Origin of the sequence: Brevibacterium marinum (genome assembly GCF_011927955.1) — a bacterium.
Lineage (GTDB): Bacteria > Actinomycetota > Actinomycetes > Actinomycetales > Brevibacteriaceae > Brevibacterium > Brevibacterium marinum.
This window is the reverse complement of sequence record NZ_JAATJN010000001.1, coordinates 403,115-460,785: the sequence shown is the minus strand read 5'-3', so window position 1 is coordinate 460,785 and position 57,671 is coordinate 403,115. Positions and strand designations below refer to the sequence as shown.

Below are 57,671 nucleotides of genomic sequence, written 5' to 3'. Positions count from 1 at the left end.
GGGATATGGTGTCTCCATCGTCAAGGCGGGTCTCAAGGCCATCGGCCGCGACGCAGGCCCCGTGCGGACACCTCTGCAGGACCTCCCTGCCCAGGACGTGGCAGAACTCGAAGCACTCGTCCGCCAGGCGGGAATCTACCCGAGCCACTGAACGCAACCAACAAACAAACTCGTGAGAAAGGACGCCATGACAACGACACTGACAGGCGCATCGATCATCGCCGGAGAAGCGGTCGAGGGCATCAACGGCACGACGAGAGCCATCGACCCGTCCACCAACACGCCACTCGAACCCGAATACAGCAAGCTCGACTCCACGCAGGCGCAGCAGGCCACTGCCGCAGCCGCCGCGGCCTTCCGCGACTACCGCGCCACGACCCCACAAGCCCGAGCAGCATTCCTCGATGCGATTGCAGCCACGATCGAAGGCAGGCGCGAGCAGATCGTCGAACGCGCCATGGCAGAGACTGGCCTGCCCTCGGCAAGGCTGACCGGAGAAGTCGGTCGCACCGTCGGTCAGCTGCGCCTCTTCGCCGGCGTTGTCCGCGAAGGCAACTTCCACGGCGCGCGCATCGACCCCGCCCTCCCGGATCGCTCACCCGGTCCCCGCCTTGACATCCGACAGCGCCGGGTGCCGCTCGGACCCGTACTCGTCTTCGGCGCCAGCAACTTCCCACTGGCCTTCTCCGTCGCCGGAGGTGACACCGCCGCGGCACTCGCGGCCGGCTGCCCTGTTGTCGTGAAAGCGCACAATGCGCATCCCGGCACCGGAGAGTTGGTAGGCCAGGCCATCACCGAGGCGGCGGCTGAGTCCGGCATGCCCGCCGGGGTCTTCTCCCTCGTCTACGGTTCAGGGGCCGAGATCGGCCAGCAGCTGGCATCCGATCCTGTCATCAGCGCGATCGGCTTCACCGGGTCGCGCAGCGGCGGACTGGCGCTCGCCGACACTGCAGCCTCTCGTGAGGTGCCGATTCCGATGTATGCGGAGATGAGCTCCATCAACCCGGTCATCCTCCTCGACGGGGCACTGAGCTCCGAAGGCGTCGGTGCCCAGGGACTGGCCGAGCAGTTCGTCGGATCACTCACCGGATCCAGCGGACAGCTGTGCACCGCACCGGGCCTCGTCTTCGTCCCGGAAGGCGAGGACGGCGACGCCTTCGTCACGGCCGTGGAATCCGGTCTTGAGGGAAGGCCCGGACAGACGATGCTCACACCCGGTATCGCCGATGCCTTTGCGCAGGGAGTGTCTGCAGTCGAGGATCAGCAGGCCGTGGCCACGGTGGCACGCGGCGTCGCCGGTGAGGGGGAGAACGCTCCGGCCCCCGTCGTCTTCTCGGCCGATTTGGCCGAACTGCGCTCCAACTCGGTGCTCAGCGACGAAGTCTTCGGCTCCGCCTCGGTGATCATCCGTTATTCTGACATCGGTTCGCTGTCCGAGGCCCTCGACGAACTCGAGGGCCAGCTCACGGTCACCGTGCACGCCGTCGATGCCGACACCCCTGCTGCCGAAGCCCTGCTTCCGACCCTCGAGGATCTGGCCGGCCGCATCCTGTTCAACGGCTGGCCCACCGGCGTCGAGGTCGGGCACGCCATGGTCCACGGCGGTCCCTTCCCTGCCACCACCGCGCCGGCCACCACCTCGGTCGGAAGCCTGGCGATCGAACGCTTCCTGCGGCCGGTTGCCTACCAGGCCGTCCCCGCCGTACTGATGCCGGAACCGCTGCAGGACGCGAATCCATGGTCACTCGTCCGTCAGAACGACGGCGTCATCGCAAAGGGCCAATGACATGAGTCTGCACGCTGGTCCCACCATCACCGATGTCGAGGTCGTGCCCGTCGCCGGGCATGACTCGATGCTGATGAATCTCTCGGGCGCGCACGGCCCGTATTTCACCCGGAACATCGCCGTCCTCACCGACAGCGATGGTCGCACCGGCGTCGGGGAAGTGCCGGGTGGAGAGTCGATCCGCTCAACGATCGCCGATGCGGCATCCATCCTCGTCGGCCAACCTGTCTCGCGGTATCGCAGCCTGCTGCGGCACGTGCGGCAGACCTTCGGGTCCCGCGACGCGGGCGGGCGCGGAAATCAGACCTTCGATCAGCGCACCACGGTGCACGCAGTGACGGCACTCGAATCGTGCCTGCTCGATCTGCACGGACAGAATCTCGGTCTGCCAATTGCGGAGCTCCTCGGCGACGGCCAACAGAGGGAGAGTGTGCCGATGCTCGGGTACCTCTTCTATGTCGGCGATCCCGATGCCACTGATCTGGGATACCTGCGTGAGACGGACGCCGACGGCTGGTTCGGGCTGCGCCGTGAGAAGGCACTCGACCCGGAATCCGTCGTCGCCCTCGCCGAGGCGGCCCAGGCCGAGTACGGATTCCGCGACTTCAAACTCAAAGGCGGAGTCCTCGATGGAGACGTCGAGGTCGACACCGTCCTTGCGCTCAAGAAGCGGTTCCCCGAAGCTCGGATCACCCTGGATCCGAACGGCGGATGGCTCCTCGACGACGCCATCGAATACGGCAGGCGCATGGCCGGTGCCATCGCCTATGCCGAGGACCCGTGCGGTGCCGAAGGACGGTTCTCGGGGCGTGAGGTGATGGCCGAGTTCAAGCGCGCCACCGGCTTGCGGACGGCGACGAACATGATCGCCACGGACTGGCGGGAGATGCAGCATGCCGTGCGTGCCTCGGCCGTGGACATTCCGCTGGCCGATCCTCACTTCTGGACCATGGCAGGGTCAGTGCGGGTGGCGCAGATGTGTCAGGACTTCGGTTTGACCTGGGGCTCGCATTCGAACAACCACTTCGACATCTCGCTGGCGATGTTCACTCAAGTCGGCGCGGCCGCGCCCGGCGAGATCACCGCGTTGGACACGCATTGGATCTGGCAGGACGGTCAGGGCCTGACCCTCGAGCCGCCGCAGATCGTCGACAGTGAAATCGCGGTACCTCGTGCACCCGGCCTCGGCGTGGAACTCGACCGTGATCGGCTCGATGCGGCGAACCAGCTCTACCTGGAGCACGGTCTGGGCGCGCGTGATGATTCGCTCGCGATGCAGTACCTGGTCGACGGCTGGGAGTTCGACGCAAAGCGTCCGGCGCTGGTGCGCTGATCGAGTGCCCTGACCAGAGGTTCTTCACTGGACCCGGTGCCCGGCGCCGAGGTGATTGATCCGGATGGCGGTCATCTCTGGCGTCAGGATGCGGGCCTGTGATTCGATGCAGGTATGACTGCAGCTATCGAAGGCCACCGCGCTCGCCTCGGCGCCGGAGAGATCTACAACGGACTGTGGATGATGTCGACGAGCCAGGAGCTCGCGAAGATCGGATCGGCCGCAGGGTATGACTATGTCTGCCTCGACATGCAGCACGGTTTCGCCCGTCCCACGGATGTTCTGCGCCTCACCGACGCCATCCGCGCCAGCGGTCCGGCGCTGGTTGCAGCCCGAGTCGCGGCGAACCGCTTCACCGAGATCGGCATGCTCGCCGACGCCGGGGTCGAAGCCGTCATCGTGCCGCTCGTGTCCTCCGTCGCCGAGGCCGAAGCGGCGGCCGGCGCCCTCGACTATCCGAGCCGTGGAGGCGATCGCTCCTGGGGTCCGACCGCCGAAATCATGCACAACGCCGTACAGGACACTCGAGCAGAGCGGCCGTTGCTCTTCGTCATGATCGAGAACGAAGAGGGGCTGGCCAACGTCGAAAGGATCTGCGAGGTTCCCGGAATCGACGGTGTCTACGTCGGGCCTGCCGACCTCGCTTTCGCCGTGGACGCTCTGCCCGGTCAGCCCAATGATGCCCACGCCGAGGCGCTGGTGCGTATCCGCACGGCTGCAGACAATGCCGGGATCGTTCCGGGCATCCACTGCGGCGATGGTGCGGAAGCCAAGACCCGCAAGGACCAAGGCTTCCGGTTCATCACCTCGGCGGGGGACATCGGGGCCGCTGGGCGCGCGTTCCGGGAGGATCTGGCAACGGCAAAAGGCTGACGCGGGCGTGGGCGAGCGCGGCGGACCGCCCCTCAGCCCATCACCCGTCGATGGTCACCACGGTCCGCAGCCCCGGGCTCGGCTCGGCGAATTCCTGAGCCACTTCCGACAGGCCGATGGGACCGCCGAGGATGTGGTCCCACGGCATGTTCGCCCCGTCCGCGGTGAGGAAGTCGACGGCCTGCCGCAGGTGGTGGGGTTCGAAGTTGTGCACACCGGTGATCGTGCGCCAGCCGCGGACGAGCTGTTCGGGAGTGATCTCGACATTCGAGCCCGGGCTAACACTGCCGGCGAGCACCGCGGTGCCGCCCGTGCCGAGGCCGGCCAGGCAGGTTTCCACTCCCGAGGCGGTGCCGGAGAGTTCGAGAGCGACATCGACATCTGCAGGCGTCTCCTCTTCCATGATGGTGCTCGCCCCGGCGAACAGGGCAAGGTCCTGGCGTCGTGGGCTCGGATCGAAGGCGAGCACCTCGGCGGCACCACGGGACTGAGCCGCGGCCACCGCGGTGAGTCCCAGCATTCCGAGACCGTTGACGAAGACTCGCTTACCCTTCAGGTCACCGGCGGCCTCGACCATCGCCATGACGGTCGCGACCGCGCATCCGGCGGTCGCGGCCACGGCATCGGGCACCGAATCGGGTACCGGGACGACGGCCACGCCCGCGGGCAGGTGGATGTGCGTGGCGTATGTGCCCGAGAGCGCCCAGCCGCTGTCGGTCGATTCGTGGCCGACCTTGGCGACCGACGCGCATTTCGCGCTGAGGCCGCGTCGGCAGTTGCCGCATTCCCCGCACATCGAGGTGACCGAGAAGACCACGCGCTGACCGAGCGGAAGGCCCGCACGCGAATCCTCGACCAGGCCGACGCCCTCGTGACCCAGAATCGAGGGGCAGGCTCCGGGACGGCGACCGCGAACGGTGTGCCGATCCGAGCCGCAGACGGTGGCGGTTCTCAGGCGGACGAGGCTCTCACCTTCACCCAGGACCGGGAGGTCGAAGGACTGTGTCTCGAATCGATTTCCGCCGAGCCAGACGACGGCCTGGGCCCTATCCGCCTCGGGTCCGGCATCGGTTCCGACTGCAGCGGCATCGGTTCCGGCGACCGAGTCGCGCATCTGATGAACCTGCGCCGTCACCGGTTCACCGCTTCCGCTGTCGCGGCTGCCGCGGGGCGATCGGCCTTGGCTTCAGGCAGGTCCGCCAGAGCATCCGGAAGTCCAGCAGCGGAATCGAGCACAAGGTGGGCACCTTCAGCGTCGAAGTCCTCCCTGCTCAGATGTCCGGTGAGTACGCAGATCGAGGTGACCCCGGCCCGCAGAGCCGACTGCACATCCGCCGAGGTGTCGCCGACGCTGACGACCGCGGCCGTGTCGTCGACATCGAGCTCGGCCATGACCGTCTGAATCATGTCGGGTGCCGGGCGCCCGGCCTCGACCTCGTCGCCGCAGGACGAGGCGTCGAAGGTCGCACCCTTCCGCCACCCCATGGAGGCGAAGATGAGGTCCGCGATCTCCCGCGCAAACCCGGTGGTCAGGCCGATCCTGATGCCGCGCTCACGCAGAGTCGCCAGCGCCTCCTCGACGCCGGGCAGCGACCTCGGCGGGTTCTCGGTATACGTGCGGCGCAGCTCGGCCCGGAACCATTCCCAGGTCCTCTCGTGGACCTCCTCGTCGACCTCGACCCCGCCGAGGCGGAGCAGGTTTTCGATCGCCCACTTCTTCTCCGTGCCCATCCACTGCTGGAATGTCTCGTCCGAGTAGTTCGCACCTTCCCGCTCCGTGGCCTTGCGCAGAACGCGATAGACCTCGTCCCGGTCGTCGATGGTGGTGCCGGCCATGTCGAAGACGGCGAGCTCAATCATGATGTTTCTCCTTCTGTGTTCGGGTTCTGTGGTGGTTCGGGCGTGAAACGGGATCGTGTGTGTGATGGACGGGGCGGGTGTACAAGGACAGCGACCACGTGTCAGCGAACTGCCTTGCGCAGCCACATCGACAGCGCTTCGACCGCGAGGACCACGGCGACCATGAGGACGAGGACCATGGTGACGACATCGAACTGGTTGACCCGCGAGGCGTTGAGCAGCAGGAATCCGATGCCGCCGGCGCCGACGACGCCGAGCAGTGTGGCCGAGCGGATGTTGTTGTCGAGCAGGTACATGGTGTGGGCGACGAAGGCCGGAGCCGCCTGACGCAAGGTGGCAGAGAAGAACACCTGCACCTCACTGGCTCCGGTGGCCCGCGTCGCCTCCTGCACCTGGGCGTCCGTCTCCTCGAGCGAATCGGCGATGAGTTTCGAGAGCAGGCCGATGGCCCCGATCGACAGCGCCAATGTGCCTGCCACCTCGCCGAGGCCGGAGATGACGACGAAGATGATCGCGAGGATGAGTTCGGGGATGCCGCGCACGATCACGATGATGACCCGAAACGTCTGATGCACATAGACGTTGGCGACCGCATTGCGGGCGGCGAGGATTCCGATCGGCAGCGCGATGAGGGCACCGATGACAGTGGCGGCGAGTGAGATCTGCACGGTGACCAGGAGCTGTTCGAGGAGGTTGGACACGGTCCCGCCGGCCGAGGGTGGGAAGAACAGCGCCAGGGTCTCCGGCAGGTCGAGAACTCCCTGCGCGAGTGCCGACCAGGACACGTCCACACGCCACAGGGCCGCAGCGGTGACGATCGCGATCAGGGCCACGGACACGAATCGTCTGATGCGGGCGGCACTCCACGGCGGCGTGAGGTGAACGTCATCGACGCCGGTCTCGCGCCCGCGGTTGAACAGGCGATCGGTCCAGGTGCCCCCGGTGATCGTCCGCCCCGCCGATCGCATCAGCGTCGCGCGGACGGCACCGGAGAGCAGTTCGAGGCCAATGCACAGCAGCAGGACGATCACCGCAAGTGCCATGCCCCGCTGGTAGTCGAGCGTGCGCAGGGCATCGGCGATGGCCAACCCGATGCCGCCGACCCCGACGTAGCCCAGCAGCACCGAGGTGCGCAGGTTGATGTCGAAGCGGTGCAGCGCCGTCGCGATGAGCTGGGGCATCAGAGTCTGGGGGATGGCCGCCATGATCTGCTGGGCGCGGCTGCCGCCGAGGGACTCCACCGACTCGCGTGGACCGTCGTCGAGCTCCTCGATCGCGTCGGCGTAGAGCTTGGCGATCATGCCGACCGAGTGGATGCCCATGGCGATGATGCCGGCGGTCGCTCCGAGACCGAACATGCGCAGGAACACGATCGCGAGCACCAGGTCGGGGACTGCACGGGCCAGCACCGTCAAGGCACGAGCGACCCCCTGCGAGGTGGCTCCCCAACGGGTGGGTCTCGCAGCGGCCAGAGCCACCGGGATGGAGAGCGCCACGGAGAGCAGGGTCGCGAGGAAGACGATGGCCAGGGTCTCGAACACCAAGGACAGGGTCTCGGCCAGCGGTGGGAAGTCGAGCGGGAACATGCGGGCGAAGAAGCTCACCGCATTGTCGAAGGAATCGACGATCGTCGTAATATCGATGCCGAGGGCACCGACCGACCAGAAGCCCCCGGCGACCAGAGCGAGCATCACGAATGTGGCGGCGATGCTGGATCCTGCCGGACGCGGGCGAACCGGTGCTGTGTGGGCCTCGGGTGGGGTCTCGACGAGCGTGGACATCAGCGGGTGGCGCCGGTCGGGATCGGGGTGCGGACGGACCCGGCCGCGGACCGGCCCTTGGCTGTGGACTGCACCTCGGATGCGTGCGCGGACTGAGCAGCAGATGCGGAGCTGGGCCCAGCCTCGGCGGTCTCCGGATCCATGCCCGAGACGCTCGAGTAGATCGTCGAGGCCTCCTCGGCGCTCAGTCCCTCGGTGGTGCGGTCGAGGACCGCCTGGCCGCTGCGCAGGCCGATGATCCGGTCGGCGAACTCGATGGCGAGCTGGACCTGGTGAAGTGAGGCGATGACGGTCAGCCCGTCCTCCTCGGCGATCCGGCGCAGCAGGTTGATCACGTCGAGGGCGGAGACCGGGTCGAGCGAGGCCACCGGCTCATCGGCCAGCAGCACTCTCGGATGCTGCATGAGGGCGCGGGCGATGGCCACACGCTGCTGCTGACCACCGGAGAGGGTGTCTGCGCGCTGGTAGGCACGGTCGGCCAGGCCGACCCGGTCGAGCTTCTCGATGGCTTCGCGGCGCACGGACTTGGGGTACATCATCAACGAGATGCGGGGCCCCTTGAGCGAGCCGAGCTGCCCGGCGCAGACGTTCTCCAGCACGGACATCGGGCCGACGAGGTTGAAGGACTGGAAGATCACTCCGATGTTCCGGCGCAGCTCCCGCAGCCTTCGCTTGCCCGCCGAGCCCACGTCCTGGCCCAGGGCCCGCACCGTCCCCGAGGTGGGTGTGTGCAGACCGTTGATGTGGCGCAGCAGCGTCGACTTGCCCGACCCGGACAGGCCGAGCAGGACCGTGATCCCGCCGGTGCGGAATCCGATGTTGACGTCGTCGAGTCCGAGGACGCCGCCGAAGTCCTTGGTCACATGGTCGAGCTGGACCGAGTAGATGTCGTCGATCTCGCGCTGGAGTTCGGGGTTCGTGGCGCTGTCGGAGCTTCGGTGGACGCTGGTGGTCGTTCGGTGAATGCTCATCGTCTGTCTCTCCTAGCCGACGTTGTTGCAGGCGTCTGCCTGGGTGGCGTCGCAGATGTCTCGGATCGAATCGAAGTCGGAGTCCTTCACGGGTGCGTAGCCGTACTCGATCTCCTCGGGCAGGACACAGTCGTCGGCGGACGAGCAGACGCCCGCGTCGACCATGGCCGGGACGTTGGCCTTCTCACGCAGAACCGTGGTGATCTGCTCGGCCATTTCGGGATCCAGGGATTCGTTGTTGACCGCGATCGGGTCTTCGGTGATGGGCTCGGACTCCCAGACCGGTTCCAGGCTGCCCGGCTTGACCTGATCGGTGCTCTCGAGGGTATCCAGCATGGTGTCGTGGGCGAAGGCCGCATCACACTCTCCGGAGCTCAGGGACAGCAGTGAGGCGTCGTGGCCACCGGTCAGCGTCTGTTCCATGTCCGCCTCCATGTCGAGGCCCTCGTCCATGATCCCCTTCATCGGCAGAAGGAAGCCGGAGGTCGAGGCCTTGTCGACGAAGCAGACGTTCTTGCCCTTGAGGTCGTTGAGGCCCTTGATGTCCGAGCCCTTCTTGACGTAGGCGAGCGAGGTGTAGGCCGGTGCCTTGTCCTGATCGTTCGTCGGTGCCGCCGCTGGTTCCATGTCGATGCCGGAGTCCTTGGCGATGACATAGGCGAAGGGGCCGAAGGAGGCGGCGTCGATCTGACCGGCGCGCATGCCCTCGACCACCGCCGCGTAGTCGGAGGCATTCTGGAATTCGACCGTCTGACCGGTCTCCTCCTCGACCAGTGCGGTGACGTTCTCGAAGGAGGACTCGAGCGTGGAGGAGGATTCGCTCGGAACCGCGGCGAAGGTGATGGTGTCGTCGGCCGAGGCTCCCGAGGATCCGCAGGCGGCGAGCAGCGGCAGTGCGAGAGCAGCCGCCGCGAATGAGCGGACGGTTCGGGCATGGACGGAGCGGGAGCGGACGGTTCGGGTGTGGGCGGAGCGGGAGCGGACGGCTCGGGCACGGACGGAGCGAGATCGGAAGCGTGGGAACAGGACCATGGCGGCCTGCCTTTCGAGTGGTCGGGGTGATCGCTTGGTCTCATTCTTCGACATCTCGAATCAACATGTCTATACAATTCAGGGCTGTTCACCGACCGGACATGACAACTTCATCGGAGGTTGGGGTGTCGGCGGTGACTGAGGCGGCGGTCTCGATGGGTGAACCGCCGAGGATGCGGTCCGCGATCCCGAAGGACAGGGTCATCCCGATCCCCGAGGTGACCACAGCGACCGTCGTCCGTTCGTCGGGGTGCTCGAGGATCAGGTTCGTGTCCGTGCTGTCCGCGTAGTGCCCGAGCCAACGCTGAGAGACGACAGGCGCGTCGATGCCGAGGATGCCGGTGACACGGTCGAGCAGGAGATCGGCGATGGTCTCGTCGATGAAGGGCTCGGGACTGAGGCTATAGGCATGGGAGTCGCCGATGAGCAGGCCGTCGGCGATGTCTGTGACCATGAGGTTGGCGATGACGTCGACGAGCTCGGGTTCCCGCTGCGCGAGGTCCTCCCGCAGGGCCGATGCTCCCGGCATCGCGGCGAATCCGTCGTAGCGGGCCAGGGACGTTCCCGTGAGCAGGGCGAGCCCGGTGGGGATGTGCCGCGGACGCTCGATCAGGGACATGACCAAGGTGCAGGTGCGAACACCGTGGGCTTCGGCGATGGAGGGGAAGAGAGCACTCAGTCCGAGGCCCGGGCACACGACGACCTGCTCAGCGTGGAACTGACCGCGGTTGGTGGACACGGTGCCGTCGGCCACCTCGGTGACGGTGGTGTTCCAGGTGAATTCGACGCCCCGATCGGCGAGCCAGCGGGCGATCGCCGGGGCGGCCTCCCGCGGGTCGACGCGCATATCTTGGGGCAAGTGGGCCCCTCCGACGGCACCCAGGTTCGGATTCCCGACGGCGCTCGCAACCTCCTCGGCGCCGAGCAGGCGAGCCTGATCTGGACCTCGGTGATCGGCGAACTCCTGGAGCACGCGAAGCTCCGGCTCGGTCATGGCCGGAATGTACGAACCGGTCTCTGCGGCCCAGATTCCGGTCGCTGCGGCGGCCTGCTGCCAACCGGCTCGAGAGGTCATGGCCAGGTCTTGGATGTCGTCGGCTTGCCCCGTGAAGCAGGCGTGACCGAAGTTCTGTACGGATGATCCGACCGGACGGGCGCAGCGGTCGATGACGCGGACGCGCCGGCCCTGTCGGTGAGCGAGGAACGCGGTGGCCAGGCCCAGAATTCCGGAGCCGGTGATGATGAGATCTGTTGTCGACATTCCCCCATCATGGTCGTTTCCTCGGCTACGATGAGTACATGTATGTACAAGTTTGGTGATTGTTCACCTGAACGCGAGGCTGCGGATGCCGGTCGGCACTTCAGGTTCACCCGACGGATCTAAGAAGTAGGGGTGACCGGTGACCGACCAGTGCAGCGGCAGCTCCGGCAGCAGAGCAGCACGGCAGCACAGAGCAGCACGACGGCGCCTCCGGCAGCACGAGAGCACAGGTGGAAGCGCCTGCCCCCATCCCCGACCCCGACGAGACCAGCACACATGACTCAGCAGCGCACGCGACAGCAGCACGACGAGATCGCCCACTACCTGCGGACCGCGATTCGCGAGGGCCACTTCCAGCCGGGGGACGAATTGCCCTCGGAGGCGGAGCTGACCCGGAAGTTCACCAGCTCCCGCGGCCCCGTCCGACAGGCGATGTCGACGCTGCGGACCGAAGGGCTCATCTCCTCGGGCCGGGGGCGTCGGACCGTTGTGCTCGACAATGTGCCCACCCAGTCCTTCGATGACATCATCTCCTTCTCGCAGTGGTGCCACAACGCCGACATCGTCCCCGGTCAGCGCACCCAATGGGTCGCTCGCCAGCCTGCGGAGAAGCCACTGGCCGCGAGCCTGCGCATTCCCGACGGCGACCCGGTCGTCTCCGTCTTCCGGCTGCGCCTCATGGACGATGTGCCCACCATGGTCGAACGGCTCAACTACCCCCTGGAGTTCGGCCGCCATGTGCTCGCCTTCGACACCGATTCCGGTTCGATCTATCAGGAGCTCATCGACCGGGGCGTCGACATCAGCCGGGCGTCGCGGACCATTGACGCGATCGGCGCGAACGAGGACGACGCCGCGCTGCTCGACGTTCCCGTCGGCACACCGCTGCTGCGGGTGAGGCGCCGCGCGTTCACCAGTGCGGGCGATCTCATCGAGTCCTCCGACGACCGGTACCTGCCGTGGAAGGCCAGCTTCACGATGAACTCGACCCGGGGCAATCCCAGCTCGATGTCGTTGACGTCGACCCACCTCGGCGAGGTCCGATGTTGAAGCATCCGGAGTAGGCTGGCGGAACCGCATCGTCTGCAGGAAGGAATCGGTCATGGCTGAGAACAATCTGGAAGTCGATCAGCGCGAGCACGTGGACCTCCTCGTCGTCGGCTGGGGCAAGGGCGGTAAGACGCTGGCTGGAACCATGGCTCGAGCCGGCAAGCGCGTCGCCGTCGTCGAACAGTCGGATGCGATGATCGGCGGAGCCTGCATCAACATCGCCTGCATCCCCACGAAGATCCTCGTCCACGACGCAGAGAGCAAACGCGAGTCCGACGACACTGACGACTACTTCGCCACCGCCGTCGAGCGCCGCGACACCCTGACCGGGGCCATGCGGAAGAAGAACTTCTCGATGCTCGACGACCTCGACTCCGTCCTCCTGGTCTCCGGCCGCGCCGAGTTCACCGGCGAACGCGAAGTCCTCGTCACAGGTGGGCCCGAGAGCATGCAGATCACCGCCGACACCGTCGTCGTCAACACCGGCTCGGTCGCGAACGTCCCACCGATCGAGGGAGCGGAGCTCGGCGGACGCATCCACGATTCCGAGTCCCTGCAGCACGTGACCCCGTTCCCCAAGCGCCTGGTCATCGTCGGCGGCGGCTACATCGGCCTCGAATTCGCGTCGATGTTCACCCAGTTCGGCTCCCAAGTCACCGTCCTCGACCGTGGTCAGCGCCCGCTGGCCGGTGAGGATTCCGACGTCGCCGAGGTGGTCGCTTCGGCTCTGTCCGATGACGGCGTCACGATCGTCAATGAGGCGTCGGTGACCGCGGTGGCCGATGGGTCCGAGAAGGCCACGGTGACCTACGAGGTCGACGGTGAAGAGCAGACCATCGACGCCGAGGCGGTCCTCCTGGCCGTCGGTCGAGCGCCGGCCACATCAGAGCTGGGCTTGGACAAGGCCGGCATCGACGTCGATGAGAAGGGCTTCATCACGGTCGACGAGCATCTGCGTGCCTCGGTCGAGGGAGTCTTCGCCGTCGGTGACGTCAAGGGCGGGCCGATGTTCACCTACATCTCCCTCGACGACAACCGGGTCCTCGCCGACCAGCTGCTCGGCGAAGGTGAGCGGACGACCGCCGACCGCAATGCCGTGCCCTACACGATGTTCCTCACCCCGCCCGTGGCGCGCGTCGGGCTGAGCGAGGACGCCGCCCGCGAGCAGGGCTATGACGTCAAGGTCGGGGCGAAGGCGATGGCCGACATCGCCGCCGCACCTCGGGCGAAGATCGAGGGCGACCCGCGCGGCATCGTCAAGTTCGTCGTCGATGGAGCCACCGACCTTATCCTCGGCGCGGCACTTGTGCACGTGCACTCACAGGAGGTCATCAACACCGTGGCCCTGGCGATGCGCCATGACGTCACCTCCACCGAGCTGCGCGACACCATCTACACCCACCCCTCGGCGACGGAAGCGATGAACGAGGTGCTCGGAGCGGTGCAGTGAAGCTGCGTCAGCCGGGCTCTGATCTGCGGGTCTGAGTCCGCCAGTGCCTCAGCCGGCGAACCAGCCGACGATGACCTGAACGGTCACCCAAATGGTCAGCAGCGTGGTGGCAACCAGGATGATGTTCTCGAACAGGTTGGCCCTGTGTTTGCCGAAGTTGCTCGACTTGTTCGCAAGGATCAGCAGGCCGATGGCCACAAGGGGCACGATGATCGCCTGCAGCCCCGTGACGAACACGGCCATGGTGACGAATCCCGGCATTCCGGGCACCGACCAGAGGACGGGGGAGATGAGAATGAAGAGGCTGAACCATTTGAACAGCGGATCGTTCTCGAACTTGGAGCCGTACTGCTCTCGTCTCTGCGGCCGCACGATGTGCAGGCAGTCGATGATCACCTTCGGGAAGCCGTTGGCGAAGCCGACGACGCTGCTGTAGAGGATCCCGAACGCGCCGAGGTAGAAGATGACTCCGCCGACGCTGCCCAGGTGGATAGTGAGGGCTTGCGAGATGTCGTCAAGGCTCGATACTTGGATTCCGTTCGGTCGGAGGATCTCGGCTCCGACGACCCAGATGGAGAGGCTGATGACGATGGCGGCGGAGATCCCGAACAGGATGTCATTGCGCTGCAGCTTCTTGAAGGCGGCGCCCTTCCAGCCCTTGTCGCGGACATAATAGGGGTAGAGGAAGTTCGCCATCGACCCTGCCACCGCGCCGATGAGTGACAGCGCGACGGCGAAGACTCCGAAGGCTCCGGTGTTGTCCGGAATGCCGAAGCCGATGGTTCCGCGGATGAGTCCGCCGATGTCGGGGACCGAGTAGATCGCCAGTCCCAAGAAGGCCACGGTCATCATCGCCAACAGGACCTTCATGCCCTTTTCGATGGTGTTGTAGACGTTCCGCCCGATGACGAAGACGCTGGCCAGCACCAGAATGCACGACCAGAGAAAGGGGTCGCCGATGGTGACGATCTTGGCGACTGCCTCGCCTGCGCCCCTGATCATGTAGCCGTTGAGGAGGTGCCCGCTGATGAGTGCGGCGATGCCGATGGCCCACGGATAGAACCTCGACACATCGTTGTAGCCCTCGACGATCGACTGCCCTTTGAGGTTGAGGACCTGATACCGGCCCATGATGTTGACGATGACGAAGCGGATGAGCAGGGAGGCGACGAGCAGCCACATCAGGCTGTACCCGTAGTTCGAGCCCGACACCGATGCGGTGACGAGATCGCCTGCGCCCATCATGGCCAGGACGGCGATGATTCCCGGTCCGAAATCACGGATCGAGCTCAAGAGCCTCCGTTTCTTCGTCGAAGCCGTGGCGTGGTTGTCGCTGTTCACTGTCAATTGGTCCTCTTTCGGGATACCGGCATGTCTCGGAATGCCGGAGTCGTGACCGGCCGTGGCACTCGACTCGCGACGTGGCCCGGTGATCTGATGCGTCTGTGCAGTCTCTGGAGAAGTGACGATGGAGTCTGGAGGATTCAGGGTCCAGGTATGTCCGGTGAGTAGTCCTTCTTCACGATGTCCCTCGACTCGGTATTTCCCGCGCACTTCCGTGTGCTCGATGAAATGGGTGGCTTCAGCCTACGAAGCCGTCCGTTGCACTGTCCAAGGTTTTAAAAGCATGTGATGATGCCTGGACGGTATTGATTCTCGGGAGGAGTGAGGGCCGCGAGCACGCCATCGAGAGTGGCGACTTCACGAGAGCCGCAGCGCCAGCACCGTCGTCGGAACGATGAGCACGACGAGCACAAGCCCGAGCACCGCGAACCTCAGCCAGGAGATCTCCACGCCCAGGCGTTCGAGCCGCTGATGCCACAGCAGCGTCGCCAGCGACGCCCACGGTGAGACCAGCGGCGCGAGATTGACGCCGACGAGGAGGGCGCCCATCCGCATCGGAGTCTCAGCGACAGTCGACATCGCCAGGAACGCCGGCAGATTGTTCACGGCATTGGCGCCGAGAGCACCGAGTGCCGCCAACCGCAGCAGACTCCAGACGTCCTCACCGGAACCTGACGCCGTGGCCAGGGCAGAAGTCAGCCCGTGGGCCTCGACCGTCTCGACGAGGACGAAGAGACTTCCCGCGAAGACGATCGTGCGCCAGGGCACCAAGCCGAATCCGAGTGCATTCCTGTTCCTGACGGCGAACGCCGCGACCAGGATCAGAGCTGCGCCACAAGCCACGATCGAGACCGGCAGCCCGGAGACGAGCAGGGGCAGCATCAGTGCGATGACGATGATGCCGACGGCAAGCAGAGGACGGTCCGGGATCCTGGTCCGCTCGACCAGTTCGTATCGGCCGCTGAGTGAGCCTCGGTGGAGGACGGTGAGCATTCCGATGGTGATGAGCACTGAGATGAGAGCCGGGACCCACAGCGCCCGGACGAAGGCGAACGGGGTGCTGCCGAAGGTGTCGGCGGCGAGCAGGTTCGTCAGGTTCGACACCGGCAGGAAGAGGGAGGCGGTGTTGGCCAGCCACACCGTCGCCAGGGCGAAGGGCAGGGGCGAGAGACCGATATGCCTGGCCAGGAGCACGATGATCGGGGTCACGAGCACTGCTGTGGTGTCCAGGGACATGAATGCCGTGATCAGGGTGACCATGATGAGCACGAAGATCCAGAGCAGCATCACTCGGCCGCGACCCCACGCGGCCAGCTGTTCGGCGATGACGGTGAAGACTCCGGCGGTGCTCGCGAGTTCGGCGACGACGGTCATGGCGACGACGAAGATCAGCACGGGGCCGGTGGTCGACGCCAATTCCGCAGCCTTGTCGACAGGCAGCACGCCGGTGGCGACGACGACACCGGCCACGCCCAGAAGGGCCCAGGGTACGATCCTCATCCGATTCCGACGCGATTCGATGGCCTCTGCTTGGCTCACACATGCACTGTAGTCGGCAGGAACGGGTCTCGGCGACCACTCGTATGATTGATGGGTGGCCCACCCTCAGATGTTCGATCCTGGCGACCCGCAGCTGGCCCGGCTGCGGCGGATCGCGCTGCGCCTGCCCGAGGCGCAGGAGAAGGTCTCCCACGGGCGCCCGACCTTCTTCACGAAGAAGATCTTCGCCCACTTCGGAGGTACGGAGAAGCTCGTGACAGGCGAGATGGTCCAGCACCCACACGCGCTGCTCGTCCTCCTCGACCCGATGGACGCCGAGGTGATGCTTGAGCGACCGGGCTCCTTCGTCCCGATGTACCTGGGTCCGTCCGGCTGGATCGGACTCGAACTCGACGAGCTCGACGTGGAGGACCTCCCAGACCTGCTCGCCGACTCCTACCGAAACACCGCCTCGGCGAGGCTGGTCCGGGAGTTGGCCGCGGAGACATGGCCTCCGGAATCACCGATATCCTCTTGAGCATGAGCAACCGCATCGTCATCACCACCGACTACCTCCACCCCGGCGACACCGTCGACACGATGCTGCGCGAGCACGGCCTCGAGCCGCTCTACTCTCCGGCAGGACGTGCGCGCGGCTCCGAGGAGAGGCTGGCCTTGTTCAGTGAGGCTGTCGGCGCGATCGCCGCCAGCGAGCCGATCACCCGTGAGATGCTCGCGGCCGCACCGAGGCTGAAGGTCATCGCGCGGGCCGGGGTCGGCTATGACAACGTCGACATCGACGCGGCCCGTGAGCTCGGCATCCGCGTCTGCAACACCCCGGGGGTCAACCATCATGCGGTGGCGGAGATGGCGCTGGCCCTCATGCTCGCCTGCGCTCGGCGTTTGGGGGAGGTATTCGCCGGGGTGGCCGAGGGCGGGTGGCCCCGCGAAGCCGGAACCGAACTGAGAGGAAAGACCCTCGGCGTCATCGGGTACGGGCCCAGCGGTCGAGCGATCGCGGCACTCGGTTCCGCGCTGGGCATGCGGGTGCTCGTCTCCACTGCGCACCCCGATTCTGATTCTGCTCAGTCGGCAGGCATCGAGTTCGCTGATTTCGACACCACGATCGGCTCCGCCGACTACCTCACCCTGCACAGCAGAGCGGGTCGCAACGACCCCGTCATCGTCGCCGAGACCTTCGCCGCGATGAAGAATTCGGCGGTCCTGATCAACACGGCCCGCGGCTCCCTCGTTGATGAAGAAGCCCTGCTCAGCGCGCTCAACTCCGGTGCGATCGCCGGCGCGGGACTCGACGTCCTCCAGCAGGAGCCCATCGTGGCGGACAATCTTCTGCGAACTATGGACAACGTCGTCATCACCTCCCACCTCGCCGGGCAGACCGTCGAGGCGAGAGAACGCGCAGGAGTCGCCGCGGCACAAGCAGTCATCGACGTCCTCGACGCGAAGACCCCCAAGGGCACAGTGGTCTGAGCCCCCGCGGCGCATGCTGCACGCCGACACCACGCCGGAGCACTGGAGCACTGGAGCACTGGAGCACTGGAGTGCCGGAGTGCCGACACCACGGCGGGGTGCCGAGACCACTGGGCACGCACAAACGTTTCGGCGCTCCGCCGTGGTGTCGATGTCCAGTGAAGGCAATGCACGCCTCTGGCCGGAACCACCTCCGCGGTCATAGGGTTGGGACATGTCCACTTCAGCGCGTGACTCAGTGATCCCGACCCTCGACCTCGACGACGGTGCGAGCATCCCTCAGATCGGCCTCGGCACCTACGCCATGCGGGACGCAGCAGGCGTCGACGCGATCGTGTCAGGCATCGCGGGCGGCTACCGACTCCTCGACACCGCGGTCAACTACGAGAACGAGCGCGAGGTCGGCCAAGCCATCGCCGACAGTCCCGTCGAGCGCGATGAACTCTTCGTCACGAGCAAGATCCCCGGCCGCCACCACGGCTTCGAGGAATCCATCGCCAGCACCGAAGAGTCCCTGGCCAGGCTCGGCCTCGAGCGTCTCGACCTCCATCTCATCCATTGGCCCAACCCCAGCGTCGGCAAGTACGTCGACACGTGGCGCGGTCTCATCGAGCTGCGCGAACGCGGCCTGGTGACGTCGATCGGCGTCTCGAACTTCACCGAGGAGATGCTCCAGGAACTCATCGCCGCAACCGGAGTCACCCCAGTGGTCAACCAGGTCGAACTCCATCCCTACTTCCCGCAGAGCAAGCTCATCGACTTCCATGCGACCATCGGCGTCCAGACAGTGGCGTGGTCGCCGTTGTATCGCGACCAGGGGCTGTTCGCCGAGGCTCCGATCGCCGAGGCGGCCAGTGCCCATGGCGTCGAGCCGGCCCAGGTCGTCCTGCGCTGGCACCTCGAGGTCGGCAGCCTGCCGATCCCGAAGTCGGCCAGCCCCGACCGACAGAGGCTCAACGCCGACATCTTCGACTTCAATCTCACCCCCGCCGAGGTGGACGCGATCTCCGCTCTTGAGCGCGGCCGGATGAAGGACCGGGATCCGCTCACCCACGAAGAGATGTGAGGACAGCAGCAGCGTCCGCGTGAGAGACACCGAGACCAGAGGCAGCTGACCGACACCGCGACGAGGTGATCGGTGAGGCAGCTGACCGACACCACGACCAGCTGCAGGGTAAGGCAGCTCACAGGGGCTGGTAAGCTGGCATTAAAGGTACTGTGAATTCTTCGCGGCAGCGCAGTGATGCGCTGCGAAAGGGAGGCGCCCCATGGGGTCCCTGATCATCATGCTCATCGGCCTGGCGATGTTCGTCGGCGGCTATCTCCTGTACTCGAAGTATCTGGGTCGCAAGGTCTTCCGACTCTCCGACGGATTCAAGACGCCTTCGCATGAGATGCACGACGGAGTCGACTACGTTCCCACAAACAAGTACATCCTCTGGGGACACCACTTCACCTCGGTCGCCGGCGCGGCACCGATCGTGGGTCCGGCGATCGCGATCATCTGGGGCTGGCTGCCGGCCCTGCTATGGGTGACGATCGGCACCATCTTCTTCGCCGGCATGCACGACCTCGGAACGCTGTGGGCCTCGGTGCGCAACAAGGGACGCTCGATCGGGGCTCTGTCCTCCCGCTACATCGGCAAGCGCGGGGCGAACCTCTTCCTCATCGTCATCTTCCTCCTGCTGCTCATGGTCATCGCGGCCTTCGCCGTGGTCATCAAGAACCTGCTCATCAGCACCCCCACGGCAGTGATCCCCACCTGGGGCGCCATTGTCGTCGCGCTGCTCGTCGGCCTGTGCGTCTACCGTCTGCGGATTCCGCTGATCCCGGTCACCGTCGTCGGCGTCGTAGCCCTCTACTCCCTCATCGTCCTCGGCAGCGCTGTGCCCGTGGTCCTGCCCGAATCGACCCTCGGGATGAGCCCGGCCACGTTCTGGATCGTCGCTCTCTTCGTCTACGGTGCGATCGCTTCGCTGCTGCCGGTGTGGGTGCTGCTGCAGCCGCGTGACTACATCAACGGCGTCCAGCTGTTCATCGGCCTCATCCTGCTGTTCGGCTCGGTGCTCACCGCCACACTGTTCTCCGCAGTCAAACCGGAGCTCGTCGCGCCCGCCGTCAACATGAACGTCCCCGACGGCACGCCGAGCATGGTTCCGCTGCTCTTCGTCACCATCGCCTGCGGCGCCATCTCGGGCTTCCACGGCATGGTCGCCTCCGGCACGAGCTCGAAGCAGCTGGACAAGGAGACCGACGCGCGGTTTGTCGGCTACTTCGGCGCGGTCGGCGAGGGGCTGCTGTCCCTGGGCACCATTCTGGCCATCATCGGCGGCATCAAGTCCACTGCCGCTTGGCAGGAGATCTACTCGGCCTTCGGCGAAGGCGGCGTCGACGCCTTCGTCCAGGGCGGCGGCGCCCTGATGGAGAACGGACTGGGACTGCCCGCCTCCCTCTCGGCGACCGTCCTGGCCACCATGGCGGTCCTGTTCGCGGCGACGACCATGGACACCGGGATGCGTCTGCTGCGGTTCGTCATCCAGGAGATCGGGGAGACCGTCAAACTGCGCATCAGCAACATCCCGGCCACCCTGCTCGTCGTCGTCCTCGGACTCGGGCTGACATTCTCGCAGGGGCTCGGCGGTGAAGGCGGTCTGCGGATCTGGCCGCTGTTCGGCACCACCAACCAGCTCATGGCCTCTCTGTCGCTGTCCATCATCGCCGTGATCCTCATCCGCAAGCAGAGGAACCCGGCACCGGCGATGATCCCCCTGGCCTTCGTCTTCGTCATGTCGTTCTGGGCCGCCATCGACCAGCTGATCAGCTTCGCCACCCCCGGGACCGCGGACTGGCTGCTGTTCGCCATCGACGTGATCATCATCATCGCCAGCATCTGGGTCGCCGTCGAAGCGGTCCTGGCGATGCGTCGGGCATACAAAGAACCGCCCGAGGCGCCGGACGCGGACGAGAAGGTCGCGGCCTCCCGAGAGAACATCTGATCCTGTGAAGTCGCCGATCACCCGCAGCTCCATCGTCGCCGGCCTGAGGTCGCTGCCGAGGAAGTGGGCGGCTTTCCGCTCCGGACTGCTCGAGTTCTACATCGGACCGTACCGGCAGACGCTCAAGCGTGAGCAGCAGGCCGAAGACGACTTCTTCTCCATCGTCGTCCTCGGCGAGACGCTCGGCGTCCCCGACCCGGCGGCCTACTACACAGCCGAACTCATGCCCGCCGTGTGGGGAGACTTCCACGCCTGGCATCGGCGGATGGGCCTGCCGCGCTCTCCTCTGGATCACATCGCATGCTGTTAGACATCGCTCGCTCCCGCAGGCTCCTCTTCGTCGGCGGCAAGGGCGGAACGGGCAAGACCTCGGTGTCGTCCGGGCTGGCGCTGGCACGAGCACTCGACGGCGGTCGAGTGCTGCTGGTGTCGACGGATCCGGCCCACAACCTCGGCGATATCTGGCAACATGGGCTGGGCGACGATCCTCGGCGTGTGTTCACGGCCGAGATCGGCCACGTCGATGCCATCGAGGTTGATCCGCAGGCGACGATCGAGGCGCACTTCGCGAGCGTCGAGTCGATGATGATGCGGATGCTGCCCGAACGCACGCACACCGCGGTGCGCGATCATCTGAAGACCGCGAAGACCGCTCCCGGCAGTCACGAATCGGCCGTGCTCGAACGGATCGCGACGATCACCGAGGACTCGATCGGGGACTACGACCTCGTCCTCTTCGACACCGCACCGACCGGTCACACCGTGCACCTGCTGGCGCTGCCCGAGCGGCTGACCGGCTGGGCCGAGTCGCTGGTGACCAACCGCGACCGCTCCGAGCGCTTCGCCGCCGCGGCGCGCTCCCTCGTCAGCCCGAAAGAGGAGACGCCGGGGCCCGATGCGCAGATGCGCCGGAGCCTCCTGGCCCGTCGCGACCGCTTCGCTCTGCTGCGGTCGACCATCGCCGACTCGAAACAGACCGGTTTCCTCATCACGACGCTGGCAGAACGCTTGCCCGTGGCCGAGACCCTCGATCTGGTCCGACAGCTGCACGACCTGGACGTCGACCTCGCCGGGGTCGTCGTCAATCGGCGTTCGCCCGCGGACGCCGGAGACTTCCTTTCCGCCCGCCGTGATCTCGAAGACCGCCAGCTGGCAGAACTGGCCAGGGGAGTCGCCCCGGTGCCGGTGAGTGAGGTACCGCTCCTGGCTGGTGAGCTTGCCGGGACCGAGGCGGTGCGCCGACTCGCCGATCTACTCGTCTGAACGCGGACAGACCCCCTTTCGGCAGGGAACCGTCACACGTACCGTGGGGGCATGAGTGAACCACTGCCCGAAGCACAGGTCTCCGACTTCCTCCTCAACGATGGGCACACGATTCCGGCGATCGGCCTCGGCACCTCCGAGCTCACGGGTGAGGCAGGCGTCGAAGCGATCGCGGCCGGCATCAGCAACGGCTACCGGCTCCTCGACACCGCGGTCAACTATGACAACGAGGTCGAGGTCGGTCAGGCCGTCGCCGCCGGCGGAGTCGAGCGCGAACAGCTGCTCGTGTCCAACAAGGTCCCCGGCCGTCACCACGGCTTCGAGGAGACGGTGGCCAGCACGCAGGAGTCACTGGCGCGTCTCGGCCTCGATCGCCTCGACCTCCACCTCATCCACTGGCCCAACCCGAGCGTCGACAGATACGTTGACACCTGGCGCGGTCTCATCGACGCCCAGCAACGCGGACTGGTGCGTTCGATCGGAGTGTCGAACTTCACCGAGCCGATGCTCGAGCGTCTCATCGATGAGACTGGAGTCACCCCCGCCGTCAATCAGGTCGAGCTCCATCCCTACTTCCCGCAGCCGGAGCTGCTGACCTTCCACCGCGCACTGGGCATACGGACCCAGTCCTGGGCGCCGTTGCGACGGGCGGGCTCCCTGCTCAGCGAACCGGTCATCATCGACATCGCGAAACGACATGAGGTCGTCCCCTCCGAGGTGGTCCTGCGCTGGCATCATGAGCTCGGAAGCGTTCCCCTCCCGAAATCGGCCGATCCGGCCCGCCAGCTGCTCAACCTCGATATCTTCGACTTCGCCCTCGAACCCGGTGAAGTCGAGGCGATCTCCGGCTTGGCGCAGGGACGGATGCAGGACCGCGACCCGAACGCCCACGAGGAGATGTAGGCGGCCGTCACTCATTCGGCGCCGCTCGGCAGTCCGGGGGCGGCGACGCAGCGCGGGTCTCACCTGCAGTGCCGCTCTCACCCGTGCGGCCTATGTGGAAGGAAAGACCTCGCTCAGTCCCATCCGGCTCGGTCGGGGCAGGGATTGTTCGTCCCGGACACCTTTGGCTTCGAAGCTCTGCAGCAGGTAGGCGATGAGTCGGCGCGAGAGGTCATGGGCATGCTCGGGCGGAGCCTGGCTCAGGCCGCCGTTGGCGAGGAAGATCAGCAGCAGATCGCTGGGGCTGAAGTCGGGACGCAGTCTGCCCGCCTTCTGAGCGCGGTCGACGAGACCTGCGAAGGCCGACTCCGCCCGCATGCGCTTCTCATCGATTCCCGATCTGTCGGCGACGGCCGAGAGGAACGCCTCGGTGAACCCGCGGTCCTCGACCTGCATCCGTCCGAGGTCTTCGATGAACATGCAGAACCCGTGCCAGGGGTCAGGGTCTGCCGAAGCCTCCTCAAGGACCGATTCGCAGTGTGTGAGCTGCGTGGCGAACGCCTCGGCGATGAGCGAACTCCGGTCGGGGAAGCGGCGGAAGAGGGTCGCCGCACCCACACCGGCCCGTCGGGCTATCGCGGTCATCGGCACGTCGATGCCCCGTTCCGCGATGAGCTCACGCGCCGCTGTGAGAATGCGCGCCCTGTTGTCCGCGGCATCCGCCCGCAGCTTGGAGCCTCCGGTGCCGCCGATCTGAGTCGTCTCGGTCATTTCTGCTCTCACTTTCGGAGATTCGGAATGCATCAGTCGATTCACTGCTTAGTCTAAGCGTAAGTGGAAACCACCTTCCACATATATTGAGGCACTGAGCTGCACCGAAGGGTGCGAAGGAGAGAGACAGAGATGAAGGTTCTGATGTTCGGCCGTGGAGTCATTTCGACACTGTACGGATGGGCCCTGGAAAGGGACGGAAACGAGGTCGATTTCTATGTCCGCCCCGGACGCGCGGCCGACTTCGGTCCCTCGGTCGACCTGGACATCAGAGACGGGAGGGCCTCCCGGAAAGGGAAGCCGGTCCAGGGGGCCTGGCCGGTGACCCTGCGCGAGGACCTCGAGGCCGATCACGATTACGACCTCGTCATCGTCAGCGTCAACCACGATCAGATGGACACCGCAGTCGACTTCCTCAGCACCCGCATCGGTGGGGCCACGGTCCTCATCTTCAACAACATCTGGACCGAACCCGCTGCCGCAGTGGCCTCTCTGCCCCGCGACCAGGTCGTGTGGGGATTCCCCGGCGGCGGGGGCGGCTATTCCGACAACACCCTGCACGGCGGATTCGCCAAAAGCGTCTTCCTCGGCGACGTCGACGGGTCGAGCCGCACCGACAGACACCGAGCAGTCCGTGAACTCTTCACGGCGGCAGGATTCTCGATCTCGGATGTCGCAGACTTCCGCAGCTGGCTCTGGTTCCACGTCATCCTCGACGCCGGAATCATGGTCGGCTGGCTGCGGATGGGAAGCTTCGACGCACTCGTCCGGTCGCGTCCTGCACTACGGGAAGTCGTGCGCCTCGTGCGAGAGATGATCCCCGTGCTCAGGGCGAAGGGCGGGACCTCGAGGCTCGGCAGCGCAGCGGCACGGTACATTCCTGCCGACATCATCGGCTTCGCCATGCACAAGCTGCTGACAGGCGACAACCTGTACACCTTCATCATGGACCAGGCGCACGCCACCGGACACATCGACTTCGAGGCGCAGGCCATCTACCCCCGCGATGTCCTCGCCGACGCGAGGCGACTGGGCGTGGCAGTCCCGCGGCTGGAGGCGAATGAGCCGGCCTTCGGATCGGGGAGCGGTGGAGACTGATCGCATGAGAAACTGAGCCAATGGATCGAGCATTGACGGTGGTGCCGACCGAGGAGATCATCGATCTCGGAGGGGAAGGCACCTTCTCGCGTGGAACAGCCTATTCCAAGCAGGGACGTGTGCTGCGGGCGGTCTGGTACGAGGGCGAGCAGGAGCTCGTCGGCGATGTCGTCGGATCCAGTGGTCTCTACCGCACCGCTGTCGTCTTCGAAGACTACGAAGACGGTGAACCGGGCGAGATCGTCTACACCCATTGCTCATGCCCGATCGGCGGCGACTGCAAACACTGTGTGGCGCTGCTGCTGTTCAACAACACGCGCACCCTCGAACAGGATGCCTCGGCCGGGCACCGTGCTCCGGGCACATCGTCCCAGACGCCGGTATGGAAGCAGCAGCTCGAGCGCATCGTCGAGGCCTCACGCCGACCCACGACCGTGCCCGATACTCCTCTGGCCCTCGGCTTCGAACTGCACCGGCCGCCGAATCGCCGCTACTTCCAACCGAAGAAGCCCGCCCGGCTCAAGGCCGCCGACATCTCCGACGAGGCGGAACCTCAGCTGCACATCCGTCCCCTCGTCCCCGGGTCGACGGGCAATTGGATCAAAGGACAGGCGGGCTGGCACTGGTTCACCACCCGAATGAACTCCGCCCGGTTCGATTCCGAACAGTTCGAATGGTTCTTCCGCCTGGCGACGCTCGATGAGACACTCGGCTACCGCGGGTATCCGAGCTCGTCGACGACGATCACCCTCGACGACTTCGCCTCCCCGTTCCTCTGGGACCTCCTGGACCAGGCGAAAGAGGTCGACATTCCTCTGGTCAGCACCGACAAGCAGATCGATGTCCGCCTCGGCCGAACCGCAACATTTCGCATCGACGTCACGAAGTCCACCGATGACCTCAGCATCTCACCTCAGGTGAGCATCGATGACAGCACAAAGCCGCTTGAGACGGTGCGCCCGATCGGATCCGAGGGCATTTACTCACTGGCTCTGACCGGTAAGTCGAAAGCCACGATCACGATCGCACCCCTGAACACCCGCCTGAGTCCGGGGCAGCGGGCGATGCTGGAGACCACCTCGGCGACGGAGATCCCTGCCGAGGCCCACGAGGACTTCTTCGACCGGATCCTCCCACTGCTGCGCCCGCCTGCAGGTCGCGGACGAGGAGACACGATCATCAGCAGCGATGAATCGGTCGACCTGCCCGTCGAACGTCAACCGCACCTGAATCTGCAGGTCAGCTACGCCGCTGCCGACGAACAGGCGAGCAGACAGGACGGCGGGCAGCGCGGAGGCAAGCAGGGCCGACCGGCCGAGGGTCACGACAGCGGGCAGGCCGGGGGCGGCAGTGCCCGCCTCGAGTGGTCGTGGACCTACTACTCGCCGAAGCGGACGCATCCTCTGATCGCGCATCAGAGCGAGTTCGCCGACCCCCTGCGCAGCCGTGACGGGCGGTTCGAGAAGAGTGTCCTGGCGCGGGTGCACGCGATCGACCCGAACTGCGCACGGTCCCAGACGACGACCCTGACCGGCATCGACGTCGCGACGTTCTCCACCCGCATCCTCCCGCAGCTCGAGGCCCTCGACGACGTCGAGGTGAGCATTGCCGACGCGGATGCCGCGCCGAGGTTCCGCGAACTCGAGGCCGACCCCCAGGTCACCGTCCGCACGCAGGCCAGCGACGACTCCGACTGGTTCGACCTCGGCATCGACGTGAGCATCGAAGGCCACGAGATCCCGTTCGTGACCCTGTTCAAGGCCCTCGCCACGGACGAATCCCATCTCATGCTCGAGGACGGGTCCTTCTTCTCGCTCGACAATCCCGCCTTCCACAAGCTGCGCGAACTCCTCGCCGAGGCCTCCTCCCTCGACGGCTTCACACCGGAGAACCCCCAGCTCAGCCGCTATCAGACGGCCCTGTACGAGGACCTCGAGGAACTCGCCGACGACGTCGCCGAGGACCCGCGGTGGTCCGGACTCATGGACGGTCTGCGACAGCTGGAGTCCATCGCCGAGGTGGCCGTGCCCGAGACCGTGAATGTTCAGCTGCGGCCCTACCAGGTCGAGGGATTCCGATGGCTGGCGTTCCTGTGCGAGCAGCACCTCGGCGGGATCCTCGCCGACGACATGGGCCTGGGCAAGACCCTCCAGACCCTGGCGCTCATCGACCACGACCGGATCGTGCGTGCAACCGGTGACGGTCCGCCGTTCCTCGTCGTCGCCCCCACCTCGGTGGTGGCGAACTGGGTGCTCGAAGCCCGGAAATTCACCCCGCACCTGAACGTGAGGCCGGTGTCGGCGACGGCGAAGAAGCGCAGGAGCTCCGTCGCCGAGGCGGTCGCCGGTGCCGATATCGTGATCACCTCGTATGCGGTGATGCGCTTGGACATCGACCATTTCGCGGACCTCGACTGGGCGGGAGTCATCTTCGACGAGGCGCAGTTCATGAAGAACAACCAGGCGAAGACCCACCGGGCGGCCAAGCGGATCGCGGCACCGTTCCGACTGGCGATCACGGGCACGCCGATGGAGAACTCCCTGACCGATGTGTGGTCGCTCGCGGCGATCACGGCACCGGGACTGTTCCCGAACGCGAAGCAATTCAAGGACGACTATGTGAAGCCGATCGAGTCCGGGGGCGACCCGGAGCGGATGACTCGGCTGCGCTCCAGGCTGCGACCCTTCATGCTGCGCCGGACGAAGGACCTGGTCGCGGCCGACCTGCCGGACAAGCAGGAACAGGTCCTCTCGGTCGAGCTCGAGACCCAGCACCGGCGACTCTACGACACGGTCCTCCAACGCGAACGCAAGCAGGTGCTCGGTCTCCTCGGCGACTTCGAGGAGAACCGGTTCGCGATCTTCAGGTCGCTGACGCTGCTGCGGATGCTCGCCCTCGACCCGGGCATCGTCGCCGAACACGCCGACTCCGGGATCGGCTCGAGCAAGCTGAGCGTCCTCATGGAGTATCTGGCCGAGATCACCGCCGAGGACCATCGGGCGCTCGTGTTCAGCCAGTTCACGAGCTACCTGCGCTCCGTCGCCGCCGAACTCGAGGCGGGCGGCATCGACTACGTGTACCTCGACGGGTCGACGAGGGATCGGACGCAGGTCATCGAGGCCTTCCGTGAGGGCCGTGCCCCGGTGTTCCTCATCAGCCTCAAGGCCGGCGGTTTCGGACTCACCCTCACCGAGGCGGACTACGTGTTCCTGCTGGACCCGTGGTGGAACCCGGCCGCCGAATCGCAGGCGATCGACCGCACTCACCGCATCGGTCAGACCCGCAACGTCATGGTCTACCGGCTCGTCGCGGAGAACACGATCGAGGAGAAGGTGCTCGCCCTGCAGTCGAAGAAGGCCGAGCTGTTCACCGCGCTCATGGACAACGGCAGCGCCTTCAGCGAGGTGATCTCGGCCGCCGACATCAAGGGACTGCTGGACGAGTGAGCAGCCTCCCGGCAGCTCGATGAGGCTGTGCGCAATGCCCTCGAGAAAGCCCGCCCCCAGCGGTGTCAGTGAGAGAATCTTGCGCTTGGAGCCGGTCCGCGAAGCATCGACGCCGGTGTTCGGGAACAGCCCTGAATCCTGCAGTCGATTGAGGGTGCGGTAGAGGCCGCGTTCGGTGATGTGCCATTCGGTGGAGCGAGCGATCGCTCAGCTTTCTCAGCACTCGGGTCGGCCGAGCCACCGTGCTCATCGTCAACAGCGTCTGGACCGACCCTGCCGCTGCGGTGGCTTCTCTGCCCCGCGAGCAGGTCGTGTGGGGATTCCCTGGCGGCGGACGGCTATTCCGCCAACACCCTGCGCGGCGGGTTCGTCAAGAGCGTATTCTTGGCCGACGTGGACGGATCGAGCCGCACCGGGCGTCACAGCGCAGTGCGCGAGCTCTTCACAACCGCCGGATTCTCGATTTCGCACGTCGCCGACTTCCGGAGCTGGCTGTGGTTCCACTTCATCCTCGATGCCGCCATCATGGTCGGATGGTTGCGAATGGGAAACTTCGACGCTCCCGACCGGTCCCAGCACGCTCTGAGAGAAGCCGTGCGCCTCGTGCGCGAGATGATCCCCGTGCTCAAGGCCAAGGGCGGTACCTCGGGACTCGGCGCGGCAACGGCGGCGCATACCTCAGCGCGTGTTCCGAGGATCAGGCTGCCCACTCCCAGCAGTGCCGGAGGGTCATGAGTCGGAGCCGAGGCCACCAGGCTGGCTCGGGACGTGGGTGAGGACCGCAGCGACGGAGTTGATGAGGATTTCGCTGACCAGAGACCAGTCGGCGGGCACCTCGGAGAAATGGGCGCTGCGTTCCTGTTCGGCGCAGGTGTGGAGGACCATGTTGCGCAGCACCTGTTGGCGCATCTCGATCGTCTCTTTTGGGGCGTCAGCGATCTGGGCCCACATCGGGTTGAACGCTTGGCGCAGCGTCTGCCCGAGCGTCGAATCGAAAACGCGGTTGCGGAGCAGCGTCGGATCGGTCACCACCTGCGCGATGACTCGCGCGAACCCGCTCGGACGGCGGAGTTGGGCGAGATGGTCTGTGTAGGGGCGAACGAGGCACTCGATGTAGTCGTGCAGGTCCGGCGAGCCGGCAGTCCGGTCTATCATCTCCTTCATGCCTCGCGCGATCGGCTCATTGTGCGAGCGGAGTATCGCCTCAAGCAAGTCGGTCTTCGTGCCGACGTAGTAGCCGACAGCGGAATTGTTGGCAGAGCCGGCTGCCTCAGCGACTTGTCGGTTCGACACCTCGGAGATCCCATGGATCGCATAGAGGCGCTCCGCGGCGAGCAGCAGCTGTGATCGCGTCGTGTCTGCCTGGGCTCGACGTCGCGATGGTCCCGGCCTGCGAGCCGGGGAAGGGCCCGTCGATGGGCCCTCCGAGGCATCGGTGTTCACCAGCGCACCGGAACGTCTTCCAGTCCGCCCACCAGCAGCCCCTTCCGCCTCTCGAGTTCATCCTCACCGACGGCGAGTTCGAGGGTGGGAAGGCGCTCCAGGAGTGCCGTCAGCACGGTGGCCAATTCCACCCGGGCCAAGCTCTGGCCCAAGCATGAGTGCGGACCCGCGCCGAAGGTCAGATGCTGGTTCGGGCCCCGTGAGAAGCTCATCTCATCGGCATTCTCGAACGCGCGCTCATCGCGATTCGCTGCCGGGATCGCCGAGAGCACCATGGTGTTCGGTTCGATTGCAGTGTCGCCGATCTGAACCTCCTCCGAGACCCACCGATGCATGGCGAATCCGAGATTGGCGTCGAAGCGGAGTGATTCTTCGACCGCTGCAGGCACCAAGCTGGGATCGGAGATCAGCTGTTCCCATCGTTCCCGGCGAGTGAGCAGCATGGCAGTCATCTTGCCGATCATGTTTGCGGTGGTCTCGTGTCCGGCGACGAGCAATCCCGTGCCGGTGTCGACCAGTTGCTGCTGGGACATGCGGCCGTCGTCGTCATCCGCGATGACGGTGAGCTCGGACAGCAGATCGTCGCCGGGTTGCTCACGCTTGCGCTGGACGTGGGCAGTCAGATAATCGTTCAGCTCTCGCATCGCCTGCTCGACTTCAGCCTGCTCATATCGTGTGAGGTTCAAGAAGTGATCTGACCAGTATGCGAATTTGTCACGGTCCTCGGCGGGGACGCCGAGAAGGTCGCAGATGACGTATACCGGCAACGGGAACCCGAGTGCCGTGCGCAGGTCCGCGGTGTTTCCGCCAGCAATCATGTCGTCGATCAGTTCGTCGGTGAGTTGACGGATGTGAGGGCGCATGGCCTGCATGCGCTTGGCTGTGAATGACTTGCTGAGCAGGCGCCGCCAGCGCATGTGGTCGTCGCCGATCATATTGAGTGAGGAGCCCGATCCGGGGCTGCTTCCGGCTTTCGACGCCTGCTCAGCAGTCGGGGACCGTGTGAACCGCGGGTCGGACAGAAGGGACTTCACGTCGTCGTAGCGAGTCAGCAGCAGCGCGTCCTCCTGCGGGGTGCGCACATGCGCCACAGGACATTGCTCACGCAGCTGGGCCCATTCCTCCGGCGGCGCGACGGCGGTGGGCGGCTCGAAGGGGAAGGGGAGTGGGTCCTCAGCTGTGGCACCCGTGATGGGGCAGGTGTTCGACGTTGTCATGGAGGTTTCCTTTCCGGTGCCGCGCCGACCGCGACATTGCGTTGTGGATGCTAGGCTAGCATTAAGTCAGTTGACTGACGAATGTTTCAGAAGCAATGGAGAGCTGCAGCGGAGGGGACGGCATTGAAGGTCGAGCTTGAAGAAGACAGATGTATTTCGGCAGGACAGTGCGTATTCGCAGCACCAGAGGTCTTCGATCAGCGAGACGAGGACGGAGTAGCCGTGATCCTCAATGAGCACCCGAGCAGCGATCATGAACAATCGGCCCGGTCTGCCGCCGCCCTGTGCCCGGCGGCCGCAATCCGCGTCCACGAGCAGTGACGACGATATCCATGGACGAGGCCTCACCCTCCCGCATCGTCATCGTCGGGGCGGGTCCGGCAGGGATCGCCGCGGCTGATGCGCTTCGCGGGGCTGGGCACGTCGGTGAGATCCTGATCGTCGGCGAGGAAGCCCACTCGCCGTACGATCGACCGCCGCTGTCGAAGCAAGTTCTGGCCGGGACTTGGCCGACGGAGAAGGTGCGACTGCGGACACCGGATGAGCTTGCTGCCACCGGGACTGCCCTGCGGTTGTCCACGCGGGCGGTCGGTTTGGACGTCGAGGCACACCGGCTCGAACTCGACTCTGGGCAGAGCGTGTTCTACGATGCCCTGATCATCGCGACCGGGGTCCGCGCCCGCAGACATCCGGCGGCGCAGGGGCTGCGTGGAGTTCACCGGCTGCGTGGGCTCGACGATGCGGTGGCCCTGCGTTCCGAGTTGGATGGCGCGCAGCGAGTCGCTGTCGTGGGCTCGGGATTCCTCGGAGCCGAGGTCGCTGCAGTCTGCCGTGAGCATGGCAAGGATGTCGCTCTGATCGGATCCCGCGCGCTTCCCATGCTAGAGCAGGTTGGGGATGAGATCGGCGCCATGCTCGCCGACTTGCACCGCGGCCACGGCGTGAATCTCGAGCTCGGCGTCGCCGCCGCTGCGTTCACTGAGACCGACCGCCGCGTCACTGGAGTGGCCCTCGTTGACGGGAGAACTGTCCCCGCAGATCTGGTCGTCGTGGCCGTCGGCGCAGAACCGGCTGTGGACTGGCTCAGTGGCAGTGATGTGCCACTGAGCGGGCCCGACGAAGTCGGCGCTGGCGGTGTGCGCTGCAACGCGACCGGTCGCGCTGCGAACGATGTCTGGGCGGTCGGCGACGTCGCCGCCTGGTGGGACCCGGGCCGTCGCCAGCACGTTCGCGTGGAGCACCGTCTGACCGCCAACGATCACGCCCTCGTGAGCGCACAGGACATCCTCGGGCGTCCGGCAGCGCATACCACGGTGATACCGTACTTCTGGTCCGACCAGTACGACCTGAAGGTCCAGAGCTTCGGCATGCTCTCCCGGCAGCACCGGTTCCAGGTGGTCGAGGGGGCGGTCGAGGACCGACGCTTCGTGGCCGTGTGTGTGGACGCTTCGGGCCGAGTCGTCGGCGTCATCGGTGCTGGGATGTTCAAGGCTCTTCGTCGCTGGCGTAATGCTCTTGTCGAGGGGACCACATTGGAGGAGACGGCCGCTCCGGGCTAGCGACCTGAGGGCCGATCCCGTGTGCCGAGCGCACAGGTTTCAGAAGCACTGCTACACGGCCATCGTCTGAACGTCGAAGTGCTGTAATAGGCTGAGGCCGCCATCGCGACGATGAGAGTGAACCTACAGGGCAGCAGCCATTGTGCGTTGACTGTGTGAGAATGGTTCGCGTGACGATGAAGGACCGGCGGCAGCGTGCCCTGCGCGGTAGCCTTGCCGCGTCCTTCGCCACTTTCGTCGCTCTGACCTCGCACGTGATCGGCGGCGGCTCATTGCCCACGATGATGGGCCTGATCGTGCCGCTGGTCCTGTCGACCCTGGTCTGTGTTCTTTTGGCCGGTCGGCAGCTGTCACTGTGGCGCCTATCAGCCTCGGTGGGCGGCAGCCAAGCCCTGTTCCATCTTCTGTTCATGGTCTTCACTCCGAAGGCGTCGGCGGCAGCGCCGGCTGCCGTGTTTGAGAGGCATGCTCTTCGTCACACCGGTCACCACGAGTCTATGGGGCCGATGGGATCGATGGGTGGAACCGAATCGGCGATGCATGCTCATACCTCGACACCGATGATCGTGGCGCACATGGTGGCCGCGGTCATCACCATCGCCATGATCTACTTCTCGGAGTCCCTGCCTTCCAGGCTCTGGGAATTCGGGCGACTGATCATCAGAGCACTCATGCCGGTCCACCTCGGTTTGCACACCGTGCCCGAGGGCCCGCGGTCGATGGTCGCGGTGACTCAGGCGATCCCGCGATCCCTGGGCGTTTTGCGCTCGCCCGTCCTCAAGCGCGGGCCCCCTCGAGCAGCTTTCTGACTCTCATCTCACCCACATCGGCGGATCGACGTCGGTGCGGGCATTGCTGACCACTTTTCACAGAAAGCTCCATCATGACCACTCATTCTTCGTCCCTGCCCGAAACCTCGGGCAACGGCCCCGGCGGCACTCCGTCACCCCGACTGGACCACACCGAGAAACCTCGCGCCGGCGAGTTCCGTACCGGCTGGTTCACCCCGTTCCTGCGCCGACTCCACTTCTACGCCGGGATCTTCGTCGGCCCGTTCATCCTCGTCGCCGCACTCAGCGGGGCGCTCTACGCCCTCAGCCCACAGCTCGAGAAGCTCGTCTACGCCGATGAACTCACCGCCTCGGCGACCGATCCGGCCCTGCCCTTGGCCGACCAGGTCACGGCCGCGACGACCTACGCCGGGGGAGGGGAGACCATCAGCGCGGTGCGCCCGGCCCCGGAGCCCGGGGACACGACCCGGGTGATGTTCGACGACCCGAACCTGGGCGAGAGCGAATCCCGGGCGATCTTCATCGACCCCACCACCGCCGAGGTGACAGGCGACCTGACCGTGTACGGCACCTCGGGAGCCCTCCCGCTGCGCACCTGGGTCGATCAGCTGCATCGCAGCCTTCACCTCGGCGATGTCGGTCGGTACTACAGCGAGCTCGCCGCCTCCTGGCTCGGGATCATCGCCGTTGCCGGACTGTGCCTGTGGGCGGTCCGTGCGCGCAGGGCACGGAAGGCATCGGCCCTGCTGCGGCCGACGATGAAGCACAAGGGGCTGCGCCGCACCTTCTCCTGGCACGCCTCGGTCGGTGTCTGGGCCGCGATCGGGATGCTGTTCCTGTCCGCGACGGGTATCACCTGGTCCCAGCTGGGCGGGGACAACGTGACGAAGCTGCGCGCGGCTCTGGACTGGACGACGCCCGCGGTGTCGACGGAACTCGGTGGGGACACGGCCGCGGGCGCGGCGAACGGCGACGGGGGCGGCGGCCACGCCGGCCACGAGGGCGGCACGGGTGGCTCCGGGCACGAGGGCCACGGCGATCATTCTGGGCACACCGGTCAGTCGGGGCACGACGATACGGCCGAGTCTGCCGGGGCCGACCCGGCAGACTTCGACATGATGCTGTCCATGGCACAGGACGTCAACGTCAACACCGGGCTGGTCGAGATCCTGCCGCCTGCCGATGGGAAATCGGCGTGGGTGGTCCAGGAGATCCAACGCAGCTTCCCGACCGAGGTCGATGCCGTGGCGATCGACGCCGAGACCATGGAGATCACCGATCGCGTCGACTTCTCCGACTACGGACTGGTTTCGAAGCTCGCCCGCTGGGGCATCGACCTGCACATGGGATCCATGTTCGGCCTGGCCAATCAGATCGTCCTCTTCGTCCTCGCCATCGGCATCGCCTCGATGGTCGTGTGGGGGTATGCGATGTGGTGGCAGCGGCGGCCGAAGCACGATCCGACGAAGCGGTTCGGAAAGGCACCGGCGCGAGGCGCGATGTCGACGGCTCCCTGGTGGGCGCCGGTCGCGGCAGCGCTCGCCGCCGCAGGGATCGGGATGTTCCTCCCGATGATGGGGATCAGCCTGCTGGGGTTCCTCGTCCTCGATGTGGTGCTCGCTCGGCTCGCCGTTCTCCGCGGGCGTCGCCCCGGTCTGCACGGGAGTCGACGAGCTCGATCCCCGCGACAGCGCACGCGAGACCACGGTGTGAACGGGTCGTGAAGACCATGATGAAGGTGGCCAGCATCAACACGGTGAGGATGAGTCCCGAACCGGGGAAAGGCCACTGGGTCAGGAGCATGTAGCCGCCGATTCCGAAGAGGAAGCGCAGCGGTTTGGAGATCGCCGCTGGGAGGCGCGTCTGTGCGGATGCGATGAGCACCAGGCGCTCTCCCAGGGTGACGGCGCCCGACAGCACTGACACCAGCTGTGCGAAGAGCGGAAGCAGGAACGCGATGTTCATGACGGTGTCGCCCGGTTCGGCGATCTCGCCGTCTCCGCGGAGCGTGGTGACGAAGACGGTCCCGATGACGACGAACCATGACCCCACCCAGGCGATGGCCATGTCGCATCCGATGCCGATGAATCGGCGAGGCGCAGTGATCGGTCGTGGAACGCTCGCGTCCGGGGCGTCGTCGCCTCGGCGGAAGAAGAGCAGCGAGGCGCTCGAGCCGACGAAGGCACCGAGGGTGTTCATCATCAGGTCATCGACGTCGAAGACCCGGTATGCGCATTCATAGAGTCCCCAGATGCCCGAGAGCTGCGTGAACTCGATGAATGCGGAGATGGCGAAACCGGTGACGGTCGCAATGACGATGCCGCGACCGGCCAATTGTCGGATGAACCATCCCAAGGGGGCGAAGAGGACGACGTTGAGGGTCGCCTGAAGCACAGCCGGATTCGACATGAGGGCACTGATGCTGCTGGTGTCGAAACCGAGGATATCGTCGACGAACTGGAACGGTCGCAGCTGAGTCGGCGAGCATTCCACGTCTGAGGGCTGAGGGAACGGCACGAGAGTGTAGGTCCACAGCGCCATCGCGTAGATCGCCGCGGCGAACCACGACGCGGTGCGCCAGAAGGTCATCCCGCCGCGTCGGCGGAAGCTGATGGCGACGAAGGGCACGAAGGCGAAAACTGCGATTGCGCATCCGACGATGACGGCAAGGATGGCGGGTACGGCGAAACTGCTCACCGGAGCAGTCTATTGGACCGCCGAGGTGGGGCGGCGGTCCAATTCGACCTGCTCTTCTACTTCGACGCCATCTCCTTCGCCGTCGCATCGGCCTTCCGCGTCCTGAGGTTGCGGATGACCGCACCCACAAGGGGGTAGACGAGGGCGATGAGGGCGGCAATGGTGAGAACGAGCGAGAGTGGGCGCTGGAGCATGATGAGCAGGTTTCCGTCCCCCATAGCCGAAGTCTGGACGAGGTACTTCTCGAGCAGCGGTCCCAGCACGAGACCGAGTACGAATGGCGCGGCCGGGAAGTCGAAGCGCTTCATGAAGTATCCGAGGAGCCCAGCGAAGAAGACGATCCACAGGGTGAACGTATTGTTGCCCAGTGCGAAGGCTCCGACGAAGCTCATCATGAGCACGATCGGGTAGAGGAATACGTACGGGATTCGCAGAATCTGAGCGAAGACCGGAGCCATCGGCAGGTTGAGGACGAGGAGGATGAGGTTACCGAAGAAGAAGCTCACGAGCAGCCCCCACACCAGATCTGGCTCCTGCTGAAAGAGCAGCGGTCCTGGCTGCAGGCCGAAGATGACAAAGGCTCCGAGCAGGACGGCGGTTGTGCCGCTGCCGGGAATGCCGAGCGCCAGAGTCGGGATGAAACTCGCATTGGCGGCCGCATTGTTCGCCGCCTCAGGTGCGGCGACTCCTTCGGGAGCGCCCTTGCCGATGAGGCGCTTGAACCTGCTCACCTGCTTCTCCACACCATAGGCGAGGAACGTCGCCAGAGTGGCGCCCGCTCCGGGCAGGACGCCCACACTGAAACCCAGACCGGTGCCCCTGGCTGAGGACGGGAATGAACGCCTGAGTTCCTCTTTGGTGACGAGCAGGTCCCTGAAGCGCGCACGAATCGGCTTCTCTCCGCCTCGGCGGATCTGATGGAGGACCTCACCGACGGCGAATATGCCGATCATCACCGCGACGAAGTCGAGTCCGGAGAGCAGATTGACGCTGCCGAAAGTGAAGCGAGCCGTCGAGAAGCCGGAGGCCACTCCGACCATGGACACCAGAAGTCCGGCGGCGGCCATGGTGATGCCTCGGAGCATATTCTCGCCCGCGAAGGACACGATCGTGGCCATGCCCAACAGGATGACCGCGAGGTTCTCCGCCGGTCCGAAGTTGAGTGCGAACTTCGCGATCGGCTGGGCCAAGGCGATGAGTCCGACGAGAGAGACTATTGCGGCGAAGAACGATGCCAGAGCAGAGATGGCCAATGCGGCTCCGGCTCGTCCCTTTCGAGCCATCTGATAACCGTCCAAGGTGAGCACGACACTCGAGGAATCACCGGGGGTCGAGATGAGGATCGAGCTGATGGACGATCCATACTGCGACCCGTAGTAGATTCCGGCCAGCATGATGAGCGCTGTCACCGGTTCGAATGTGAGTGTCACCGGCAGGAGAATTGCCACACCGGTGGTTGAACCCAATCCCGGCAACAGGCCGATGACCGTGCCGAGGAGGACGCCGACGAAGCACCACAGCAGATTTTCTGGGCTGACTGCAGTTTCCAGCCCGATCATGAGATTGTCGATCATTAGAGTTCCTCAGATCAGTCCGAGCATCCCGGTCGGCAGTGGAACCGACAGGACGAGCCCGAAGACGACGTAGACGAAAACAGCCGCACCAATCGTTGTGGCGGCTGAGGTCCACCACTTCTGCTTCTCCACGACGAGGAGCAGGAAGAGGATCGCAGCAGCCAGCGAGATGATAAGGCCGAGGACCGGGATGAGCAGGAGCGCGGCTCCGAGTGTCAGGAATATGTAGAACGGTGCACGGTTGCGCTGCTTCTCGGTCCGTCCGAAGGTGTCGAGTTCGTCGTTCGCTGCCTGGTCGGAGCGGCTGTCGTCGACGACGCCGATCGACTCCGAAGCAGTGGCTTCTATGTCCTCGACAGCTGACATCATGCGACCGCCCGAGGTGCCCACGCGAGCGAAGAAGAGCCGGAAGAGCTCAGCGACCGAGGCCAGGAGGATGAACGTTCCGGTGAGGAAGGGGAGCATTCCCGGCCCGACCTGTCCGTTCTCAGTGAGTCCATATCGAACCCCCATGATGGCGGCCGCAGCTCCGACGACTCCGAGGATCGAGGTCCCGACGACGTCGGCGACGTCCGGTCTGTTCCGAGGTGGGTTCTTTGCGGTTTCGGCCGTCGTGCTCATTTGGCGGGCACCTCCGACTTGCTGATCGAATCGATGCCTGTCGTAGATCGGCGCTGGTCAGCCATCCGCACCGCCAGGTCGAAGGCATTGGAGCTTGGACCGAGGTCGGCCGCTCCCGTGCCGACGATGTTGTGAGCGGTGCCGTGGGCGGGAGTTGCGATCGGAACGGGAAGTCCACCGTGGACGGTCACGCCCTGATCGAAGCCGAGCAGCTTCATCGCGATCTGTCCTTGGTCGTGATACATCGTCACCACCCCGTCGTAGTCTCCGCCGACCGCGCGGGAGAAGAGAGTGTCGCACGGGAATGGTCCTTCGACATCGATGCCGCGTGAGCGGGCCAGCTCGATCGCAGGAGCGATGTCGTCGATCTCCTCCCGGCCGAACTTCCCTCCTTCACCTGCATGCGGGTTGAGGGCGCAGACAGCCAACCTCGGTATCGAGGTTCGGGTCTGCGACACGGCGCGATTGAGCAGCTCGATCGTCTCGAGCACGCGACCGGCGCTGATGCCGTCGGCGATCTCTGAGACGGGCACGTGCGAGGTCACCCGCGCAGTGACGAGGGACTCGATGAAATTGAGCTCCGAAGTGAAGCCCTCGAACTCGAGCCTTTTCGCGAACCAGCGCAGTTCGTCTTCTTCACGCATGCCCGCCTGCCCCATCGCGCCCTTATTCAGCGGAAGGAAGAGTACGCCGTCGGCCTCGCCGCCGGCACAGCGGTCGAGTGCCGTGGCGAGATCGGCCAGGGCGCGCCGGCCCGCGGCGACGCTGACTTCGCCGACCGGAATTTCGGGACCTGTGTACGTGGTGCCGAGAAGTTCGATGTCGTCGCGATCAGGGATCGTCGCTGCCGCCGTGCGAGCGAAGGAGTCCAGCTCCGCCGCGGTCGCTGTGACAAGCAGTCTCGCGCGGACCCGATTGGCAGGATCGGCGAGAAGTCGGACCATGAGTTCGGGTCCGACCCCGGAGAGATCTCCCGGCACCAGGACGATTCGAGGCTGTGAAGAGTCCATGGTCATTCTCCGATCGCCGTTCGCAGTTCTTTGTCGTTCTCGGAGAGATCGGCGGCGAAGTCATCACCATAAGCAGCATTGGGCTGCATCATGTTGTCCTCGATGTAGGTTGTGTAGGCATCCGTCTCAGCGAATTCCTTGGCCTTCTTGACCCAGTACTCCTTCGCTTCGGCTGGGATGTCTCCCGGGGCGATCACGCCGCGGAATTGAGCGAAGGCGACATCGATGCCCTGTTCCTTTGCCGTCGGAATGTCTTTGAGCTCCGGATATTCGTAGCGTTCGTCGGCCGCTGCGCACAGCGGTTTGAGATCTCCCGACTCCAACTGTCCGGCTACCTCGCCGGGGTTGACCGAGATCGCCTCGACCTGGCCACCGAGGGCTGCAGTGATCGCCTCGGCCCCTGACTCGAACGGCACACGGTCGAATTTCGCCTGGGTTGCCTTCTCCATGAGCGTGAACGTGATGTTGTCGAGTCCTGTGGCACCCGATATCGCGACGACAGTCCGCTCCTTCTTCCCCTTCTCCGTGAGATCTGTGCACGTGTCCAACGGCGAATCCGCTTTTGTGACGATGAGCGTATAGTCATCGCCGAGCTTCATGATCGGGGTGAAGCTCTCGTGGGTGAATTCGACGTCCTGGACCGCCGGCAGAGCAAGCATTGCCGTCTCCGTGGCGAGCAGATAGTTCGGATCGCCGCTGCGACCGAGGAATTCCGAATATCCAACGGCGCCGGAGCCTCCGTCGACGTTCTGCACTGTGATCGTCTTGCCGGTCGCTTCTTCCAGGCCCGAGGCGGTGGCTCGGCCGGCGATATCGCTTCCGCCGCCGGCGGCAAAAGGCACGATCATCGTGACATTGCCCTTCGGTTCGAATTCTCCGCCGGCCGCATCTCCTGATGCTTCGCCGCAGGCGCTGAGTCCCAGTGCGAGGGTTCCGGTCACGGCCACGGTGGTGAGCAGTTTCTTCGAATGCATTTCCATCTCCTTTGACAGAATCTTCTGTGGTGCTCGAATCTTCGGATGTCGAATTCAAGTGGGATCAGCCATGGATCCAGTTGGGTTCAGTCATGGATCTCAGGCGGTTTCGGACAGTGAAGCGCGCACCCCCTCGAGCCAGCGGTCGGATTCCGAGGTGGCGCCGTCGAGCTGATCGACGGTGTCGACGAGGAACGACAGGTTTCCGTGGTTGTCGAATTCGCGTTCGATCTCATCGGGGTCCCGGCGAAGGATGACATCGAGCATGCGTGCGTGCCTGGCGACGTTGCCGTCGAGGTCCTCGATCTCGCGTCGGGCCTGGTTGTTCAGCGCCATGCACATCTGAAGCTGCATCGCCATCGCCCGATAGGTCGATTCGATCCGAGCATGGCCCGCCAACCCGACGACTGCGTAGTGGAATTCGAAGCCGGCCGTGACCATCTCTCCCTCGGTTCCGTCCTCCGCGATCCTCTCCATCACCCTCACCGTCTGACGGCAGCGTTCGACGCGAACCGGATCGAGGTCGGGAAGAGCGAGGTCCATCGCCATCCGTTCGAGTTCGCGTCGCAGAGTCGCGATCTCGAAGACGTCGTGCTGAGAGATCGACATGATCCTCACACCCTTGCGCGGCACATGCTCGACGAGCCCGGTGTGCGCGAGCTCTTTGAGCGCCTCGCGCAATGGGGGTCGTGAGATTCCGAGCTCCTCGCACAGATGTTCCTCGACGAGCCGTTCTCCCGGCATATAGTTTCCGGCCAGGATCGTCTGCTCGAGAGCCTGCCTGGCGAGAGCAGCCAGGCTGGGTTGGGATGGAATGAGAGATGCCACTTTCTAATAGATCCTCTTTTGTATACAGTAGTGTGAAGACTGTAACGCGGATCACATCGGTAAATCAATGCTTTGTCCCCACTTTGGACAAGTGATTCCTACAGGATCGACGAAGATCAGAGGAGGATCTCATGAGTGAAAGCGGAACAAATTCAGTCTCCACAGGTACGGGCTCCTTAGGCGCGGGGCCCCTTGCGGGGGTGACGGTACTGGAGCTCGGCGTGTTCATGGCAGGCCCCTATGCAACGATGCAGCTGGCCGATCTCGGGGCGCGGGTGATCAAAATCGAGAATCCGACGGGCGGCGACCAGACACGGACCACCGGGCCGTTCGTGGAGGGGGAGAGCACGCCCTTCATGTTGCTCAACCGCAATAAGGAGTCGGTGACGCTCGACCTCAAGTCCGACATCGGTCGCGAGGCGTTCATGCGCTTGGCGGAGACCGCAGACGTGGTCGTGGAGAACATGCGCCCCGGCGTGATGCCTCGGCTCGGTGTTGCCTACGAGGACGTGCGAGAGCGCAATCCGGGGATCATCTACGCTTCGGCGTCGGGGTGGGGTCAGGACGGACCGCTGGCGGAACATGCCGGTCTCGATATCATGGCACAGGCTCGCAGCGGACTGATGAGCATCACCGGCCATCCCGACATGCCTCCTGCGAAGGTCGGGGTGCCGATCTGCGACCTCACCTCCGCAATGTACGTGGCACTCGCGCTCACCTCGGCGCTCTATGAGAGGAACAGGTCTGGGGAAGGGCAGTACATCGACGTTTCCCTGTTCGAAAGCGGCGTCTCCTACGCAGTGTGGGAGGCCGCAGCGTACTTCGTCGATGGGAAGGTCGGCGGCCCGAACGGCTCCGCACATCAGAACCAGGCTCCCTACCAGGCCGTCCACTCATCCGACGGTTTTGTCACGATCGGTGCGAACACACCGCGCAATTGGGAACGGTTCTGCCATGCTCTGGGACTCGGATCGCTCCTGGAAGACGAACGGTTCCAGGAGTCCTACGATCGGCTGACTCATCGTGATGCACTCATCGCGATCATTGAGGAGACGACACGGTTGAAGACGACCGCGGAAATCGTCGAGGTGCTCAACGGCGCGGGGGTTCCCTGCGCTCCGATCAGCAATTACGGTCAGGTCTTCACCGACGATCATCTGAACAGCCGCGACTTCTTCTGGGACTCCGAGCACCCCGTCGCCGGCACAGTGAGACAGATCGGTTCGCCGATGCGATTGTCGCGGACACCGGCCAGACGAGGTCCTGCGGGTCCGCCGCTGGGCGCAGACAACTCGCTGCTCGACGAGCTCGGGTTCTCGAATGCCGAACTCACCGAGCTGAAGTCGCATTGAGACAGGAAAGGGGTCGACAATGACCGAAACAGAAGACACAGGGGCGACGGCGGAGAACCTCCTCGTCGACAGCGAGGACGGTGTCCTGACCGTCACGTTCAACCGTCCCGAGGCGCGCAACGCCATGACCTGGGGTATGTACATGGGCCTCGCGGAAGCGTGCGAGCGAGCCGACGCGGACGACTCGATCCGAGTCATGGTCCTGCGCGGAGCGGGTGGGAAGGCCTTCGTCGCCGGAACCGACATCGCACAGTTCACCGAGTTCGACGGAGCCGCGGGCGTTGCGTACGAGAAGCGCATCTCTGAGGTGCTCTCACGCCTGCGTGCCGTGAATGTCCCGGTCATCGCGGCGATCGACGGCTACTGTGTGGGAGGAGGACTCGGAATCGCGGCGTGTGCCGACGTGCGCCTCGCCTCACCGCGGGCACGATTCGGCGTGCCGATCGCACGGACTCTCGGCAACTGCCTGTCCGGAGACACACTGTCCCTGCTCATCGAGCTGCTCGGCCGCGCCCGAGTGGTCGACATGCTGCTGCGAGCCAGATTCATCGAAGTGGACGAGGCCCTGACCGCCGGGTTCGTCGGACTCGTCACCGATGACACCGCCGAGGCGACAGCTGAATGGGCGAATACGCTCAAGGGGCATGCACCGCTGACGATGTGGTCGGTCAAAGAGATCGTGCGTCGTCTCTCCGATTCGGACGGTGCCGTCGACGATGAAGACATCGTCGAACGCATCTACGGTTCCGAGGACTTCCACAATGCAGTGCACGCGTTCATCGACAAAACTCGCTACGAATGGCAAGGGCGCTGAGCCTGAGCAGGGTTGAGGAGCAGGGTTGAGAACTCCGACGCGCGGCCGGGCGCCGCCGGTCGGAGGGCTCAGGCATCGTAGGTACGCATCACCTGCGAATCGTCACGGCGGACATGGCCCAGATCGGCGGCCTCGGCGAATCGTCGGGCGGCCGCTGGGAGCATGGACAGCTCGATGTCGAGGTTCTCAGCTACCTCCGCCACGAGAGCGGTGTCTTTGACGAAGATGCCGACGGCACTGGCCACCTGTGCGTCGATGCCGTCGAGCATCCGCGGGCCCCGATCACCGAGCATCCACGAGTTCGCGGCACCGGCCGTCATCGCCTTGAGCACCGTGTCCTGGTCGAGGCCGAGCCTGCCGGCCAGTGACAGCGCCTCCGCGGCAGCGACTATGTGGACAGAGCACAGCAGCTGATTGACCATCTTGTACGACTGTCCGTCGCCGATGCGCTCGCCGCAGTCGATGACCGTGCCAAGAGATTCGAGAACGGCTCGACGCGAATCGAGGACCTCTCGCGGGCCCGAGGCGAGCATGCGCAGAGTCCCGGCCACAACTCCGGCGATGCCTCCTGTGACAGGAACGTCGAGGACGTCGATGCCGAACTCGCCGGCACGATCCGCAGCGGCACGGACAGCATCGGGTCCAACCGTGCTCATGATGATCAGAACAGCTTCAGGCAGCATGAGTGAGAGCAGTCCAGGTGCTCCCGTCTGCGCGTCTCCATCGAGAGCGTGCTGAAGCTGATCGCCGTCGGCCACCATGACGATGACAGCAGTTGAAGCCTTTGCCGAAAGCGGCTGTTCTTCGTTCGGCAGACCTTCCGCCGTGGCGCGGGCTCTGGGGCCGGGGAAGGGATCGACACCGGTGACCTGGAACCCTGCATCCTGGAGCCGCAGAGCCATGGGCAGGCCGATGGCGCCGATCCCGAGGAACGTGATGTGGTCTGGGCTGACGGTCATGGGTCCTCCATCGGATCGATTCGCTATTGTGTCGCAGATGTCGGTTGGAGCGGCGTCATCGAGCAGCGGGCGCTCGGCGGTTCAGTGGAAGTAGAGGCCCCCGTTGATGCTCAAGGTCTGGCCCGTGATGTGCCCGGCGCCCTCGCTGAACAGGAACTCGACCGTAGCGGAGACATCCTCCGGAACCGAGATGCGGCCCAGAGCGGTTGCCGCCCCCATCGCATCACGGCGCTCATCGTCCAAGGGGCCGCCCATGATGTCGGTGTCGACCGGGCCCGGGGACACCGAGTTCGCGGTCACGCCGTAGGGGCCGAGCTCCAGCGCGACTCCACGCATGAGCCCGACGATCCCGGCCTTGGCGGCAGCATAAGCCGTCTTGGAGAACGTTCCGCCGCCCTTCTGGGCCGTGACCGAGGACAGGCCGACGATGCGACCCAGACCGTTCTTCGCCATGATGCGGCCGAAGGCCTGGGTGACGAGGTGGGTGGAGGTGAGGTTGTTCGTCATCACCCGTGTCCATTCCTCGTCGGTGATCTCGAAATAGGTCACTGAGGAGGAGACGCCGGCGAAGTTCGCCAGCGCGACGACCTGCGGCAGATTCGATTCGAATGCGGCTGCCGCCTCGGCGATCTCCTCTGATTTGGTCACATCGGCGCCCTTGCCGAGCGCTGCGACGCCGTACGCCGTCGATATCTCCCCGGCGAGGTCACGTGCTTGATCCTCACGCCGCGCGATGAGACCGAGATTCCAACCCGATTGTGCGAGACGGTGGGCGGTGTGTCGGCCGATTCCGTTGGCGCTGCCGACACCGGTGAGAACTGCCGTGCGATCGTTGGGAAACGCCGCTCCCAGGGAGATCGCAGACTGCGGGTCAGGGGAAGTCGGTGTCATGGGGCCGTCGTTCCTTTCGTCGGTTGGACCTGGGCGAGGAGTCCGGCCAGGTAGCTTCTGTTCTCCGCGCAGACGCCGAGGCTGTCTCCGCCGTACTGTTCCATGAGGAAGGGGCCGTTGAAGCCGAGCTCCACGGCGCGGGTGACCATCGCACGGTAGTCGATGAGCCCGTTCTGCATGGTCGTCGGGTGGGACGTGAACCAGGAGCCGTCGCCGGCTTCGTCGCGCTGGTAGTTCTTCATATGCCAGTAGTTGGCATAGGGCAGTGTGAGTTCGTGCATCTCCCGCCAGTCACCGATGCGGCGGTGGAGCCGGATGAGGTTGCCGATGTCGGGGTTGAGCCCGACGTTGTCGAGGCCGATCTCCTCAATGAGGCGCACGGCGGATTCGGCGGCGCCCAGGTACGTGTCTTCGTACATCTCCAAAGACATCGGCAGGCCCACCTCGGCGGCGTGTCGGCCCAGCTCTCGTAACCGCTGCACCGCAAGCGAGCGGATCTCGGGGTCGTCAGGATCCTCCCATCCCTTCGCTGTCCAGAACCACAGGGCATCGCGTTGAGCCTGGGAGAAGGGCTGATGCAGACCGGTCGAGAACACCTGACATCCGAGTTCCGCTGCCGCATCGATGGTCCGATGCGCATACTCGAGATTGGCTTCGCCGTGGTCGGGGTCGATGACCGACGTGCGTTGCACATGGACAGCGGTGAGCTCGACGCCCGCCGAGGTGCTGAGTTCCTTGAGCAGACTGCGGCGTTCGGGCGAGAGATCGGCGGGGCGGATGTGGCTGTCGGCGATCTCGAGGGCAGTGAAATCCAGGTCGGTCAGCGTGGAGAAGATTCCGGCCCAGGCCTGTGGGTCGGCCTCATGGAGCGGCAGACCGCTGGGGTCGGTGGGGGCGAAGCCGTGCATGCAGCAGGCGATCGTGTGCTCGGTTGGGCTCATGGATCCTCGTGGGTGATTTGGCCGGGTGGTTGAGGGTCTTCGACGAGTGCGCGGTGGGCGACCATCCTGACGTGATGGCGCATGGCGGCTTCGGGCGCGGTGGGGTCGGGGGAGGCGAAGGCCTCGATGATGGCCCGGTGTTCGGCCAGTGCTTCGTTGACGTCGGTGATGCCGTGGGGCAGTGCCTGTCGCAGTCGATGGACCTGGGCACCCAGGTCGTTCGACATCTTCACGAGGTAGCGGTTGCCGCAGTGTTCGAGGATTCTGTCGTGGAAGTCCCGGTCGCGGGCGAAGTACTCCTGTGCGGTGCTCACCTGATTTCGGCGAGTCTCGTCGGGGTCCTCGGCGGTCTCATCGAGGTGTTCTGCGGTCTCCCGGACTTTCTCGCCGGCACTCGTATGCTCGGCGTGGGCCGCTTCGAGCGAGCGCAGCAGATCGTCATCGGCAGGTGTCGCCAGTCGTGTCGCTGCGGTCTCCACTGTCTCACGGGCGATGAAAAGCTCTTGAAGCTGTCCGCGATCCAGCGGTGGTGAGACGCGGTAGCCGCGCCGGGCCTCGCGAACGACGAGACCGGTGCGCTCGAGATCGACGAGTGCCTCCCTCACAGGCGTCGGTGAGACATTGAGTTGCCTGGCCAAACCGTCGATGGAGACTCTTTCGCCCGGGGAGATCTCTCCGGTGAGAAGGATTTCGAGGATGTGTTCGTAGACGAGATCGCGGAGTCCGCGACGTGTGATGTCTGCGCGGGGGATCGAAGGCTGTGCATTCATGATTTCAGCATAATGACGTCGGCGAGTTCATCGAGGATCCTCGGCACCGAATCGGGCTCATGGGCGAAGCGGCCGAGGAAGAGCCCATCGACTGCCGAACCGAGTGCGGTGAGGAGACCCGGTCCGGCGCTGCCGCCGTAGATGAGGCGGAAGTCGAGGCTGGGGAAGTGTGCGCGGGTGCGGGCACGCACCGCTTCGCAGACGGCGATGATGTGATCCGGTGCGGCGGGCTGGAGCGCACCGATCGCCCAGATCGGCTCATAGGCGATGACGACGGCTGCGCTGGTCGGCAGGTCACCGGCAGTGGGGGACAGTGCCGAGCGGATCTGGGCGACCACCTCGGCGTCGGCGGATTCCGGGGAGCCGGCGTTCGCCTCTCCGACACACAGGATCGGGATCAGTCCGTGCCGCAGTGCGGCGGCGGTCTTCGCGCGGACGATGTCGTCGGTTTCGTGGAAATGCTGACGGCGCTCGGCATGGCCCACTTCGACGTAGCGGCAGCCGATTTCGGCGAGAACCGAGCCGGAGACCTCACCGGTCCGAGCACCGTCATCGTCCGCTGCAAGATTCTGGGCTCCGACAAGCAGGTGACCGGCGACGTCGAGGCAGGCGGGGATCGAAGGGAACTGGGGCAGGACCGCGAGGCCCACCGTGCCCGAGGTGAGTGTCGGATGGCCGTGAGTGAGCGCGCTGACTTCGACTGCCCAGTCCACCGTCTGTCTGTGACCCATGTACATCTTCAGGCTGGTGCCGATGAGACGGTCCGGCAGCGGTGATGAGGACGATTTCGGCATGGGTCAGCGGGACTCGTAGGCGCTGATCTGGGCGACTTTGTCGTTCGAGGCGCTCCTCGGATCGAAGGTGTAGCCGATCCATTCGCGGGCCAGCCGACGCGCGAGTTCGATCCCGATGACTCTTTGGCCCATACAGAGGATCTGGGCGTCATTGGACAGGACAGAGCGTTCGACGCTGAAGGAGTCGTGTGCCGTGGCGGCTCGGATGCCTTTGACCTTGTTCGCTGCGATCGCGACTCCGAGTCCGGTGCCGCAGATGAGGATTGCCCGATCGGCGTCGCCGCGAGCGACGATTTCGGCCGCAGTGGTGGCAATGGAGGGGTAGAACGTATGGGATTCGGGGTCGACTCCGACGTCAGCGACCGAGCTGACCCGTTCGTCGTTGCTGAGGTCGGCTTTGAGGGCTTCCTTGTAGTCGAACCCTGCGTCGTCGGATCCGATGACTACTCGCAGTGTCATGATCGTGCTGCCTTTCGTGAGACGTCTGCCGGGCGGGTGGTCACGGCGTTCGGTGGAATCGTGTGAGGTGCGCTGGTCTCTCTGCGACGGCGTTCGAGGTGGTCTGCGACTTCGGTCGCGACCAGGGCGAGCGAGACCGCGCCGGGATCCGGGGTGCCTCTGCTCCGTTCGCCGTGTGTGCGGGCACGCCCGCGTCTGGCCGCCATGTCTGCAGTCGACTCTGCGGCGCGGGTCGCCACGCGTGCGGCCCGGGCGCTCGCCTGCGCGAACAAGGTGATGTCCCCCTGATCCGAGGACGGCGTGACAGCGCCCGGCGCCGGCGTTTCGGTGTTCCCAGTGTTGAGGGCGATACGGGCGAATTCCTCGGCCAGAGGGGCAAGCGCATCGACGAGTGTCTTCTCACCGACATCGACACCGCCGAAGGCGCGAACCGCGTCGAGGGTGTCGGTCAGCGCCGCTGAGACCGCTGCCGGTGTGGGGGTGAGATCTCCCGAGAACCCGTGCGCCAGAGCCGACAGCACTCGGCACCAGATCGCCCCGGAGGTGCCCCCGCCCACGTCGCCCCAGGCCTCTCCTGCTTCGCTGATCACCGCAGATGCACCGAGTCCTGCCTCGGCGGCCTCACCGGCTGCGAGCGCGGCCGCTTTCGATCCGCGCTGCATTCCGATGCCGTGGTCGCCGTCCCCGGCGATGCTGTCGAGACGTCCGAGTTCGACTGCAGCGGCATCGAGGGCCTCGGCAATCCGCGTGAGCACCACAGAGATCTCCCGCCCGAGGTGCTGAGACGTCGCCGAGGCAGGTGGCGGGTCAGGATGATCCGTTGTGGGCGACGCGTCGCGAGCAGTCCCGGGCTGCAGATGTGTCGAAGCAGTCTGTGTCGTGAATGCTGTGGGTCTATGACCGCTTGCGAACTCACCACGGGTGAACGCGGCGGATGAGCACGGCGCCGACCACAGGGGTTCGAGGTCTTCATCGAGCCAGAGCAGCGTCAGCGATAGGCCGGCCATGTCGAAGCTTGTGCAGAATTCGCCGACCTCAGGGTCGACGACTTCCAGTCCTGCTTCGGCCAGCCTGGGGTGGATCAGCCCATAGAGGAGATAGAGCTCCTCATATTTCACAGTTCCGAGCCCGTTGAGGATGGGAACGACTCTGTGCGAAGACGTGGGTGCTTCGGCCAGAAGGCGAGAGACGAGCAGCTCCGCCAACTGGACCGCGGAAGGCAGGGGCACTTCGTCGATGCCCGGTTCACCGTGGATGCCGAGTCCGATCGCCATCTGGCCGTCAGGCACGGTGAAAAGTGGCGCGTCGGCGCCCGGCAGAGTGCACCCCGAGAACGCGACTCCGATCGACCGGGTGCGTTGGTTGGCTCTGCGGGCCAGGGCTTCGACCTCGGGGAGATCGTGCCCGGATTCGGCTGCCGCACCGGCGATCTTGAAGATGACGAGGTCGCCGGCGATTCCTCGACGCTTCTCGAGTTCATCGACAGGAGCGCTGAAGATGTCGTCTGTGACCACGACTGTCGACACGTCGATGCCCTCGGATCGCAGCTGCGTCTGGGCCTGATCGAAATTGAGGACGTCCCCCGCGTAGTTGCCGTAGCTGAACAGGATTCCACGCCCCTGATCACAAGCACGCGCCACCGATGCGATCTGTTTCGTCGAGGGAGATGCGAAGACATTTCCCATTGCCGTTCCGTGCGCCAAACCAGGACCGACGAGTCCCGAGAAAGCAGGAAAGTGCCCGCTGCCGCCTCCGATGACGAGGGAGACGGTCGGCTCATCGGCCGCCGTCGATCGCACGACGCCGCCCGGGACACCTCGCACCCAGCGGGACGAAGCGAGCGCGAAACCGCGGGACATGTCGGCGACGAAGTCATTCGGGTCATTGAACAGTCTGGTCACGAGTTCCCCTTCGAACTGATTCCTATTTCATAGATCCTATAGGATTTAAGTGACGCAGGGAAGTGTCGGGCTCGTGATCGTGATTACGGGAGGGTGCTTCTCACCGTCCGGTAGCCTGTGTCGCCTTGGCCACGTGCGTCTTCATCAGCCGCACTGTAATCGCACGAGACATCTGGGGCCACTCGCAATGATTGGTGCCAGCCGGGCCGAAAAATGCACGGTGCACTAGGACTACCTTTGAGGAGACTCCGACAGCCAATGGGCCATACCCCCGGAAAAAGAGCATCCAATCATACCACTTGACTTCACAGATCTTGGCGTCCAAGATCTGTCCCCCGATTGCTCGAAGGAGTTTTCTGCTTCTCAGGAGACTGCGCAATCACAAGGGCGTGCGAATGCGACTTCTATCTCCTCCACAGACCGTGGCCGCCAGCCCGGCGGCCAGTATGTTCCTGGCTGCGTTGACATCGCGATCATTGAAAGCGCCGCAATCGCAGCTCCACTGTCTGACCGTCAAGGTCGTTGGTCCGCTCCGAGCGCCGCAAGATGAGCACAATTGACTGGACGGAAAGAAGCGATCGACAATGATCAGATTCCTGTCCTGCCATCCTGCCTTGTATTCCAAAAGTGAGCGAAGCTGCCCCCACGCAGCGTCAGAGATGCTGCGATTGATCCCGGTCTTGGCCTTGCCTCCATTCCTTTTGAGGTTCTCCACCGCCAGATCTTCGAGCACAATCGTTTGGTTTTCGCGAATGAGTCGAGTTGAGAGCTTGTGAAGATGATCGCGACGCCTGTCCGCGACTTTTGCGTGGGCGCGAGCCAATCTCTTGCGCGCTCTTTCGTGATTGGCGGAACCTTTGACCTTTCTGTTCAACGTGGAGTGCGCTTTGGCGATGCGCCGTCGATCGCGTTTGTAGAATTGTGGATTGGTGACCTTCTCCCCCGTAGAGAGCGTCGCGAGCGAATGTATGCCGAGATCAATCGCAACAGCGGTTGCCTTGGCGACTGGAGTCGGAGCCACTGACGTTTCGAAGAGAATCGACACGTGCCAGCGGCCAGCTCGATCGAGACCGACTGTCACGGTTGACGGCTCTGCTCCTTGTGGAAGTGGACGCGACCATACGATCTTCAAAGGCGATCGGGACTTTGCGAGCTTCAGCTGTTGCCCATTCCACGTGAAAGCAGAGTTGGTGAATTCGGCCCGTTGAGCTGATCGTCGTTTTGATTTGAAGCGGGGATGAGCGCTCTTCTTCGCTCGAAAGCGAGTGAACCCCACCTGGAGGTGCCGCAAAGACTGCTGCAGAGGCACAGACGACACCTGATTCAGGAAGTCGAGTTCCGGGTCCTTCTTCCAATCAGTCAATAGGGCGGACGACTCGGAGTAAGTCAGCGTTCGACGATTCGACTTCCAGGATTCGACTCGAGCCTCCAGAGCTCTGTTGTAAACGTACCTGACACAGCCAAAGGTTCGTCTCAACAGGTCTTCTTGATCGTCAGTCGGGTAGAACCGGTATCTGTATGTCTTCTTGACTGTTTTGGACATCAGAAGTCACTGAACTCTCCGTGGCCCCGGAACCTCGGCGCATTCTTATTGATAGTCGCATCCATTGGTCCGATCCCCACTCGGTATGGTCGGTATTGCCTCAACCATTGCATCCGGCACTGACATGACACTGCCAACTGCCGACAGACGGTACGCAATTCGCCCTGAGGTTATGTCCTCGGATCTGTCAGCGGACATCATTGGTGTAATCCGAATCCATGCCCAGTCACCCGCTGGCCAGCTCGCGGCGACGACTGGCTCTACACCCGATCATCGGCCTGCATTGCCGAATTCCGCTCACAAAGGAGATTCATATCTGAAATCTCATCCCTTTGGTAGGAAGCGCGGTCTCAGTATTGACCTTAACGTTGAGTGAAGATCGAGCGAGCATGCACTCAACCGGTGAGGCAACACGCGAAGTGCTCTATCGAAAGTCCGTCGCTCAGATTGTGATCCGCACTCAAGGAGGAAGTGAATGACAGGGAAAGCTCCGGAGCATACTGGCGAACGAATGAAACCTCAAAGAAGTGAGACGATTTCATTTTGGCAGGGTGTTTCGATCATCGTCGGTGCGAATATCGGTGCGGGCATCCTCAGCCTTCCCTATGGTGCGAAGAACGGAGGCTATCTTGCTTTGCTGGCGGCGTTGCTGGTGGCCGGGTTCCTGACAACAGCCTCGATGCTGTTCGTCGCCGAAGTCGCGCTTCGAACCAAAGAGCCGCTTCAACTGTCCGGTTTGGCCAGGAAGTACCTCGGACAGACCGGATCCTGGCTGATCTTTGCCGGAGTAGTCGTCAACGGCCTGGGCGCCCTCATCGCCTACACCACAGGCAGCGGAAGCATTCTCTCCGATATATTCGGAATTTCGCCGTCCGTGGGAAGCCTGATCTTCTTCGTCCCCGGACTCGTCGTCGTCTGGTTCGGTCTCAAAGCGACTGGCCGTTCCGAACAGGGCCTGTCCGTCGCGATGATCGTGTTGATTCTATTCCTGTGTGCATGGACGTTCGTCGGTCCGGGGGTCGACATCGGCAACCTGACGTACGTGCACCCCTTCTTCATCATTCCCATCGTGAACTTGGCTGTATTCTCGTTCATTGCTCAATACACGGTTCCCGAGCTGGCGAGAGGTTTGGCCGAGACCAACCCCCGTGGTCTTCCCCGTGCGGTGATCGTCGGAATGGGTCTCACCGGATTCTTACTGGCAATAGTGCCCCTGGCTGCTCTCGGCATGTTGGGACCTGACAGCATTACCGAGGTGGTCACTGTTGGATGGGGACAGGAGCTCGGACAGATCGCCTATGTGCTCTCGAACATCTTCGCACTCCTGGCCATGATGACTTCATTCTGGGCCATCGCCCTGACGCTGATGACGAATATATTCGATCGATTCAGATGGCCTTCTCATGGGGCGAGCGGGTACCGAATCGCTGCGCTCTCACTTGTCGGCGTCCCACCGTTCGTCATTGGAGTCTTTCAGCTCACAGGATTCGTCTCGGCGCTCGGTTACGCGGGAGGCTTCGCCGGTGCGATCATGTCTGTCGTTCCGGTGCTGATGCTCCACCGGGCGCGACGCTTCGGCGATCAGGAACCGGCGTGGACGGCTGGCTGGGTCGCCCATCCGCTGATACAGGCCCTGCTCATCATCGTGTTCGGGCTCGCATTCGTCTACTCGCTTCTCAGCGCAGTCGGTCTGATCCCGGATGGGTGGGCATAATGCTGAAAGTGCCGTCCACAAAGTCGCATTCCGTCTTCTCCAGTGAGATATCCGCCGTTGCGACTGCGGCGCAGGGGGAATCATTCGTTTTGGAGACGTGTGATTGCTATGCGGGTCAGATCCGCTCGGAAGCCGTCCTGCGTCCTGACATCGACATGTCTGAATTCAATCGAGCCACCGGGCCCGTCGAAGTCGCCGACGTCACGGCCGGTGATTGGCTCCTCGTGGACATTGAGCGTGTGTCCGTCGGTGATCACGGGGTGATGGCGGTGTCCCCGGGGCTCGGTCTCCTCGGCGATCGAGTCATCGAAGCCGACTCACGGATCGTGCCCGTCCGCGATGGCCGGGCCTGGGTGACGGATAGTCTGTCAGTCGAGATCGTTCCCATGGTCGGAGTCATCGGTGTGGCTCCGGGCGTCGGTGAGGTGGATACCGAGCTGCCGGGCACCCACGGAGGAAACCTCGACACCCGGTTCGTCACGACAGGCAACCGAATCCTTCTGCAGGCCCGGCACGAGGGAGGCCTTCTGTCTGCAGGTGACCTTCATGCGGCACAAGGAGACGGGGAGCTGGGCGGAACCGGAATCGAGATTGCAGGAGAGGTGCAGCTGAGTGTGAGGAAGGTGGAATACGACGGTACTCTGCCGGCAGTGGAGCACCCCAGCAGTCTGAGCCTTCTCAGCAGTGCGAAGAGCATCTCCGAAGCAGTACGGGCTGGATTCGACGAAGCGGTCGAGCTGATGGCCCGCTGGCACCGTCTGGACTGGGAAGAGGCGTACCGATTGACAAGCATCGTGTCTCACGCCGAGATCAGCCAAATGGTCAATCCGCTGCAGACCGCGCGAATCACCATTCCCCGCCAGTGGTGCGCTCTGGACTTCGACTGAAAAGGCAGAGATCTTTGTCAATCATCAATGTACTTATAGTGGAAGACCATCCGATCGTCAGTCTGGGCCTGGCCACCGTTGTCTCCGCACAGGAGGACATGTTCGTCGTCGGCCGAGCTGCGCAGACTCATGAAGTCTTCGACCTCTTGGACTCGGAATCAGCGCAACTTGTGATCCTGCCACTGCGATTCGAAGGGGAGAGTAAAGGGCTCGAGATCTGCCGTGAGATCAAGGCCATGGATGAGGCTCCGTGGGTCCTCATGTACACCTCGTTCATGTCCACCAGCGACGCGACCTTGGCGTTTCTGTCGGGTGCCGACAGTTTCCTGACGAAGAACAGGTCCGAAGCGAATCTGCTGGAAACGATCAGGGCGACTGTGCGGGGCAACAGGGTGTGGATGTCGGGGCTCGACGCCGTGAGTACGGCGAAAGATCTCGACGACCGTATCAACTCCTCTGTACTGACCAAACGTGAATCAGAGGTGATCGGTTTCGTCCTGCAACGATTCAGCAACGCCGAAATTGCAGGTGAGCTCTGCATCAGCGTCACCACCGTCAAGTCTCACGTGTCCAATTCGTTTCAGAAACTGGGGCTGAGGAATCGGCGCGAGCTCTTCTCCTCGGACGACACTCTCTGAGGACATCTGTTGCTTCACGGATGACGCCATCCGTCGGGCAGCTGTTCAGCCATCGCGGCAGGGCTCGGTAAGATCGATGCATGTCGCACCGACTGCTTTCGAGCACTCCCCCGAAATCCGATATCTCCCCATCGACCACAGCCGCGGAAGAACCCTCGGCGCACACGTCGCCTGTCCCCGCCCGACGCTCCCTCGTCGCCCTCTTCGCAGTCCTCCTCGTCGCGTGGGTCGGCGTCGCCGGGGTCGGCGGTCCCTATTTCGGCAAGATCTCCGAGGTGGCCACCAATGACCGGTCGTCCTTCCTGCCCGAATCGGCCGAATCGACGAAGGCGCAGTCGCTCATCGACGACTTCAGTGATGATGATGCGGTGCCCGCGATCGTCGTCCTCGAGAACCGGGACGGCGTCACCGAACAGGACGCCACGAAACTCGATGACCTGACGACAGCGCTCGACGACGAAGGACTGCTGGCAACCGAGGCTTCACCGGCCATCCCCGCCGAAGACGGCGAAGCACTCGAGCTCGTCCTTCCCGTCTCGTCCGAGACCACGGCTGACGACGTCGAAACCATCCGGTCCGTCATCGGCGAAGAGTTCTCCGCCTCCACAGGCGGTGCAGACAGTTCGGACGGCGACAGCGGAACGGCAGTCTCCGTCCACGTCACCGGCCCGGCGGGATTCTCCGCGGATCTCTCGGAGGCATTCGCCGGCATCGACGGCATCCTCCTGCTCGTCGCCCTCATCGCGGTCTTCGTCATCCTCGTCATCGTCTACCGCTCGCCGCTGCTGCCGGTGATCGTCCTCTTCACCTCGGTGGCGGCGCTGTCGGCTTCGATCTTCGTCATCTGGCACCTCGCCGATGCGGGAATCCTGCTCATCAACGGCCAGGTCCAAGGGATCCTATTCATCCTCGTCGTTGGAGCCACCACCGACTACTCCCTGCTCGTCGTCGCCCGCTTCCGCGATGCCCTTCTGACCGAAAGAGACAGAGTCAGAGCCGGGTTGGCAGCGCTCAAGGGCGTACTCGAGCCGATCGCGGCATCGGGCGGGACCGTCATCGCCGGCCTCCTCGTCCTCCTGCTGACCGACTTGGCCTCGACGACAGCGCTCGGTCCCGTGGCGGCGATCGGAATCCTCGTGGCGATGTGTGCCGCGCTCACGTTCCTGCCCGCGGCCCTGATCATCATCGGCCGGTCCGTCTTCTGGCCGTTCCTGCCGAAGGTCCGCTCGGCGGGAGCCGGCACGAAGAAGGGCCTGTGGTCGCGCATCGCCGAGGTGGTCGCCGCGCGTCCGCGCGTGATCTGGATCGGTCTCGTCGTCCTCCTCGCCCTGCCCCTGATCGCCTTCCCGCAGTTCAAGGCCTCAGGTGTGGCGCAGAGCGACTTCGTCCTCGGTGACTCCGAGGCCCGCGACGGCCAGGACGTCCTCGCCGAACATTTCCCCGGTGGGTCCGGATCGCCGACACAGATCGTCCTGGCCGAGGACCACCTCGAGGAAGCAGCGCAGGCCATCGGCAGCCTCGGCGGCGTCGAATCGATGACTGTCGTCGCAGACGACACCCCCAGCGGGACCGTCGCCATCGACGACGAGGGCACTCTCCAGGCACCACAGGGCCGCGGAGGAACGGATGCGGCCGGGGGAGCGCCGGCGTCCCCACCTGCACCTACCGAGGTCGACGGACAGGTTCTGCTCGAGGTCACCTTGTCCGATGCGGCCGACTCGCTCGCTGCCGAGGACACCGTCACCTCGATCCGCGACGCCGTCCATGACGTCGACGCTGAGGCCCTCGTGGGCGGGGAGACGGCGGTCGACCTCGACACGAACACCACCGCCGAGGCGGATCGGGCCCTGGCGATCCCGCTCATCCTCCTCGTCATCACCGTGATCCTCATCCTCCTGCTGAGGTCCCTCGTCGCTCCGCTGCTGCTGGTGGCGCTGACGGTGCTGTCCTTCGGCACGGCACTCGGCGTCTCGGCATTGGTCTTCAACCACATCATCGGCTTCTCCGGAGCCGATCCCTCGGTGCCGCTGTACGCGTTCGTGTTCCTCGTGGCGCTGGGCATCGACTACAACATCTTCCTTATGTCCCGGGTGCGTGAGGAGTCGCTGCGGTTCGGCACCCGCACGGGCGTGCTCAGCGGACTCGTAGCGACCGGCGGGGTCATCACCTCGGCGGGAATCGTGCTCGCGGCGACCTTCGCGGCCCTCGCGGTCATCCCGGTCATGTTCCTGTTCCAGCTGGCCTTCATCGTCACCTTCGGCGTCCTGCTCGACGCGATCCTCGTCCGCTCGCTCGTCGTCCCTGCTCTCGTCTACGACATCGGCCGCAGCGTCTGGTGTCCGTGGCGCAAGCGGATTCCCGTCGACGTGGGCCGCGGTGACTGACCTCCGATGCAGACCTCGACAGGAAGCCCGCGTCGATCACGACAAAGGGATGGGCAGGGCCGCCTCTGAAGTGCACAATGGAAGTGATGCCGATCGAGGAGGCTGGAACATGTCTGAAACAGTGCAGGATTCCACCGGTGCCAGAGTGAGAGTGGAACACGACGAACCGAACTCGGCCTTCGTGGTCAGAGACGACTCCGGAGAAGTCGCCGGACGGGCCCACTACCTCACCGGTCCCGGATCGGAGACCGAGCGGATCATGTACCACACGGAAGTCGGCGAGGAATTCTCGGGACGCGGCCTGGCGAAGATCCTCGTCTCCCATGCGCTCAAGGAGAGCAGCGACAGCATGAGGACGGTGGTGCCGGTCTGTCCGCTCTTCGCCGAACGCCTCAAAGAGCACGGCAACGACTTCCTCGCCATCGGGGGCCGATACCGCTGGGCCACCGAAGCGGATCTGGAGTTCGTGAAGCAGAACGTCTGAAGCGTCGCGGTCGGCGAATCCGAGACCGACGCACAGCCAGGTTCAGACCGGTTTGCGGTGAGTTCGGAACCGAAGTGTGACGGGCGTTGGGCCGGGGTGCAGAAACAGAATGATCACAATCGAACCGGTCGCTCAGAGGAGCTATGGCGACGGTGGTGTTTATCGTCTAGTGTGCAGAACGTAGCTGTTACTCAAGCAATTGTCATATTGCACTCAGGTTTCGAAGGAGAACACCATGAAGCGCACTCTTCGCCGATCA

General features: G+C 64.6%; 52 protein-coding genes and 1 pseudogene (2 of these 53 running past the window's edge). 28 read left to right on the top strand and 25 right to left on the bottom strand.

The features are described 5' to 3' along the window. From BKA07_RS01980 to BKA07_RS01965, 4 genes are all read left to right on the top strand, one after another. Positions 1 to 151, top strand: the 3' end of a protein-coding gene (locus BKA07_RS01980) for a 5-dehydro-4-deoxyglucarate dehydratase (RefSeq protein ID WP_167949417.1). 779 nt of this gene lie to the left of the window's left edge; only the last 151 of its 930 coding nucleotides appear in the window; its start codon lies beyond the left edge, outside the window; its stop codon occupies positions 149 to 151. A 36-nt stretch (positions 152 to 187) separates the two neighbouring features. After that, a complete protein-coding gene (locus BKA07_RS01975; RefSeq protein WP_167949416.1) occupies positions 188 to 1,786 on the top strand; it encodes an aldehyde dehydrogenase (NADP(+)) in 1,599 nt (532 codons plus the stop codon). Positions 1,787 to 1,793: 7 nt separating this feature from the next. After that, the gene (locus BKA07_RS01970) at positions 1,794 to 3,119 is read left to right on the top strand and encodes an enolase C-terminal domain-like protein (protein WP_167952764.1); all 1,326 of its coding nucleotides are present in this window, start codon (positions 1,794 to 1,796) and stop codon (positions 3,117 to 3,119) included. 114 nt (positions 3,120 to 3,233) lie between these two features. Then, the gene (locus BKA07_RS01965; protein ID WP_167949415.1) at positions 3,234 to 3,992 is read left to right on the top strand and encodes an HpcH/HpaI aldolase family protein; all 759 of its coding nucleotides are present in this window, start codon (positions 3,234 to 3,236) and stop codon (positions 3,990 to 3,992) included. A gap of 40 nt (positions 3,993 to 4,032) precedes the next feature. Here BKA07_RS01965 and BKA07_RS01960 read toward each other — a convergent pair whose 3' ends face one another. From BKA07_RS01960 to BKA07_RS01935, 6 genes are all read right to left on the bottom strand, one after another. Then, positions 4,033 to 5,106, bottom strand: a complete 1,074-nt coding sequence (locus tag BKA07_RS01960; RefSeq protein WP_167949414.1) for an alcohol dehydrogenase catalytic domain-containing protein — start codon at positions 5,104 to 5,106, stop codon at positions 4,033 to 4,035. Between the two features lie 17 nt (positions 5,107 to 5,123). After that, complete coding sequence (locus BKA07_RS01955) at positions 5,124 to 5,852, bottom strand: phosphonatase-like hydrolase (RefSeq protein ID WP_167949413.1); 729 nt, start codon at positions 5,850 to 5,852, stop codon at positions 5,124 to 5,126. A gap of 101 nt (positions 5,853 to 5,953) precedes the next feature. After that, complete coding sequence (phnE, locus tag BKA07_RS01950) at positions 5,954 to 7,633, bottom strand: phosphonate ABC transporter, permease protein PhnE (RefSeq protein WP_167949412.1); 1,680 nt, start codon at positions 7,631 to 7,633, stop codon at positions 5,954 to 5,956. Continuing rightward, entirely contained in the window at positions 7,633 to 8,604 is a 972-nt protein-coding gene (gene phnC / locus BKA07_RS01945; protein WP_167949411.1) for a phosphonate ABC transporter ATP-binding protein, read from the bottom strand. The genes phnE and phnC overlap by 1 nt, the downstream gene beginning before the upstream one ends. Before the next feature lie 12 nt (positions 8,605 to 8,616). After that, positions 8,617 to 9,690 (bottom strand): phosphate/phosphite/phosphonate ABC transporter substrate-binding protein, encoded by a 1,074-nt coding sequence (locus BKA07_RS01940; protein ID WP_245161801.1) that lies wholly within the window; start codon positions 9,688 to 9,690, stop codon positions 8,617 to 8,619. A 34-nt stretch (positions 9,691 to 9,724) separates the two neighbouring features. Then, positions 9,725 to 10,897: a TIGR03364 family FAD-dependent oxidoreductase gene (locus BKA07_RS01935; RefSeq protein WP_167949410.1), complete on the bottom strand. Its 1,173-nt coding sequence runs from the start codon at positions 10,895 to 10,897 to the stop codon at positions 9,725 to 9,727. 276 nt (positions 10,898 to 11,173) lie between these two features. On the opposite strand from BKA07_RS01935, the gene BKA07_RS01930 reads away from it, so the two are divergent. Continuing rightward, positions 11,174 to 11,947, top strand: coding sequence for a GntR family transcriptional regulator (locus BKA07_RS01930; RefSeq protein ID WP_167949409.1), 774 nt, complete (start codon positions 11,174 to 11,176; stop codon positions 11,945 to 11,947). 52 nt (positions 11,948 to 11,999) lie between these two features. After that, the gene (locus BKA07_RS01925) at positions 12,000 to 13,397 is read left to right on the top strand and encodes a dihydrolipoyl dehydrogenase family protein (RefSeq protein ID WP_167949408.1); all 1,398 of its coding nucleotides are present in this window, start codon (positions 12,000 to 12,002) and stop codon (positions 13,395 to 13,397) included. Between the two features lie 48 nt (positions 13,398 to 13,445). On the opposite strand, the gene BKA07_RS01920 is transcribed toward BKA07_RS01925, so the two are convergent. Further along, positions 13,446 to 14,738, bottom strand: a complete 1,293-nt coding sequence (locus tag BKA07_RS01920) for an Nramp family divalent metal transporter (RefSeq protein WP_342449131.1) — start codon at positions 14,736 to 14,738, stop codon at positions 13,446 to 13,448. Positions 14,739 to 15,098: 360 nt separating this feature from the next. Further along, entirely contained in the window at positions 15,099 to 16,280 is a 1,182-nt protein-coding gene (locus BKA07_RS01915) for an ArsB/NhaD family transporter (RefSeq protein WP_342448964.1), read from the bottom strand. Between the two features lie 55 nt (positions 16,281 to 16,335). On the opposite strand from BKA07_RS01915, the gene BKA07_RS01910 reads away from it, so the two are divergent. From BKA07_RS01910 to BKA07_RS01880, 7 genes are all read left to right on the top strand, one after another. After that, on the top strand, positions 16,336 to 16,758 hold the full coding sequence (locus BKA07_RS01910) for an MmcQ/YjbR family DNA-binding protein (RefSeq protein ID WP_342448963.1): 423 nt from the start codon (positions 16,336 to 16,338) through the stop codon (positions 16,756 to 16,758). Positions 16,759 to 16,760: 2 nt separating this feature from the next. Beyond that, positions 16,761 to 17,711 (top strand): phosphoglycerate dehydrogenase, encoded by a 951-nt coding sequence (locus tag BKA07_RS01905; protein WP_167949406.1) that lies wholly within the window; start codon positions 16,761 to 16,763, stop codon positions 17,709 to 17,711. Between the two features lie 214 nt (positions 17,712 to 17,925). After that, on the top strand, positions 17,926 to 18,777 hold the full coding sequence (locus BKA07_RS01900) for an aldo/keto reductase (protein WP_167949405.1): 852 nt from the start codon (positions 17,926 to 17,928) through the stop codon (positions 18,775 to 18,777). 202 nt (positions 18,778 to 18,979) lie between these two features. After that, a complete protein-coding gene (locus tag BKA07_RS01895) occupies positions 18,980 to 20,707 on the top strand; it encodes a carbon starvation CstA family protein (protein ID WP_167949404.1) in 1,728 nt (575 codons plus the stop codon). Between the two features lie 4 nt (positions 20,708 to 20,711). Beyond that, positions 20,712 to 21,017: a cory-CC-star protein gene (locus BKA07_RS01890; protein WP_342448962.1), complete on the top strand. Its 306-nt coding sequence runs from the start codon at positions 20,712 to 20,714 to the stop codon at positions 21,015 to 21,017. Further along, a complete protein-coding gene (locus BKA07_RS01885) occupies positions 21,008 to 21,970 on the top strand; it encodes an ArsA family ATPase (RefSeq protein WP_167949403.1) in 963 nt (320 codons plus the stop codon). The genes BKA07_RS01890 and BKA07_RS01885 overlap by 10 nt, the downstream gene beginning before the upstream one ends. Before the next feature lie 51 nt (positions 21,971 to 22,021). Continuing rightward, positions 22,022 to 22,873, top strand: coding sequence for an aldo/keto reductase (locus BKA07_RS01880; RefSeq protein ID WP_167949402.1), 852 nt, complete (start codon positions 22,022 to 22,024; stop codon positions 22,871 to 22,873). 90 nt (positions 22,874 to 22,963) lie between these two features. On the opposite strand, the gene BKA07_RS01875 is transcribed toward BKA07_RS01880, so the two are convergent. Continuing rightward, the gene (locus BKA07_RS01875) at positions 22,964 to 23,623 is read right to left on the bottom strand and encodes a TetR/AcrR family transcriptional regulator (RefSeq protein WP_167949401.1); all 660 of its coding nucleotides are present in this window, start codon (positions 23,621 to 23,623) and stop codon (positions 22,964 to 22,966) included. 132 nt (positions 23,624 to 23,755) lie between these two features. On the opposite strand from BKA07_RS01875, the gene BKA07_RS01870 reads away from it, so the two are divergent. The 3 genes from BKA07_RS01870 (at position 23,756) to BKA07_RS01860 (ending at position 28,902) form a co-directional block, all read left to right on the top strand. After that, positions 23,756 to 24,721 (top strand): ketopantoate reductase family protein, encoded by a 966-nt coding sequence (locus BKA07_RS01870; RefSeq protein ID WP_167949400.1) that lies wholly within the window; start codon positions 23,756 to 23,758, stop codon positions 24,719 to 24,721. Positions 24,722 to 24,741: 20 nt separating this feature from the next. Further along, positions 24,742 to 28,167: a DEAD/DEAH box helicase gene (locus BKA07_RS01865; protein ID WP_167949399.1), complete on the top strand. Its 3,426-nt coding sequence runs from the start codon at positions 24,742 to 24,744 to the stop codon at positions 28,165 to 28,167. Positions 28,168 to 28,560: 393 nt separating this feature from the next. After that, positions 28,561 to 28,902: a ketopantoate reductase family protein gene (locus BKA07_RS01860; protein ID WP_167949398.1), complete on the top strand. Its 342-nt coding sequence runs from the start codon at positions 28,561 to 28,563 to the stop codon at positions 28,900 to 28,902. Here the strand turns inward: BKA07_RS01860 and BKA07_RS19665 are convergent. Beyond that, entirely contained in the window at positions 28,897 to 29,610 is a 714-nt protein-coding gene (locus tag BKA07_RS19665) for a TetR/AcrR family transcriptional regulator (RefSeq protein WP_167949397.1), read from the bottom strand. The genes BKA07_RS01860 and BKA07_RS19665 overlap by 6 nt on opposite strands. Next, positions 29,607 to 30,827 (bottom strand): cytochrome P450, encoded by a 1,221-nt coding sequence (locus BKA07_RS01850; RefSeq protein WP_167949396.1) that lies wholly within the window; start codon positions 30,825 to 30,827, stop codon positions 29,607 to 29,609. The genes BKA07_RS19665 and BKA07_RS01850 overlap by 4 nt, the downstream gene beginning before the upstream one ends. A gap of 81 nt (positions 30,828 to 30,908) precedes the next feature. Between BKA07_RS01850 and BKA07_RS01845 the strand changes: the two genes are divergently transcribed. The 4 genes from BKA07_RS01845 (at position 30,909) to BKA07_RS01830 (ending at position 34,901) form a co-directional block, all read left to right on the top strand. Then, positions 30,909 to 31,148, top strand: coding sequence for a ferredoxin (locus BKA07_RS01845; RefSeq protein ID WP_245161800.1), 240 nt, complete (start codon positions 30,909 to 30,911; stop codon positions 31,146 to 31,148). Continuing rightward, on the top strand, positions 31,145 to 32,386 hold the full coding sequence (locus BKA07_RS01840) for an FAD-dependent oxidoreductase (RefSeq protein ID WP_209043833.1): 1,242 nt from the start codon (positions 31,145 to 31,147) through the stop codon (positions 32,384 to 32,386). Before BKA07_RS01845 ends, BKA07_RS01840 begins: the two co-directional genes overlap by 4 nt. 176 nt (positions 32,387 to 32,562) lie before the next feature. Further along, positions 32,563 to 33,195 (top strand): hypothetical protein, encoded by a 633-nt coding sequence (locus BKA07_RS01835; protein WP_245162047.1) that lies wholly within the window; start codon positions 32,563 to 32,565, stop codon positions 33,193 to 33,195. Positions 33,196 to 33,269: 74 nt separating this feature from the next. Next, on the top strand, positions 33,270 to 34,901 hold the full coding sequence (locus BKA07_RS01830) for a PepSY-associated TM helix domain-containing protein (RefSeq protein WP_167949393.1): 1,632 nt from the start codon (positions 33,270 to 33,272) through the stop codon (positions 34,899 to 34,901). A 448-nt stretch (positions 34,902 to 35,349) separates the two neighbouring features. Here the strand turns inward: BKA07_RS01830 and BKA07_RS19125 are convergent. From BKA07_RS19125 to BKA07_RS19475, 6 genes and pseudogenes are all read right to left on the bottom strand, one after another. Beyond that, positions 35,350 to 35,718 (bottom strand): annotated as a pseudogene (locus tag BKA07_RS19125) (VanZ family protein); the annotation flags it as partial. A gap of 212 nt (positions 35,719 to 35,930) precedes the next feature. Then, positions 35,931 to 37,448 (bottom strand): tripartite tricarboxylate transporter permease, encoded by a 1,518-nt coding sequence (locus BKA07_RS01825; RefSeq protein WP_167949392.1) that lies wholly within the window; start codon positions 37,446 to 37,448, stop codon positions 35,931 to 35,933. Between the two features lie 9 nt (positions 37,449 to 37,457). Beyond that, complete coding sequence (locus tag BKA07_RS01820) at positions 37,458 to 38,069, bottom strand: tripartite tricarboxylate transporter TctB family protein (protein ID WP_167949391.1); 612 nt, start codon at positions 38,067 to 38,069, stop codon at positions 37,458 to 37,460. After that, complete coding sequence (locus BKA07_RS01815; protein ID WP_245161799.1) at positions 38,066 to 39,079, bottom strand: 4-hydroxythreonine-4-phosphate dehydrogenase PdxA; 1,014 nt, start codon at positions 39,077 to 39,079, stop codon at positions 38,066 to 38,068. Before BKA07_RS01815 ends, BKA07_RS01820 begins: the two co-directional genes overlap by 4 nt. Before the next feature lie 2 nt (positions 39,080 to 39,081). Continuing rightward, the gene (locus BKA07_RS01810; RefSeq protein ID WP_167949389.1) at positions 39,082 to 40,053 is read right to left on the bottom strand and encodes a tripartite tricarboxylate transporter substrate binding protein; all 972 of its coding nucleotides are present in this window, start codon (positions 40,051 to 40,053) and stop codon (positions 39,082 to 39,084) included. A 99-nt stretch (positions 40,054 to 40,152) separates the two neighbouring features. After that, positions 40,153 to 40,881 carry a GntR family transcriptional regulator gene (locus BKA07_RS19475; protein ID WP_167949388.1) on the bottom strand — a complete coding sequence of 243 codons (729 nt, stop codon included), beginning with the start codon at positions 40,879 to 40,881 and terminating at the stop codon, positions 40,153 to 40,155. A 200-nt stretch (positions 40,882 to 41,081) separates the two neighbouring features. Between BKA07_RS19475 and BKA07_RS01800 the strand changes: the two genes are divergently transcribed. Beyond that, complete coding sequence (locus BKA07_RS01800) at positions 41,082 to 42,233, top strand: CaiB/BaiF CoA transferase family protein (protein WP_342448961.1); 1,152 nt, start codon at positions 41,082 to 41,084, stop codon at positions 42,231 to 42,233. A 19-nt stretch (positions 42,234 to 42,252) separates the two neighbouring features. Beyond that, positions 42,253 to 43,047: an enoyl-CoA hydratase gene (locus BKA07_RS01795; protein WP_167949386.1), complete on the top strand. Its 795-nt coding sequence runs from the start codon at positions 42,253 to 42,255 to the stop codon at positions 43,045 to 43,047. A 68-nt stretch (positions 43,048 to 43,115) separates the two neighbouring features. Here the strand turns inward: BKA07_RS01795 and BKA07_RS01790 are convergent, their stop codons facing one another. The 8 genes from BKA07_RS01790 to BKA07_RS01755 form a co-directional block, all read right to left on the bottom strand. Next, the gene (locus BKA07_RS01790) at positions 43,116 to 44,006 is read right to left on the bottom strand and encodes an NAD(P)-dependent oxidoreductase (RefSeq protein ID WP_167949385.1); all 891 of its coding nucleotides are present in this window, start codon (positions 44,004 to 44,006) and stop codon (positions 43,116 to 43,118) included. An 81-nt stretch (positions 44,007 to 44,087) separates the two neighbouring features. Further along, positions 44,088 to 44,897, bottom strand: coding sequence for an SDR family NAD(P)-dependent oxidoreductase (locus BKA07_RS01785; RefSeq protein WP_167949384.1), 810 nt, complete (start codon positions 44,895 to 44,897; stop codon positions 44,088 to 44,090). Next, complete coding sequence (locus tag BKA07_RS01780; protein WP_167949383.1) at positions 44,894 to 45,838, bottom strand: sugar phosphate isomerase/epimerase family protein; 945 nt, start codon at positions 45,836 to 45,838, stop codon at positions 44,894 to 44,896. Before BKA07_RS01780 ends, BKA07_RS01785 begins: the two co-directional genes overlap by 4 nt. Beyond that, positions 45,835 to 46,608: a GntR family transcriptional regulator gene (locus tag BKA07_RS01775; RefSeq protein WP_167949382.1), complete on the bottom strand. Its 774-nt coding sequence runs from the start codon at positions 46,606 to 46,608 to the stop codon at positions 45,835 to 45,837. Before BKA07_RS01775 ends, BKA07_RS01780 begins: the two co-directional genes overlap by 4 nt. After that, the gene (locus BKA07_RS01770; protein WP_167949381.1) at positions 46,605 to 47,402 is read right to left on the bottom strand and encodes a triose-phosphate isomerase family protein; all 798 of its coding nucleotides are present in this window, start codon (positions 47,400 to 47,402) and stop codon (positions 46,605 to 46,607) included. Before BKA07_RS01770 ends, BKA07_RS01775 begins: the two co-directional genes overlap by 4 nt. A 3-nt stretch (positions 47,403 to 47,405) precedes the next feature. Continuing rightward, a complete protein-coding gene (locus BKA07_RS01765) occupies positions 47,406 to 47,861 on the bottom strand; it encodes a ribose-5-phosphate isomerase (RefSeq protein ID WP_167949380.1) in 456 nt (151 codons plus the stop codon). Beyond that, positions 47,858 to 49,762, bottom strand: coding sequence for a dihydroxyacetone kinase family protein (locus BKA07_RS01760; protein WP_167949379.1), 1,905 nt, complete (start codon positions 49,760 to 49,762; stop codon positions 47,858 to 47,860). The genes BKA07_RS01765 and BKA07_RS01760 overlap by 4 nt, the downstream gene beginning before the upstream one ends. Before the next feature lie 379 nt (positions 49,763 to 50,141). After that, positions 50,142 to 51,305, bottom strand: coding sequence for an RNA-guided endonuclease InsQ/TnpB family protein (locus tag BKA07_RS01755; RefSeq protein WP_167949378.1), 1,164 nt, complete (start codon positions 51,303 to 51,305; stop codon positions 50,142 to 50,144). Between the two features lie 511 nt (positions 51,306 to 51,816). Here BKA07_RS01755 and BKA07_RS01750 point away from each other — a divergent pair. The 6 genes from BKA07_RS01750 to BKA07_RS01725 all read left to right on the top strand — a co-directional run. After that, positions 51,817 to 53,019, top strand: a complete 1,203-nt coding sequence (locus BKA07_RS01750; RefSeq protein WP_209043832.1) for an aromatic amino acid transport family protein — start codon at positions 51,817 to 51,819, stop codon at positions 53,017 to 53,019. Continuing rightward, positions 53,019 to 53,906, top strand: coding sequence for an acetamidase/formamidase family protein (locus BKA07_RS01745; RefSeq protein ID WP_245161798.1), 888 nt, complete (start codon positions 53,019 to 53,021; stop codon positions 53,904 to 53,906). The genes BKA07_RS01750 and BKA07_RS01745 overlap by 1 nt, the downstream gene beginning before the upstream one ends. A gap of 38 nt (positions 53,907 to 53,944) precedes the next feature. Beyond that, positions 53,945 to 54,544, top strand: a complete 600-nt coding sequence (locus BKA07_RS01740) for a LuxR C-terminal-related transcriptional regulator (protein ID WP_167949375.1) — start codon at positions 53,945 to 53,947, stop codon at positions 54,542 to 54,544. Positions 54,545 to 54,624: 80 nt separating this feature from the next. Then, positions 54,625 to 56,928, top strand: a complete 2,304-nt coding sequence (locus BKA07_RS01735; RefSeq protein ID WP_167949374.1) for an MMPL family transporter — start codon at positions 54,625 to 54,627, stop codon at positions 56,926 to 56,928. A gap of 109 nt (positions 56,929 to 57,037) precedes the next feature. Next, positions 57,038 to 57,412 (top strand): GNAT family N-acetyltransferase, encoded by a 375-nt coding sequence (locus tag BKA07_RS01730; protein ID WP_167949373.1) that lies wholly within the window; start codon positions 57,038 to 57,040, stop codon positions 57,410 to 57,412. Between the two features lie 235 nt (positions 57,413 to 57,647). After that, positions 57,648 to 57,671, top strand: the beginning of a protein-coding gene (locus tag BKA07_RS01725) for a TAXI family TRAP transporter solute-binding subunit (RefSeq protein ID WP_167949372.1). 966 nt of this gene lie beyond the right edge of the window; the window shows 24 of its 990 coding nt (coding positions 1-24); it begins with the start codon at positions 57,648 to 57,650; its stop codon lies beyond the right edge, outside the window.

Bases quoted from the DNA above. Each gene is read 5' to 3' on its own strand.
- BKA07_RS01820 (WP_167949391.1), bottom strand. From the start codon at position 38,069: ATGAGCACGACGGCCGAAACCGCAAAGAACCCACCTCGGAACAGACCG.
- BKA07_RS01850 (WP_167949396.1), bottom strand. From the start codon at position 30,827: ATGACAACGTCGAACACCTGCCCCATCACGGGTGCCACAGCTGAGGAC.
- BKA07_RS01735 (WP_167949374.1), top strand. From the start codon at position 54,625: ATGTCGCACCGACTGCTTTCGAGCACTCCCCCGAAATCCGATATCTCC.
- BKA07_RS01875 (WP_167949401.1), bottom strand. From the start codon at position 23,623: ATGACCGAGACGACTCAGATCGGCGGCACCGGAGGCTCCAAGCTGCGG.
- BKA07_RS01900 (WP_167949405.1), top strand. From the start codon at position 17,926: ATGTCCACTTCAGCGCGTGACTCAGTGATCCCGACCCTCGACCTCGAC.
- BKA07_RS01795 (WP_167949386.1), top strand. From the start codon at position 42,253: ATGACCGAAACAGAAGACACAGGGGCGACGGCGGAGAACCTCCTCGTC.
- BKA07_RS01975 (WP_167949416.1), top strand. From the start codon at position 188: ATGACAACGACACTGACAGGCGCATCGATCATCGCCGGAGAAGCGGTC.
- BKA07_RS01745 (WP_245161798.1), top strand. From the start codon at position 53,019: ATGCTGAAAGTGCCGTCCACAAAGTCGCATTCCGTCTTCTCCAGTGAG.
- BKA07_RS01835 (WP_245162047.1), top strand. From the start codon at position 32,563: ATGAAGGACCGGCGGCAGCGTGCCCTGCGCGGTAGCCTTGCCGCGTCC.
- BKA07_RS01765 (WP_167949380.1), bottom strand. From the start codon at position 47,861: ATGACACTGCGAGTAGTCATCGGATCCGACGACGCAGGGTTCGACTAC.
- BKA07_RS01870 (WP_167949400.1), top strand. From the start codon at position 23,756: ATGAAGGTTCTGATGTTCGGCCGTGGAGTCATTTCGACACTGTACGGA.
- phnE (WP_167949412.1), bottom strand. From the start codon at position 7,633: ATGTCCACGCTCGTCGAGACCCCACCCGAGGCCCACACAGCACCGGTT.
- BKA07_RS01960 (WP_167949414.1), bottom strand. From the start codon at position 5,106: ATGCGCGACTCGGTCGCCGGAACCGATGCCGCTGCAGTCGGAACCGAT.
- BKA07_RS01885 (WP_167949403.1), top strand. From the start codon at position 21,008: ATGCTGTTAGACATCGCTCGCTCCCGCAGGCTCCTCTTCGTCGGCGGC.
- BKA07_RS01775 (WP_167949382.1), bottom strand. From the start codon at position 46,608: ATGAATGCACAGCCTTCGATCCCCCGCGCAGACATCACACGTCGCGGA.
- BKA07_RS01940 (WP_245161801.1), bottom strand. From the start codon at position 9,690: ATGTCGAAGAATGAGACCAAGCGATCACCCCGACCACTCGAAAGGCAG.
- BKA07_RS01825 (WP_167949392.1), bottom strand. From the start codon at position 37,448: ATGATCGACAATCTCATGATCGGGCTGGAAACTGCAGTCAGCCCAGAA.
- BKA07_RS01770 (WP_167949381.1), bottom strand. From the start codon at position 47,402: ATGCCGAAATCGTCCTCATCACCGCTGCCGGACCGTCTCATCGGCACC.
- BKA07_RS01755 (WP_167949378.1), bottom strand. From the start codon at position 51,305: ATGTCCAAAACAGTCAAGAAGACATACAGATACCGGTTCTACCCGACT.
- BKA07_RS01895 (WP_167949404.1), top strand. From the start codon at position 18,980: ATGGGGTCCCTGATCATCATGCTCATCGGCCTGGCGATGTTCGTCGGC.
- BKA07_RS01845 (WP_245161800.1), top strand. From the start codon at position 30,909: ATGTTTCAGAAGCAATGGAGAGCTGCAGCGGAGGGGACGGCATTGAAG.
- BKA07_RS01830 (WP_167949393.1), top strand. From the start codon at position 33,270: ATGACCACTCATTCTTCGTCCCTGCCCGAAACCTCGGGCAACGGCCCC.
- BKA07_RS01785 (WP_167949384.1), bottom strand. From the start codon at position 44,897: ATGACACCGACTTCCCCTGACCCGCAGTCTGCGATCTCCCTGGGAGCG.
- BKA07_RS01865 (WP_167949399.1), top strand. From the start codon at position 24,742: ATGGATCGAGCATTGACGGTGGTGCCGACCGAGGAGATCATCGATCTC.
- phnC (WP_167949411.1), bottom strand. From the start codon at position 8,604: ATGAGCATTCACCGAACGACCACCAGCGTCCACCGAAGCTCCGACAGC.
- BKA07_RS01925 (WP_167949408.1), top strand. From the start codon at position 12,000: ATGGCTGAGAACAATCTGGAAGTCGATCAGCGCGAGCACGTGGACCTC.
- BKA07_RS01730 (WP_167949373.1), top strand. From the start codon at position 57,038: ATGTCTGAAACAGTGCAGGATTCCACCGGTGCCAGAGTGAGAGTGGAA.
- BKA07_RS01810 (WP_167949389.1), bottom strand. From the start codon at position 40,053: ATGCATTCGAAGAAACTGCTCACCACCGTGGCCGTGACCGGAACCCTC.
- BKA07_RS01935 (WP_167949410.1), bottom strand. From the start codon at position 10,897: ATGTCGACAACAGATCTCATCATCACCGGCTCCGGAATTCTGGGCCTG.
- BKA07_RS01880 (WP_167949402.1), top strand. From the start codon at position 22,022: ATGAGTGAACCACTGCCCGAAGCACAGGTCTCCGACTTCCTCCTCAAC.
- BKA07_RS01780 (WP_167949383.1), bottom strand. From the start codon at position 45,838: ATGAGCCCAACCGAGCACACGATCGCCTGCTGCATGCACGGCTTCGCC.
- BKA07_RS01965 (WP_167949415.1), top strand. From the start codon at position 3,234: ATGACTGCAGCTATCGAAGGCCACCGCGCTCGCCTCGGCGCCGGAGAG.
- BKA07_RS01815 (WP_245161799.1), bottom strand. From the start codon at position 39,079: ATGGACTCTTCACAGCCTCGAATCGTCCTGGTGCCGGGAGATCTCTCC.
- BKA07_RS01955 (WP_167949413.1), bottom strand. From the start codon at position 5,852: ATGATTGAGCTCGCCGTCTTCGACATGGCCGGCACCACCATCGACGAC.
- BKA07_RS01905 (WP_167949406.1), top strand. From the start codon at position 16,761: ATGAGCAACCGCATCGTCATCACCACCGACTACCTCCACCCCGGCGAC.
- BKA07_RS01790 (WP_167949385.1), bottom strand. From the start codon at position 44,006: ATGACCGTCAGCCCAGACCACATCACGTTCCTCGGGATCGGCGCCATC.
- BKA07_RS01930 (WP_167949409.1), top strand. From the start codon at position 11,174: ATGACTCAGCAGCGCACGCGACAGCAGCACGACGAGATCGCCCACTAC.
- BKA07_RS01750 (WP_209043832.1), top strand. From the start codon at position 51,817: ATGAAACCTCAAAGAAGTGAGACGATTTCATTTTGGCAGGGTGTTTCG.